The 57671-nt window shown below is 58.4% G+C and carries 52 protein-coding genes (2 of these 52 cut by a window edge); 19 read left to right on the top strand and 33 right to left on the bottom strand.

Annotated features, from left to right (window positions below):
- The 4 genes from R2940_09430 to ispG all read right to left on the bottom strand — a co-directional run.
- Positions 1 to 436: the start of a sigma 54-interacting transcriptional regulator gene (locus R2940_09430; GenBank protein ID MEZ4600000.1), read on the bottom strand. 1259 nt of this gene lie to the left of the window's left edge; 436 of the gene's 1695 nt are visible here — the first part of the coding sequence; the start codon lies at positions 434 to 436; the stop codon falls past the left edge of the window.
- An 11-nt stretch (positions 437 to 447) separates the two neighbouring features.
- Complete coding sequence (locus tag R2940_09425; GenBank protein ID MEZ4599999.1) at positions 448 to 2427, bottom strand: PAS domain S-box protein; 1980 nt, start codon at positions 2425 to 2427, stop codon at positions 448 to 450.
- Positions 2428 to 2655: 228 nt separating this feature from the next.
- Positions 2656 to 4299: a glucose-6-phosphate isomerase gene (gene pgi, locus R2940_09420; protein ID MEZ4599998.1), complete on the bottom strand. Its 1644-nt coding sequence runs from the start codon at positions 4297 to 4299 to the stop codon at positions 2656 to 2658.
- A gap of 266 nt (positions 4300 to 4565) precedes the next feature.
- On the bottom strand, positions 4566 to 5648 hold the full coding sequence (gene ispG, locus R2940_09415) for a flavodoxin-dependent (E)-4-hydroxy-3-methylbut-2-enyl-diphosphate synthase (GenBank protein ID MEZ4599997.1): 1083 nt from the start codon (positions 5646 to 5648) through the stop codon (positions 4566 to 4568).
- A 169-nt stretch (positions 5649 to 5817) separates the two neighbouring features.
- Between ispG and rlmD the strand changes: the two genes are divergently transcribed.
- Positions 5818 to 7206, top strand: a complete 1389-nt coding sequence (rlmD, locus tag R2940_09410; protein ID MEZ4599996.1) for a 23S rRNA (uracil(1939)-C(5))-methyltransferase RlmD — start codon at positions 5818 to 5820, stop codon at positions 7204 to 7206.
- A 155-nt stretch (positions 7207 to 7361) separates the two neighbouring features.
- Here the strand turns inward: rlmD and R2940_09405 are convergent, their stop codons facing one another.
- On the bottom strand, positions 7362 to 7565 hold the full coding sequence (locus R2940_09405; GenBank protein ID MEZ4599995.1) for a cold-shock protein: 204 nt from the start codon (positions 7563 to 7565) through the stop codon (positions 7362 to 7364).
- Between the two features lie 276 nt (positions 7566 to 7841).
- Positions 7842 to 9545 carry a DUF6178 family protein gene (locus R2940_09400; protein MEZ4599994.1) on the bottom strand — a complete coding sequence of 568 codons (1704 nt, stop codon included), beginning with the start codon at positions 9543 to 9545 and terminating at the stop codon, positions 7842 to 7844.
- A gap of 236 nt (positions 9546 to 9781) precedes the next feature.
- Between R2940_09400 and R2940_09395 the strand changes: the two genes are divergently transcribed.
- Positions 9782 to 11065 carry an OmpA family protein gene (locus R2940_09395; GenBank protein ID MEZ4599993.1) on the top strand — a complete coding sequence of 428 codons (1284 nt, stop codon included), beginning with the start codon at positions 9782 to 9784 and terminating at the stop codon, positions 11063 to 11065.
- A 175-nt stretch (positions 11066 to 11240) separates the two neighbouring features.
- On the opposite strand, the gene R2940_09390 is transcribed toward R2940_09395, so the two are convergent.
- From R2940_09390 to R2940_09370, 5 genes are all read right to left on the bottom strand, one after another.
- Entirely contained in the window at positions 11241 to 11852 is a 612-nt protein-coding gene (locus R2940_09390) for an OmpW family outer membrane protein (protein ID MEZ4599992.1), read from the bottom strand.
- A 249-nt stretch (positions 11853 to 12101) separates the two neighbouring features.
- A complete protein-coding gene (xthA, locus tag R2940_09385) occupies positions 12102 to 12935 on the bottom strand; it encodes an exodeoxyribonuclease III (GenBank protein MEZ4599991.1) in 834 nt (277 codons plus the stop codon).
- 31 nt (positions 12936 to 12966) lie between these two features.
- Positions 12967 to 14784 carry a DNA helicase RecQ gene (gene recQ, locus R2940_09380; GenBank protein ID MEZ4599990.1) on the bottom strand — a complete coding sequence of 606 codons (1818 nt, stop codon included), beginning with the start codon at positions 14782 to 14784 and terminating at the stop codon, positions 12967 to 12969.
- The gene (locus tag R2940_09375) at positions 14771 to 15379 is read right to left on the bottom strand and encodes a class I SAM-dependent methyltransferase (protein MEZ4599989.1); all 609 of its coding nucleotides are present in this window, start codon (positions 15377 to 15379) and stop codon (positions 14771 to 14773) included. The genes recQ and R2940_09375 overlap by 14 nt, the downstream gene beginning before the upstream one ends.
- 23 nt (positions 15380 to 15402) lie before the next feature.
- Positions 15403 to 15888 carry a TerB family tellurite resistance protein gene (locus R2940_09370; GenBank protein ID MEZ4599988.1) on the bottom strand — a complete coding sequence of 162 codons (486 nt, stop codon included), beginning with the start codon at positions 15886 to 15888 and terminating at the stop codon, positions 15403 to 15405.
- Between the two features lie 282 nt (positions 15889 to 16170).
- Here R2940_09370 and rpoH point away from each other — a divergent pair, with 282 nt between their 5' ends.
- From rpoH to R2940_09355, 3 genes are all read left to right on the top strand, one after another.
- Positions 16171 to 17019, top strand: a complete 849-nt coding sequence (rpoH, locus tag R2940_09365) for an RNA polymerase sigma factor RpoH (protein MEZ4599987.1) — start codon at positions 16171 to 16173, stop codon at positions 17017 to 17019.
- A 238-nt stretch (positions 17020 to 17257) separates the two neighbouring features.
- Positions 17258 to 17995 carry an outer membrane protein assembly factor BamD gene (locus R2940_09360; protein MEZ4599986.1) on the top strand — a complete coding sequence of 246 codons (738 nt, stop codon included), beginning with the start codon at positions 17258 to 17260 and terminating at the stop codon, positions 17993 to 17995.
- Between the two features lie 60 nt (positions 17996 to 18055).
- Positions 18056 to 19615 carry an acetyl-CoA hydrolase/transferase C-terminal domain-containing protein gene (locus R2940_09355; protein ID MEZ4599985.1) on the top strand — a complete coding sequence of 520 codons (1560 nt, stop codon included), beginning with the start codon at positions 18056 to 18058 and terminating at the stop codon, positions 19613 to 19615.
- Positions 19616 to 19858: 243 nt separating this feature from the next.
- Here R2940_09355 and R2940_09350 read toward each other — a convergent pair whose 3' ends face one another.
- From R2940_09350 to xerC, 4 genes are all read right to left on the bottom strand, one after another.
- The gene (locus tag R2940_09350) at positions 19859 to 21115 is read right to left on the bottom strand and encodes a pentapeptide repeat-containing protein (protein ID MEZ4599984.1); all 1257 of its coding nucleotides are present in this window, start codon (positions 21113 to 21115) and stop codon (positions 19859 to 19861) included.
- A 70-nt stretch (positions 21116 to 21185) separates the two neighbouring features.
- Complete coding sequence (locus R2940_09345; protein ID MEZ4599983.1) at positions 21186 to 22169, bottom strand: transposase; 984 nt, start codon at positions 22167 to 22169, stop codon at positions 21186 to 21188.
- A 216-nt stretch (positions 22170 to 22385) separates the two neighbouring features.
- Positions 22386 to 22913, bottom strand: a complete 528-nt coding sequence (locus tag R2940_09340; GenBank protein MEZ4599982.1) for a peroxiredoxin — start codon at positions 22911 to 22913, stop codon at positions 22386 to 22388.
- Between the two features lie 100 nt (positions 22914 to 23013).
- On the bottom strand, positions 23014 to 23910 hold the full coding sequence (gene xerC, locus R2940_09335; GenBank protein ID MEZ4599981.1) for a tyrosine recombinase XerC: 897 nt from the start codon (positions 23908 to 23910) through the stop codon (positions 23014 to 23016).
- A 101-nt stretch (positions 23911 to 24011) separates the two neighbouring features.
- Between xerC and R2940_09330 the strand changes: the two genes are divergently transcribed.
- Genes R2940_09330 through R2940_09315 form a run of 4 tightly spaced genes read left to right on the top strand, consistent with a single transcriptional unit; the run spans position 24012 to position 26895 of the window.
- On the top strand, positions 24012 to 24830 hold the full coding sequence (locus R2940_09330) for an alpha/beta fold hydrolase (GenBank protein ID MEZ4599980.1): 819 nt from the start codon (positions 24012 to 24014) through the stop codon (positions 24828 to 24830).
- A gap of 7 nt (positions 24831 to 24837) precedes the next feature.
- The gene (locus R2940_09325; protein MEZ4599979.1) at positions 24838 to 25233 is read left to right on the top strand and encodes a secondary thiamine-phosphate synthase enzyme YjbQ; all 396 of its coding nucleotides are present in this window, start codon (positions 24838 to 24840) and stop codon (positions 25231 to 25233) included.
- Entirely contained in the window at positions 25230 to 26381 is a 1152-nt protein-coding gene (locus tag R2940_09320; protein ID MEZ4599978.1) for a DUF362 domain-containing protein, read from the top strand. The genes R2940_09325 and R2940_09320 overlap by 4 nt, the downstream gene beginning before the upstream one ends.
- Positions 26382 to 26403: 22 nt before the next feature.
- Positions 26404 to 26895, top strand: coding sequence for an LEA type 2 family protein (locus R2940_09315; protein MEZ4599977.1), 492 nt, complete (start codon positions 26404 to 26406; stop codon positions 26893 to 26895).
- A gap of 50 nt (positions 26896 to 26945) precedes the next feature.
- Here the strand turns inward: R2940_09315 and R2940_09310 are convergent, their stop codons facing one another.
- The 4 genes from R2940_09310 to R2940_09295 all read right to left on the bottom strand — a co-directional run bounded on the left by R2940_09310 (position 26946) and on the right by R2940_09295 (position 28558).
- Positions 26946 to 27218, bottom strand: coding sequence for a hypothetical protein (locus tag R2940_09310; GenBank protein ID MEZ4599976.1), 273 nt, complete (start codon positions 27216 to 27218; stop codon positions 26946 to 26948).
- A gap of 171 nt (positions 27219 to 27389) precedes the next feature.
- The gene (locus tag R2940_09305) at positions 27390 to 27701 is read right to left on the bottom strand and encodes a DUF167 family protein (protein ID MEZ4599975.1); all 312 of its coding nucleotides are present in this window, start codon (positions 27699 to 27701) and stop codon (positions 27390 to 27392) included.
- Positions 27688 to 28215: a DivIVA domain-containing protein gene (locus tag R2940_09300; protein MEZ4599974.1), complete on the bottom strand. Its 528-nt coding sequence runs from the start codon at positions 28213 to 28215 to the stop codon at positions 27688 to 27690. Before R2940_09300 ends, R2940_09305 begins: the two co-directional genes overlap by 14 nt.
- A 55-nt stretch (positions 28216 to 28270) precedes the next feature.
- Entirely contained in the window at positions 28271 to 28558 is a 288-nt protein-coding gene (locus tag R2940_09295) for a YggT family protein (protein MEZ4599973.1), read from the bottom strand.
- Between the two features lie 372 nt (positions 28559 to 28930).
- Between R2940_09295 and R2940_09290 the strand changes: the two genes are divergently transcribed.
- Complete coding sequence (locus R2940_09290; GenBank protein MEZ4599972.1) at positions 28931 to 29998, top strand: 3-deoxy-7-phosphoheptulonate synthase; 1068 nt, start codon at positions 28931 to 28933, stop codon at positions 29996 to 29998.
- On the opposite strand, the gene R2940_09285 is transcribed toward R2940_09290, so the two are convergent.
- Positions 29999 to 30184, bottom strand: coding sequence for a MerR family transcriptional regulator (locus tag R2940_09285; GenBank protein ID MEZ4599971.1), 186 nt, complete (start codon positions 30182 to 30184; stop codon positions 29999 to 30001). It lies immediately after the preceding gene.
- 83 nt (positions 30185 to 30267) lie between these two features.
- Entirely contained in the window at positions 30268 to 30579 is a 312-nt protein-coding gene (locus R2940_09280; GenBank protein ID MEZ4599970.1) for a hypothetical protein, read from the bottom strand.
- Positions 30580 to 30904: 325 nt separating this feature from the next.
- Between R2940_09280 and thiF the strand changes: the two genes are divergently transcribed.
- From thiF to R2940_09250, 6 genes are all read left to right on the top strand, one after another.
- Positions 30905 to 31726 (top strand): sulfur carrier protein ThiS adenylyltransferase ThiF, encoded by an 822-nt coding sequence (gene thiF / locus R2940_09275; protein ID MEZ4599969.1) that lies wholly within the window; start codon positions 30905 to 30907, stop codon positions 31724 to 31726.
- Positions 31723 to 31923: a sulfur carrier protein ThiS gene (gene thiS / locus R2940_09270; GenBank protein ID MEZ4599968.1), complete on the top strand. Its 201-nt coding sequence runs from the start codon at positions 31723 to 31725 to the stop codon at positions 31921 to 31923. Before thiF ends, thiS begins: the two co-directional genes overlap by 4 nt.
- A 186-nt stretch (positions 31924 to 32109) precedes the next feature.
- On the top strand, positions 32110 to 32886 hold the full coding sequence (locus R2940_09265; GenBank protein MEZ4599967.1) for a thiazole synthase: 777 nt from the start codon (positions 32110 to 32112) through the stop codon (positions 32884 to 32886).
- A complete protein-coding gene (thiH, locus tag R2940_09260; protein MEZ4599966.1) occupies positions 32883 to 34022 on the top strand; it encodes a 2-iminoacetate synthase ThiH in 1140 nt (379 codons plus the stop codon). Before R2940_09265 ends, thiH begins: the two co-directional genes overlap by 4 nt.
- A complete protein-coding gene (thiE, locus tag R2940_09255; protein MEZ4599965.1) occupies positions 34012 to 34677 on the top strand; it encodes a thiamine phosphate synthase in 666 nt (221 codons plus the stop codon). Before thiH ends, thiE begins: the two co-directional genes overlap by 11 nt.
- 176 nt (positions 34678 to 34853) lie before the next feature.
- Positions 34854 to 36623: an SLC13 family permease gene (locus R2940_09250; protein ID MEZ4599964.1), complete on the top strand. Its 1770-nt coding sequence runs from the start codon at positions 34854 to 34856 to the stop codon at positions 36621 to 36623.
- A gap of 39 nt (positions 36624 to 36662) precedes the next feature.
- Here R2940_09250 and R2940_09245 read toward each other — a convergent pair whose 3' ends face one another.
- Positions 36663 to 37853, bottom strand: coding sequence for a rhomboid family intramembrane serine protease (locus tag R2940_09245; protein ID MEZ4599963.1), 1191 nt, complete (start codon positions 37851 to 37853; stop codon positions 36663 to 36665).
- Positions 37854 to 38016: 163 nt separating this feature from the next.
- Between R2940_09245 and R2940_09240 the strand changes: the two genes are divergently transcribed.
- A complete protein-coding gene (locus R2940_09240) occupies positions 38017 to 38625 on the top strand; it encodes a trimeric intracellular cation channel family protein (protein ID MEZ4599962.1) in 609 nt (202 codons plus the stop codon).
- A 27-nt stretch (positions 38626 to 38652) separates the two neighbouring features.
- On the top strand, positions 38653 to 39333 hold the full coding sequence (locus R2940_09235) for a fumarylacetoacetate hydrolase family protein (GenBank protein ID MEZ4599961.1): 681 nt from the start codon (positions 38653 to 38655) through the stop codon (positions 39331 to 39333).
- Between the two features lie 70 nt (positions 39334 to 39403).
- Here the strand turns inward: R2940_09235 and nfi are convergent, their stop codons facing one another.
- From nfi to polA, 11 genes are all read right to left on the bottom strand, one after another.
- The gene (gene nfi / locus R2940_09230) at positions 39404 to 40084 is read right to left on the bottom strand and encodes a deoxyribonuclease V (protein ID MEZ4599960.1); all 681 of its coding nucleotides are present in this window, start codon (positions 40082 to 40084) and stop codon (positions 39404 to 39406) included.
- Between the two features lie 30 nt (positions 40085 to 40114).
- Positions 40115 to 40555, bottom strand: a complete 441-nt coding sequence (locus R2940_09225) for a hypothetical protein (GenBank protein ID MEZ4599959.1) — start codon at positions 40553 to 40555, stop codon at positions 40115 to 40117.
- A gap of 219 nt (positions 40556 to 40774) precedes the next feature.
- On the bottom strand, positions 40775 to 43438 hold the full coding sequence (gene ppdK, locus R2940_09220) for a pyruvate, phosphate dikinase (protein MEZ4599958.1): 2664 nt from the start codon (positions 43436 to 43438) through the stop codon (positions 40775 to 40777).
- Positions 43439 to 43505: 67 nt separating this feature from the next.
- Positions 43506 to 45572: a glycine--tRNA ligase subunit beta gene (glyS, locus tag R2940_09215; GenBank protein ID MEZ4599957.1), complete on the bottom strand. Its 2067-nt coding sequence runs from the start codon at positions 45570 to 45572 to the stop codon at positions 43506 to 43508.
- Between the two features lie 78 nt (positions 45573 to 45650).
- Positions 45651 to 46520: a glycine--tRNA ligase subunit alpha gene (gene glyQ, locus R2940_09210; GenBank protein ID MEZ4599956.1), complete on the bottom strand. Its 870-nt coding sequence runs from the start codon at positions 46518 to 46520 to the stop codon at positions 45651 to 45653.
- An 84-nt stretch (positions 46521 to 46604) separates the two neighbouring features.
- Positions 46605 to 47387 carry a DNA repair protein RecO gene (gene recO / locus R2940_09205; protein MEZ4599955.1) on the bottom strand — a complete coding sequence of 261 codons (783 nt, stop codon included), beginning with the start codon at positions 47385 to 47387 and terminating at the stop codon, positions 46605 to 46607.
- A 34-nt stretch (positions 47388 to 47421) separates the two neighbouring features.
- Positions 47422 to 48777, bottom strand: coding sequence for a magnesium transporter (gene mgtE, locus R2940_09200; GenBank protein ID MEZ4599954.1), 1356 nt, complete (start codon positions 48775 to 48777; stop codon positions 47422 to 47424).
- Positions 48778 to 48985: 208 nt separating this feature from the next.
- Positions 48986 to 49492 carry a type II secretion system protein gene (locus R2940_09195; protein MEZ4599953.1) on the bottom strand — a complete coding sequence of 169 codons (507 nt, stop codon included), beginning with the start codon at positions 49490 to 49492 and terminating at the stop codon, positions 48986 to 48988.
- A gap of 58 nt (positions 49493 to 49550) precedes the next feature.
- Positions 49551 to 50135 (bottom strand): DUF1318 domain-containing protein, encoded by a 585-nt coding sequence (locus R2940_09190; GenBank protein MEZ4599952.1) that lies wholly within the window; start codon positions 50133 to 50135, stop codon positions 49551 to 49553.
- Positions 50136 to 50257: 122 nt separating this feature from the next.
- Positions 50258 to 53515: a hypothetical protein gene (locus R2940_09185; GenBank protein MEZ4599951.1), complete on the bottom strand. Its 3258-nt coding sequence runs from the start codon at positions 53513 to 53515 to the stop codon at positions 50258 to 50260.
- A 119-nt stretch (positions 53516 to 53634) separates the two neighbouring features.
- Positions 53635 to 56313: a DNA polymerase I gene (gene polA / locus R2940_09180; protein MEZ4599950.1), complete on the bottom strand. Its 2679-nt coding sequence runs from the start codon at positions 56311 to 56313 to the stop codon at positions 53635 to 53637.
- 259 nt (positions 56314 to 56572) lie between these two features.
- Between polA and lon the strand changes: the two genes are divergently transcribed.
- Positions 56573 to 57671: the 5' portion of an endopeptidase La gene (gene lon, locus R2940_09175; GenBank protein MEZ4599949.1), read on the top strand. It continues 1346 nt past the right edge of the window; only the first 1099 of its 2445 coding nucleotides appear in the window; its start codon is at positions 56573 to 56575; the stop codon falls past the right edge of the window.

Genomic DNA, 57671 nt, shown 5'->3' with positions numbered 1-57671 from the left:
TAATCAGACCATCCTGAACATTCTTGAAAACCGCTTCCAGGTGAGTCCGGTACACCTCGCTTTTTTCGTTGGCTTCGCGATACTTGACGGCGGCCCGGGCCACCTGCTGCAGGTCCTTTTTCAGCACCGGCTTGGGCAGGTAGTCGAAGGCACCGAGTCTGACCGCTTCGGATGCGGTTTCGATATTTGGATATCCGGTAATCATGACCACCGGGCAGACAGGATCGATGTTCCTGATCCTCCTGAGCAGATCGAGGCCGGTTTTGTCGCCGAGAACGATATCGGAGAAAACCATGGCAAACCTTGTCTGTTCCAGAAGCACCGAGGCGCTTTCGAAATCCTCGGCTGTTTCCACCTGATACCCCTCTTCCACCAGAAAACGCTCAAAGGTGAAGCGGAGACTCTTTTCGTCATCGACAACCAGTATTTTTTTCATAGGCACAGTCCTCAGGCCGCAGGGAGTTCCATTGCGACCGACGTGTAGTCCCCTTCGACACTTTCGATTTTCAAATTGCCGCCGTGATCCTTGAGTATGCCGTGGCAGATGCTTAGCCCCAGTCCGGTCCCCTGCCCGCTCGGTTTGGTCGTGTAAAAGGGGTCCATGACCATCGGCAGCAGGATCGCGGGAATGCCGGTGCCCTGATCCAGAAAGACCAGGCGGACCATGGGAATGCCGGCTTCCATTCCCGCCTCGGAAAAGATCTGCAGAATCTTGTTCTCATCGGCACCGGGGTAACGCTGATTCAGAGCGTAACGGGCATTGCTGATCAGATTGAGGATGACCTGCTGGATCTGCTGGGTGTGGGCCATGACCATGGGAAGGCCGGGATCGATGTCCAGCCGCACCTGAATATGATCCTTTTGCAGTTGAGCTCCCGCAAGGGGCAGGGTCGCTGCCAGGACGTCGCCGATGGAGATGACGTTCTGTTTCTCCTTTCGCGCCCTGGCAAAAGTCAGCAGGTTGCTGACGATATTCGCGATCCGGTCCCCTTCATCGATGATGCACTGCAGAATGTCCCGATTCTCCTCGCTTTGCCGGGGATCGTCCGTCAGAATCTGGGCATAGTTGATAATGCCGTTGATCGGATTGTTGATCTCGTGCGCGACGCCCGCCGCCAGTTCCCCCAGAGAGGCCAGATGGTTGGCCCGGGTCGCCTCCTGCTCCATCTGCAGTTGCCGGGTGACATCCCGGGTATGAGCGATGACCTCTACGGTTTCCCCGCTCTCATCAACGACCGGAAAGGCCCGGATCCTCCAACTCCGGCCATCCGCTGTTTTCATGATGTTTTTTTCCGTTTTACCCGTTCTGAAGCTTTTTCGAACGGGACAGCCTTCCTCAAGCAGGGAGCAGCCAACCCACAAGTCGGTGCAGCTTTTGCCCGGGAGGTGCGTGACCGGCTTTCCAAGCAATTTGGCCGCTCCCAGATTGCTGCGAATCACCGTCAAATCGGGAGCCAGAAGGGTTATGGCATCGGGAATATTGTCGAGCAGGGCCTGGTATTTCTGAAACAGCTGCTTGAACTGTTCGCCGCTCTCCCGCAACAGACGTTCAGTCCTCAGCCGTTCGGAGATATCCATGACAATGCCTCGGGCCCCGACAATCTGATGGCCCCGCCAGATCGGGCTGGCAGCCACCATGACGCTGAGCCGGGTACCGTCCTCCCGAATCAGAACATACTTTTCATCAGGAAGGGTTTTCCCACCCAATACTCGGGCAATATTCGCGGCTGCGCGGTCTCGATCTTCCGGCGATATCCATTCGAAAAGGTTTCTCTTTTCCTTGGCAAAGTCGAATTTCGTACCGGTAAGTTCGAAAGCCATTCGATTGGCAAAAGTGACGGTCCCGTCTCTGTCACTTTCGAAGATGGACTGAGGCAGAAGGTCGGCCATTTCCCTGAACCTCTCCTCACTCAAACGCAGAGCATCTTCATCGGCCTTGCGCCGGGAAATGTCCCTGATGCACGCCAGGACGTTTCGGGAGTTGTTTCCGACCAGCAGTGAAAGTGTCAATTCGACCAGAATTTCCCTGCCGTCTTTGTGTAAAGCGGGAACTTCGACAGCCTCGCCGATGGAGAGATTATCCCATCTTGTGACAAAAAATTGACCAATGACCTGACGATGTTTCTCCCGGTGCCGTTCTGGAATCAGGCGTTCCAGAGGACCACCGATCATTTCATCTTTGGTATAGCCGAACAGTTTTTCCGCGGCATTGTTAAAGGTAACAATGACTCCCTTCTCGTTGACACCAACCAACGCATCGCTGATACCTTCCAGGAGGGTCTCAAAACGTTTTTCACTGATCTGAAGGGCCAACAGCGCCTTCTTGCCAAATCTTCGACAGGAAAGCAGCAACAACAGCATGCCGGCCAGTGTGAAAAAGGCAAGCAGCAGAATCAGAACCGAGGGAAAAAGGAAAAAACTGTCCATCAAAAAACCGTCATACAAATGCTCCGCGCTGCGGACCGGAATTCGCTTTAAACGCCATTTCCGTGTTGAATCATCAGGGTTCAGGAAATTGTTAAAAGGAAAGGAGCAAGAATCCGGCCAAAAACGGGCCCGGTATCCTTCGAAATCGACTCAGATCCGTCGTCGGGTCGGAGCTTGTCGGTCCTTAACCCAATAGATGGCGGGAAACCCCTTGAAAGGGAGGAAGGCTTAAACGGGTTGACGGCGCTGCTTGTAATGGTTGATCAGGCCATTGGTGGAGGAATCGTGACCGGTTGCGGGATTTGGTGACTCCAGTTCCGGCAGAATGACTCCGGCTAATTGCTTGCCGAGTTCCACACCCCACTGATCAAAGGAATTGATGTCCCAGATCGTGCCCTGTACGAAAATCTTGTGTTCGTAAAGAGCGATCAGCATGCCCAGCGTGCGCGGGGTCAATCTGTCGAACAGAAAGGAATTGCTGGGCCGGTTGCCGCTGAATATCCGGTGGGGCAACAGCCGTTCGATCTCGGTCTTGGACAGGCCGGCCTCTGCCATCTCCCGGCGGGCTTCGGCCTCGGTACGCCCTTTCATCAGCGCTTCGGTTTGGGCAAAGAAGTTGGACAGCAGAATGGCATGATGCCGTCCGAGGGGATTCTGGCTTTGGGCAGGAGCAAGAAAATCTGCGGGAACCAGACGGGTTCCCTGATGCAGCAGCTGGTAAAAGGCGTGCTGTCCGTTGGTGCCCGGTTCCCCCCAGATAACCGGTCCCGTGGCATACTCCACAGTTCGACCGGAACAGGTCACGCTTTTGCCGTTGCTCTCCATGTCGCCCTGCTGAAAGTAGGCGGGAAACCGGTGCATGTACTGATCATAAGGCAGGATGACCTGGCTGGCCGCATCGAAAAAGTTGACGTACCAGATTCCCAGCAGGCCCATGACGGCCGGTAGGTTCTTTTCCAGGGGGGCCGTACGGAAATGTTCATCAACGGTCCAGGCTCCGTCCAGCAGCTCCTCGAACCGGTCCATGCCGATGAACAGGGCGATCGACAGGCCGATGGCCGACCAGAGGGAATAACGACCCCCGACCCAGTCCCAGAATTCAAACATGTTTTCCAGGTCGATGCCAAATTGTCGGACCCGCTCCGCATGGGTCGAGATCGCCACGAAATGTCTGGCGACATGCCTTTCGTCGCCGGCCGCCCGCATGAACCAGTCACGGGCCGAATGGGCGTTGGTCAGGGTTTCCTGGGTGGAAAAGGTCTTGGAGGCGATTAGAAAAAGCGTGGTTTCCGGATCGAGGGGCTTGAGGGTTTCCGCCAGATGGGTGCCGTCAACATTGGACACAAAATGGACCCGCAGGTTATCCCGGCCGTAGGGCTTCAGAGCTTCGGTGACCATCAGGGGGCCCAGGTCGGAGCCGCCAATGCCGATATTCACGATGTCGCTGACAGGTTTGCCGGTAAATCCTTGCCATTGGCCGCTGCGAACCCTTTCCGAAAACTCACGCATTCTGGCCAGGACGGAACGGACACCAGGCATGACGTCCTCGCCGTCGACATAAATCGGGCGATCGGACCGGTTGCGCAGGGCCACGTGCAGAACGGCTCTTTTCTCCGTGCAGTTGATCTTCTCACCGGCGAACATCCGTTCCCGCTTCTCATCCAGGCCCCTTTCGCGAGCCAGATCGCAGAGCAGCTGCAGGGTTTCCCCGGTGATGCGGTTTTTGGAAAAATCGAAGAGAATATCTTTCAGCTGAAGTGAAAACCGGTCGAAGCGTTCGGGGTCCTGGTCGAACATGTCCCGCATGTGCAGTCCGGAGATTTCACGCCAATGGTCCAGCAGGTCCTGCCAGGCTTTGGTCTGATTCAGCACGGATTCGACTCCTTATCGATAGAAGGTTCAAGATGCCGTTCTTCTTAATACCTGTCTATTAAGGACTTGTCAAACAACCGGCAGTGAGAAGTTTTTGCGTCTGATTTTTCCAATCGAAATCGAAATCGGGATCGAAATCGGATTTGTTTTTGCCTATAGCTTTTCCTGGGGGGCAGGATCACGTCAGACCCGACTTAAATTAAAGTCAAAAGCCGATTTCGATTTCGATCCCGATTTCGATTTGGACAAAAAGACCAGATGCCGCATCATTTGTTAGACTTGTCGGTCGGTTCTTCCTCCTCGAACAGTTTCCACGCCTCGGCCACCAGGGCGTCGGCAAGGTCCTTTTCGGCCACCTTGCGCACCACCTCTCCGCGGCGGAAAAGGAGACCCTGCCCCTTTCCGGCAGCGATTCCCACATCCGCCTCGCGGGCCTCGCCGGGGCCGTTCACAACACAGCCCATGACGGCGACGACTATTTTTTTCGGCAGATTGCGCAGGCGCTGCTCGACCTCTTCCGCAATCGGGATCAGATCGATTTGACAGCGGCCACAGGTCGGACAGCTGACAAAGACCGGTCCGCGGTCACGCAGTTCCAGGGCTCGAAGAATTTCCCAACCGACGCGCACCTCCTCCACAGGATCGCCGGTGAGAGAAACCCGCAGGGTATCCCCGATGCCGTCGTACAAAAGCGTTCCCAGCCCGACAGCGCTCTTGATCGTCCCGCTCCAGGTCGTACCGGCCTCGGTAATGCCGATATGCAGGGGATAATCCACCTGCCGGGCCAGCAGACGGTAGGCCTCGACCGTGCGGCGGATGTTGGACGCCTTGAGACTGACCTTGATTTCGCCGTAACCCAGATCTTCGAGGATGCGGATGTGTCCGAGGGCGCTTTCCACCATGGCCTCTGCCGTCGGATGACCGAATTTGGCCAGCAGTTCCTTTTCCAGGGAACCTCCGTTGACGCCGATCCGAATCGGCACCTTTCGCTCGGCGCAGGCCCGCACCACCTCCTCCACCTTCCACCGCTCGCCGATGTTTCCGGGATTGAGGCGCAGCGCGTCCACCCCGCTTTCCAGGGCCAACAGGGCCAGACGGTAGTCGAAATGGATATCGGCCACAAGCGGCATGGGACAACCCTTGCGAACAGCGGCCAGAGCACGCGCCGCCTCCTCATCCGGCACGGCGCAGCGGACGATTTCGCAACCGGCAGAATGGAGACGTTCGATCTGCCCCAGGGTGTCGGCAACATTCCGGGTATCCGTGCTGCACATGGATTGAACGGAAACAGGAGCGCCGGCCCCGACGGGGACGCTACCGACATGGATGCGGCGGGTGTTGTTGCGCATGGGGACCCCAGTGATAAGTAATGAGTGATAAGTGATCAGTAAAACCTGAAGTCTGAACTCGGCGAGTTTACGGCCGCAGGGAGGCCAAGTCAAGCAGCGCCGTTGACAGTTCACCGGCGAAGGGGTAAGGTGCGCCAAACACAACTACCGGAAGGTTGGAAACGGCATCATGGCCAGATTTCACGACAGAAACAGGAAAAAGGAACGGCAAAAGCCTCTGCCGTCTCTGGATATCGATATTCTCTATCTCAATGAGGACGGCCTCGGCGTCGGCCGCCATTCCGGCAAGGAGGTGCTGGTCGGCAATACCCTCCCGGGTGAACGGGTCTCGGTCCGGATCGAACATGAAGGCCAGCGGCGCCTTGTCGGTCGCCTCCAGAAGGTGCTGAAGGCAAGTACCGACCGCATCGCCCCACCTTGCCCCTTGGCAGGGGTCTGCCAGGGCTGTTCTCTGATCCAGATGGATTACCAGGCCCAGCTGATTTTCAAGGAAACCCGACTGCGGGAAGCTCTCGGCCGGTACAACGCCCTTCTCGAACTGGAGCCACTTCCCATCCAGCCGGCCGCCCGATCACTCGGCTACAGGACCAACGCCAAACTGGTGTTTTCCCGGGAGCGGGGCGATCTAAAAATCGGGCTTTACCGCCGGGGGACCCACCAGGTGGTCGATATCGGCGCATGCCCCCTGCATCATCCTTTGATCAACCGCATCATGCAGGTGGTCAAGGATGAAGTCCAGCGGCAGAAAATCTTCATCTACGATCCTTTGACCCGCCGCGGTCTTTTACGTTATCTGCTGATCAAGGTCGCCCCGGCCTCGGGCAAAGCCATGGTCACCTTCGTTACCGCCGAACGGGATTTTCGTCGGATTACCCCTCTGGGCAAATGGCTGCAGAGAAAAGTTCCCGAGGTTGTCTCGGTTCAGCAGAACGTCAATTCGTCTACCGGAAACGTGATTCTCGGGCGGGACACCATGCGCATGCTGGGGGTTCCGGATCTCATCGATCAGGTGGGGGATGTGACTTTGCGTATTTCACCGACCTCCTTTTTTCAGGTCAACCACGAACAGGCCGCCTACATCTATCGTCTGGTCCGTTCCTGGTCGGCTCTGGCAAAACATGAAAACGCCCTGGATCTCTATTGCGGCATCGGCGGCATCGCCCTCCATCTGGCTGCAGATGCCGGCAAGGTTACAGGGATCGAGGTGGTCGAGGAGGCGGTTCGAAATGCGCGGGAAAATGCCCGGATCAACAGATTGGAAAACTGCACCTTCCTTTCCGGCGACGCTGCCGAACTGGTCGGGGAACTCGCCGGCGGACCGGTGGCTGTCGCAGTGGTCAATCCGCCGCGCACTGGCTGTGATGCAAACGTCCTGGAAGCTTTGACTGCTGCGTCCCCCCGCTCCATTATTTATGTCTCCTGCAACCCCGCGACCCTGGGCCGGGATCTGGATCTTCTGCACGAAATGGGCTTCCAGGTCGACCGGATACAACCGGTGGACATGTTTCCCCAGACGGTGCACCTCGAAACGGTGGTTCGCCTGCTACCCGCCAAATAAAATTCGAAGCGGCGGTGATCGGGAATCGGGCCTGCTCCCCGGGAGCCCGGCAGATGCTGGACTGAACCGTGCAGACAGGACGAGTCGTGCGCCAGTCCAATGAAAAAAGCTCCGTAGCGACCGCTGCGGAGCTTTTCTGCCAATTTGAAGTTGGATTATCCGAGTTTTATGACGTTGGCGGCCTGGGGGCCTTTCTGACCTTCGGTAATATCGAAACTTACCTTCTCACCTTCGGCCAGGGACTTGAATCCTTCGCACTGGATTACCGAAAAATGTACAAATACATCCGGTCCACCCTCCTGCTCGATAAACCCGAAACCCTTGGCATCATTAAACCACTTCACAACCCCTTCTGCCATCTTTTCACTCCTTTTTCTCGTTTACGTGAAGCATGCCGGTTGCTAAAGGCAACCAGTAAAAAAGAAAGGACCCGCCAGCGCCGCCTCGCCTGATGAGTGCCGGACAAGCGGGATCGCCCCACCGGGACGCCACTTCATTTAAGCCTCATAACATATGTGACAGACTAAATCAAGCATCATTTACGAATTTTATTTCAAGGACGCTATTTTCTTGAAAGGCGGACCGATGGGGAACCAAGACTTTCAGGAGTGTAGATTAAATTCATCGAAATTCAATCAGCTCATGCGAATTATAAGGCCTCCGATATAGCGGGGATCGAGCTGGTCGGGATCCAGAGGGCAGAACTCTTCATCCCATATTTCAAGGCAGAATTCTACGAAACTTGCAGCTTGAGATTCAAGAGTATCGATCCAGGTCAGGGTCTCGCGCCGTAACCAGGAAGCAATTCTCCTGTTTTCATTGACCTTCTCGTGAATTGGCTGCAAGTCCTCCCGGGGAACGGGCTGCGGCAGAAAGGGCCGGCCGCAAATTCGGTTGGCAAGGGCGGTCAGGAAAAAGTCCGAGAGAGTAATTTGCCGTGCATCATCCGGCAGGCAGCCGGCAAGGTCGAGGTCGTCGGGCCCCGGCAGGTCGAAAGAGAAATGCTTTTCGAACAGGCGCCGCTGGGCCTCGATCTCTTCCAACCAGATGGAGCACCTTTCCACTTCTTCCAGGGACGCGAAAGGACGAGTCACAGCCGGACGCCCCCCTTCCTCCAGTCCGGAGAAATAGAGCGGTTTTGGGGACATCAGTGCAGACACAAGGGCTGCATAGGGACCATCCAGATAGGGTCCCACCGTCGAACGCCGTACTTCACTGGCCCGACTCTGCAATGTCAGGGTCAGATTAAACCCGAAGCGGAACAGGGCCAGGAGGTAGGTTCGGTCGAAAAGGGCAGCCGCTTTCTGCACATCATTCCCGCAAAACTGCTCCAGCGCCAGATTGAGATAGCCGTAAACAATTTCCAGTTCTCCCTGAACCTGAGAGCGCTCCCCCATATCGACACTATCGGCCACCATGGCTTTGTTCAGAAGAAAGCTCAGCTCCCAGGCAGTGTTCTCGCTGACGCCGGCTTCGAAAACCTGAGCCAGTAGATTGCGGGCACGGCCAACGGTCAGGACAAACCCCGGAGGAGTCCCTTCCATCTGGGAAAGGCCGACAGAGCGGTCAAAAAGGGCGGGATCGAAACTCCGGGGATCGATCCTCGCATAGATCTCCATAACCTCGTCGGGGTGAGGAAAACCCAGATCCATCAGCCGCAGTGAACGCTCTTGAAAAACATCTTCTTCAAGTAGGGAGGACAATTCGCTCCGGACACCCTCCATCAGTTGCATATAGAAAGCCTGATCGCGACGGTAGAGAATGTCGAGCATCTCACCGATCACCTTGGCACTTTCAGAATCCCGGAACCGGACCTGATAAATATTCCCAGCCCCCGCCCCCTCCTGCATGGCATCTTCGTCCAACAAAACTTCAAGACCCTGGGTAACGGTCAGGAATTTCTGGAGGATCAGAACCAGCATTTGAAAATCGAGTTCCCGGAAACGCTGCAGGATGCTTTCTTCCCCTTCCTCCAGCGCCAGCACCAACCACTTCAGGGCCTTACTACCATCCATGCTGTCCCTGTCCCAGGCATCGAGATCGATGAAGGAGGTTACCTGCTCGGCGGAGGCCAGGGCAATCAGTTCGGAGACATCTTCCATGCCCAGGTCCTTGATCAGCACGTAAATGTCCTGCGCGGGAAGGGCGCGAACCAGTTCCCGTCCATCCGCAGCCTCCAATATCAGATTATATTTGGCTCGTCCATCCGAGAGGCGAACGATCTCCAACCGCTCAGCAAAGGACAGGGCATTGAACTCTTTGGGAGTGATGGTTCGGGCACGGCGAAGAAGCGTCAGATGCCCCACATGCTTTTCCTTGGGCAGCTCGATTTTGCTCATAGTTTGATAAACTCCGTTCTTTGAATATCACCAATGTAATGCACTCGACTGCAGGGGTCAAGAATCCTGGCGTATCCAGGAACTGCCGGGTTTTGCCAAATGAATGGCAACTTCCTGGGTCCCGGTAAGTCGCCGGGAAGTTCGCCCACCGGATCCAGATAATCCTTGCATTGCCCACCTGGAGTGATATTATCTGATTTGATTTTGTTTTTTCCCATGTTTCAGGAGATATTCCCATGAAAAGGCTGAGAAGCTTCCTGCCTGCCTTGATGGCAGTGCTGCTCACCTTTGTGCTCTCTCCCGGCGGCGCCAATGCCGCCAATCGATCGGGCGCCTTCTCGCTTTCGCCGATGGCGGGCGGATATGTTTTCGAGGGCGACCAGGACCTCGACGACGCCCTGACCTATAGTCTGGGCCTCGGTTACAATCTGACCGACACCTGGAGCACCGAATTCGTCCTCAACTATTTCGACGCGGATGCGGGTTCCGGCGCCGGTGATGATGTCGATGGACTGGTTTACCGTCTCGACGCCCTATACCACTTCATACCCGACAGCCCGCTGGTCCCCTTCATTGCCGGCGGATTGGGCGGAATCACCCTTGATCCCGACCGCCACCGCTCCAACACCGATTTTCTTCTCAACTACGGAGTCGGCCTGAAGTATTTCCTGACCGATTCACTGGCCTTTCGCGGAGACCTGAGGCATATTTTCGCTTTCGGCGACCCTCAAAACAACTTCATCTATTCGGCCGGACTCATTTATCAGTTCGGCGGGCAGGACAAAACACCAGCTCCCATTGTACAGCCGTTGGACAGTGACGGTGACGGTGTTCATGACGGCATCGACAAGTGCCCGGGGACGCCGGCAGGGGCTGCTGTCGACAGTGCCGGATGCCGGCCGGACAGCGACGGTGACAAGGTTCCCGACGACCTCGACGCCTGTTCCGGAACTCCGAAAGGGATTCCGGTGGATGAGCGGGGATGCCCCAGAGACTCCGATGGCGACGGCGTCCCGGACCACGTCGACCGGTGTCCGGCCACTCCGTCTTCCATCAGCGTCGATCGGCAAGGCTGTCCGCGGGACAGTGACGGCGATGGTGTCTTCGATCCTCTCGACAATTGCCCCGGCACGGCCAAAGGGGTCATGGTGAACGATAAAGGCTGCCCTGTTTCCCTCACCCTCTCGATCCGGTTCGATGTCGGCCAGGCGGATATCAAACAAGGCTATCGTGACGAACTGGCCCGCGCGGCAGCCTTTGTCCGAAAATACCCGGACCAGAAAATTCTCATCGCCGGGCATACCGATGCCACGGGCTCCGCATCCCGCAACAGGGACCTGTCCCTGCGCCGGGCGGAAAGCGTTCGAGCGTATCTGATCGAAAACTTCAACATCGACGGCAGCCGGCTGCATGCTCGCGGCTACGGGGAGTCGGTTCCCATCGCGGACAACGGTTCCGCCGAGGGCCGAAGGCGCAATCGCCGGGTGGAAATTGTCTGTTGTATGGTGGTACCCGGGTAGTTGACAACTGACAAGGTTGACAGAGGAGGCCGGGCACATGCCCGGCCTTTTTTTGCTGCTCGTCATTCAAAGGCCATAGGACATAAGGGACTGAAAAGACGCCAGGGACTTTGTCAAAAAGAATGGCCGGTCCTTTGGACCGGCCATTCGAACTTCAGCGATTTAAATTAAAATCTTAGAAGCGGTATTTCAGGCCAACGTTGTAGCTCCAGACTTCAACGTCGAGATCAAGGTTTCTTACTCCAGGCAGACCGGTGTCGAATTCGGTTTCGTTGTTCAGATACATGATATCGACATTGGCATACACGTTGTCAAAAAGTTGGATATCAGCACCAACTTTGGCGTTCCAGCCGAAGCTGTTGTCGATATGGAGATCGGTGGCATCCGTGTTGGTGTCCCAGAAGTACATCCAGTTGAGACCAACACCGACATAGGGGCTGATTTTTGCCTGAGGCATGAAGTGGTACTTGGCATAAATCGAGGGGGGCAGTACCCAGGTCTCACCGTCAGTAACACCACGAACTTCAAGATCAAGATGGGCAACCGCTGCTACCAATTCAGCACTGATGTTGGGGGTGAAGAAGTATTCCACCACCAGACCGCCAGTCATGGCGTCTTCAGAACTTACATCAAGAAGTTCAGCATCAAGATCTACGTCGAGATACATGATCTGAGTGCTGACGCTCCAGCGTTCAAAATCTTCTGCGGCCATGGCGTTGGACACCAGGGACAGGGCGAATACTGCGGCGCACAGGGCGCCAACCAATACGATCTGTTTGCGGTTCACGATTTTTCCTCCTAGACCTTCCATCTTTTTACGACAAATCGAGAACGACCCCACGCCGTCCCGACACCATCTCCACATGAAATTCAAACTGTGACCTAACAAAAAGGTAACGCTCAAACGCTTTGGTCAATACCAGCTTTGGCCTTAAATTGTCAACCTTTTTCGGGGAATTCATCCCTCGTTTGAAAAGAGGGAGCCGGCCAGGAAAGGTTATTTTTCGTTGAGATAGGATATTATTCGTTTGAATTTTCAGAACGAAAGCCGAATTGGAAGGTCGAATTCAGCCCAGACCGGGCAATGATCAGAGGGCCGCTCCATGGCACGGATATCGTAATCGATGCCTGAATCAGAGCAGCAGACGGCCAGGGAATCGGTGGCCAGCAGCAGATCGATGCGCAGACCCCTTCTGGGCTCCCGCTCAAAGCCGCGACTGCGGTAGTCGAACCAGCTGAAACGGTCACAGATCGTGGGGTATCTGAGGCGAAAGGTATCGACCAGCCCCCAATCCTGAAGTTTTTTCAGCCAGTCCCGCTCCTCCGGCAAAAAACTGCACTTGCCGCTGCGCAACCATCGAAGAATGTTATCCTCACCGATTCCGACATCCAGATCATCCGGAGCGACATTGGCGTCGCCCATGAGCACCAGCTTATCTTCCGGGTGGAATTTCTGGTGTAGAAGCGCATGCAGATTTTCGAAAAAACGTTTCTTGGCCGGAAACTTGACCGGATGACCACGGCTTTCGCCCTGGGGAAAATAGCCGTTGACCACCCGCAGCCGGGTGCCGTCCGGCAACGGATAGTCGGCGGCGATGAGACGCCGCTGGTCCTCCGGTCCGTCCTCGGGAAAACCCTTGTCGACTGCGAGTGGCTCGCTCTTTGACAGCAGAGCGACGCCATAGTGGCTCTTCTGCCCGTGAAAATGGACCTGGTAGCCCATACCCCGGATGGCGGCGATGGGAAAATCGCCGTCCTGCACCTTGATTTCCTGCAGACCGATGATGTCCGGTCGATGCCGTTCAATGATCGACTGAAGCTGATGCAGACGGGCCCGGATGCCGTTGATATTGAAACTGACGATCTTCATAAAAATTCTTCACATGGGCGAGAAATGAAATTCAGTCAAAAGAACGGATCAGATCCAGAAAATCCTTTCCGTACCGCTCCAACTTGACCTGCCCGACACCATTGATTCCCAGAAAAGAAGCGTCGTCGAGGGGTTTTTCCGCAGACATTTCGGCGAGGGCGGCATCGGTGAATACGACGAAGGGGGGCACCCCATCGCGATCGGCGATCTGCTTCCGCAGGCGCCGCAGGGCTTCGAAAAGGCCCGGGTCGCCATCCCTGGAAACAGCGCTTCTGGCCGCGGACTTTTTCGCGGGAGCGATCCTCACCCGGGGGCGGGCCAGCAGCAGTTTCAGATCCCCGCGCAGAAGGGGGCGGGCGGCTTCGGTCAACTTCAAAACCGAATAGTTTCCAACATCCTGAATCAAATAACCCCGGTGAATCAGCTGCTGGATCAGGCTGCCCCATTCATCCTTGCCGAGATGGGTGCCGATGCCGTAGGTGGAGAGTCGATTGTGGCCGAGATTACGCACCCGCTGGGTTTCGGCCCCCCTCAGCACGTCTATGACGTGACCCGCCCCAAAACGCTGCCCGACCCGATAAACGCAGCTCAGGGCCTTTTGCGCATCCTGGGTGGCATCATACGTTTCCGGAGGATCCAGACAGATGTCGCAGTTGCCGCAGTCCTCCTCCAGGGAATCCCCGAAATATCCGAGCAAAACGCGGCGACGACAGGTCAGGGCCTCGGCGAAGGCGACCATGGCCTGCAGCTTGTGAAGCTCGATGCGATTCTGGCGTTCATTGCGACCCTGCTCGATCAGACCCCGGCTGATGGCGATATCCCCATAGCCGAACAGCAGCAGGGCTTCGGCGGGAAGACCGTCGCGGCCTGCGCGGCCGGTTTCCTGGTAGTAGCTTTCGATATTCTTCGGCAGGTCGTAATGGACCACGAAGCGGACGTTGGACTTGTCGATGCCCATGCCGAAGGCCACGGTGGCCACCACGATCTGCAGGTCGTCCCGCAGGAAAGCCTCCTGCACCCGCTGCCGTTCCCCGTCCCCGAGCCCGGCATGATAGGGAGCCGCCGCCAAACCCGTGTCACATAACCTCTGCGCCACTTCTTCCACCCGCTTGCGGCTCAGGGCATAGACGATGCCCGGCTGGTTGCGGTTTCTTTCCAGAAATATCCTGAGCTGGTCCGCCGGACGATTTTTTTGCACGACGGTATAGCGGATGTTCGGCCGGTCGAAGCCTGCGGCAAAACACCTGGCGTTCTTCAATCCAAGCCGCTCGAGAATATCACGGCGTGTCTGTTCGTCGGCAGTCGCGGTCAGAGCGATGACCGGCACTTCAGGAAAATGCCGCCGAAGAGCGCCCAGCTGAATGTATTCCGGACGGAAATCATGGCCCCATTGGGACACGCAATGGGCCTCGTCGATGGCAAACAGCGCCACCTCCAGGTTTTTCAGGCGCTCAAGAAAACCTTCGGTCATCAGACGTTCGGGTGCGACGTAGAGAAGATCGAGTTGGTTGCCATGCAGTTGGCGGAGAACTTGCCGGGATTCCCGCTGACCGAGCGAGGAATTGTAGTAAGCCGCCTTTACGCCGTTGGCGCGCAAAGCGTCCACCTGGTCTTTCATCAGGGAGATGAGGGGGGAGACCACGATGCCGATTCCAGGCCGGTGGAGAGCCGGGATCTGATAGCAGAGAGACTTTCCGCCACCGGTAGGCATCAGCACGAAAGTGTCGTTCCCCGCGATGAGCCCTTGGACAATCTCCTGCTGGTGGGGGCGAAAGGCGCGATAGCCGAAAACCCGCTGCAGGGTGTCGAGGGGAGTGGTGCTCTGAAGGGTGGGATCATTCAGGGTCATGGCCTGGGTCGATGCGTTTTTCCGCCACCAGCAGAAACGGAGCTCGAAACCGGTTGGCGGCGGTCAGCCGTAAAACATTCCAGAATCGGGGAGACAGATTTGAGAAGATCCGTTCCACACTTTCGGCTTCCTCTCCTGCGCCTTCATGGCCGGTATAGGCCACGACCGCCAAACGCCCGCCGGGTTTAAGCAGGGCAAGGGCCTGTTCCAGCGCTTGCCGGGTGGTCGCCTCAACGGTTTTCGCCCTGTGATCCCCTCCCGGCAGATAGCCGAGGTTGGCGATGATTCCGTCCGCCGGCTCCCGGAGATAGTCAGCCAACTGTCCATGACAGGCGTGGATGAGATGAATCCCCGCTATCACGGGGTGTCCGGGATCTGCCGGCGAGGGACCGAAGATCCGCGCCGCGGTGCCGGCAAGACGGCCGGCGGTAATTTCGAGAGCTTTCAACTGGATATCGAAAGCCAGGATCCGTCCTTGCGGACCGAGGATCTGTTGCAGAAAGCAGGTATCGCGACCGTTACCGGCGGTTAGATCCACCGCCAGTTCGCCGGGACTCAAAACCTCCGCCAGCAGGGATTGGGCCCAGGAGGCCATATGAAGGAGATCCCGGCCGGGCGTCACGAAAGGGGTCGGATCGAGCCGTCCGAGCGCCGCAGCCCCAGTTCTTCACGAACCTTCAGTTTTGCCTCGATCATCTGGCGGTGGGACAGACGCAACAGCGTTGTCAGGCGGCGCATCAGGGCTTCCTCGTACTTGTCGATCTTGCCATCGACGTGAGCCAATCGCCAGAAAGTTTCGAGCAGGGATGTCTTCTCCTCCCGGGAACAGGCCTCGTTGATCTGTCGGGTGAACTGGTGCAGGTCGAGGCTTTTTTCCCGCTCCTGCCGAGCGTGAGCGAGGAGCTGCCGGGTCTCTTCACCAGTCAGGTCAAAGCCTTCCCGCAAAGCATGAAACACAAACTCCTCCTCTATCGGCTCCCCGGCAAAATCCACATGGACCATTTCCAGAAGCAGCACCGCCCGCGCCAGGTGCAGATTTCCGAACCGGTTTTCCGACTCGGCACCATTTTTCGGTTGCAACAAGCGACCGAGTTTTTTTAGCATGCCCTCTATCTCCGCAAGGCCTTGCAGATTTGCTCAGGACCTTTGGCTTATGAATTCGCCTTGATTGTTCCCCTGACGGCTGACAGGGAAAATGGCGTTTCCGCCATTATGGGTAGCGGAATTCCTTCTGTCAATCAACAATTCCTGCCAAATTTTCCGGAAAAGACCAACGGGTGAAAGAAAACGTCTTGCGCAGAACTATATTACTTGTTATATATATTAGCACTCTTAACACCAGAGTGCCAAACCTCTAAATTAACAGGCTATTCAGGAGCTGCCGACATGAGTACCGCTTTCCTGCCACTGGTTCCGGACGCACTGGATCTTTATATCACCCAGATCAAGCAGTTCGACCTCTTGTCCCGGGAAGAGGAGTACCAACTGGCCACCGCCTATCGACAGCAAGGCGATCTGAAAGCCGCGCATCGGCTCATCTGTTCCAACCTGCGCTTCGTGGTTAAGATCGCGCACGAGTACCGGGGGTACGGTCTAAAAATTCTGGATCTGATCCAGGAGGGGAATATCGGGCTGATGATGGCTTTGAAGAAATTCGATCCGGAACGGGGACTCAAGTTCATTACCTACGCTGTCTGGTGGATTCGCGCCTACATCAACAATTTCGTCATGAAAAACTGGTCGCTGGTGAAGATCGGCACCACCCAGGCGCAGAAAAAGCTGTTCTTCAAACTCAAGCAGACAACCCGCGCCATTTCCCGCCTGACGGGAGGGGAAGCGGCTCATGCTATCGCCAATGAACTGGCGGTGCGGGATGACGAAGTCGAGGAAATGGCCTTGCGCATGGCTGGAAGGGATACCTCCCTGGATCTCGATCTGACCGAAAACGATAACCATACCCTGCTCGACTCCCTTGCCGACGATCGCGACAATCAGGAGCAGCTGCTCCTCGAACACGAGGAAACCAGGCTGCTCTCCCACAGGGTCGAGAACGCAATGGGCCGTCTCAATGACCGGGAACGGCATATCATTCGGGACCGAATTCTTTGCGAAACCCCGAAAACCCTTCAGGAACTCGCGGACGATTATGGTGTCAGCCGGGAGCGGATACGCCAGATCGAAAAGCAGGCTCTCAATAAAGTCAAGGAAGCATTGCTGCTTGCCGAAAGCACCTGACCTGAAAAGTCCCTACCCAGGGACTTTTTTTGTTTGCCAGCCGAAAGCGGTTCCCGCCCTGCGATCAACAAGATCGGCCTGCGATCCCCCTGGTTCACCGGCTGTTTTCAGAGAATTGCCAGGCGATTGACAAATTCCGCCGAATCCCTTAATTTGTTCACTTCTGGAAATCGGCGTTCAGACGAAACAAGCCGGCCTTCAATCGATAATCCAACCCGCAGATCGAGGTATCACTACAATGAAACAGGTCCTGCTGTGTCTTGTGCCGACCCTGCTGCTTCTCCCGGGGTGCATGTCCTCGAACCAGGCTGCCCCAAAAACCGCTCAGGCCTATTATCAGGAGGGGGAAACACTCTATTCGGAGGGGCGCTATACGGAAGCCATCGAAGTTCTGGAAAAGGCCAGGGAAATTTACGAGACGGCCGACTTGAATATGCGGGCTGAGCTGAAGATCGCCGACGCCCATTTCGAGGCGGAAAATTATGTTGAAGCCGCCACCGCCTACGAGGATTTTCTGAAGCAGCATCCGGGTCATCCTGAAGCCCCCCGGATCATGTACCAACTCGGCCTGTCACACTACAACCAGATTCTGGCCATCGACCGGGATCAGACGGCCACCCGAAATGCCATGGTCGCCTTCGAAAGCCTGGCGAATCTGTTTCCCGATCATCCCCTCGCAGAGAAAACCCCGTCCTTCATTCAGTTCTGTCAAGACCAGTTGGCCGGACATGAACTCTACGTCGGACGGTTCTACTGGAAAACCAAGGAAAATCGGGCGGCTATCGGCCGTCTGCGACAGATCCTCGAGGACTACCCGCAGTTTTCGGAAATGGACAAGGTTCGCTTCTACCTTGGAAAAGCCTATCTGGCCGGCGGGCATCCGCCCCTGGCCGTCCTTCAGTTCGAAGCACTGTTGCGCGACTTTCCTCAAAGCGAACTGGCCGAAGATACACAGGAGATTCTGCAGGAGCTGTAACCCGATCCCAGCAGAACAGAGGGAAAAGCCGGACCCGGCGGTCCATTTGAGGAGACACCGATGTCAGAGCTGAAAAATCGAATCCGCTGCCGGGATCTGCACGACAAGATCAGGACCGTGCAGGAGATCATCCCCCTGTTCAGGGACGGCATGAACCTGGGCTGGTCGGGATTCACCCCCGTCGGTTATCCAAAGGCCATCCCCAAGGCCCTTGCCGATCATGTTGAATCCAACAATCTGCAGGGGAAACTGCGGTTCAATCTCCTGATCGGTGCTTCAGTCGGCACCGAGACCGAAGACCGCTGGGCCTCTCTTGACATGATCGCCCGGCGTTGGCCCTATCAGAGCGGCAAGAACATCCAGAAAGGGATCAACAGTGGCCGGATCCGGATGCACGACAAACACCTGAGCATGTTTGCCCAGGACCTTGTCTACGGCTTCTATACCAAGGATCTCGGCGGGAAACTGGATATCGGCATCGTCGAGGCGAGCGCCATCACCGAGGAAGGCCATATCATCCTCGCCGGATCGGTGGGCATCGCGGCCGAAGTCATTCAGACCGCCGAACACCTGATCATCGAGCTTAATACCGCCATTCCGTCCCACGAGGGCCTGCACGATATCGTCCTGCCCGATCCTCCACCCAACCGCAAGCCTTACCTGATCAGCAGGGTACAGGACCGCATCGGGACGATCTATGTGCCCTGCAACCCGGACAAGATCGTGGCCATCGTGGAATCGACGGAGTCAGACAACGGGCGCCCCCTCGGCGCCACCGACGCTGTTTCCGAAAACATCGCCAGCCACATCCTCGACTTCTTCCAGTTCGAGGTCAGAGCCGGGCGGCTGCCCGCCAACCTCCTGCCCCTGCAGTCCGGCGTCGGCAATATCGCCAATGCCGTGGTCGGCGGTCTGGTCAAGGGCCCGTTCACCAACCTGACCGTGTACACCGAGGTGTTGCAGGACACCATGCTCGACTTTTTCGATTCAGGCAAGCTCGAGTTCGCCAGCGCCACCTCCCTGTCCCTGTCGGCAAAGGGCTTTCAGCGTCTCTACGACAACTGGGACGGCTACACCAGCCGCATCGTACTGCGACCCCAGCAATTGGCCAACAATCCCGAGATCATCCGCCGCCTCGGCGTCATCGCCATGAATACTCCCGTCGAGTTCGACATCTACGCCCACGCCAATTCGACCCTGGTCGGAGGCACAAGGATGATCAACGGCATCGGCGGTTCGGGCGACTTCCTGCGCAACGCCTTCCTGTCGATCATGCACACCCCCTCGGTGCGCCCCACTAAAACCGATCCCACCGGCATCAGCTGCGTGGTGCCCATGGTGCCCCATGTCGACCATACGGAGCACGACCTCGACGTGCTGGTCACCGAACAGGGCCTCGCCGACCTGCGCGGGCTCTGCCCCCGCGACCGGGCCCAGGTCATCATCGACCGCTGCGTCCATCCCGACTACCGGCCGATCCTGCAGGATTATTTCGACCGTGCCAGCGCCTATTGCCTGGCCAACGCCTGCGGTCACGAACCTCACATCCTGGAAAAAGTATTCCGCATGCAGCAAAACCTGGCCGAGCGCGGCACCATGAAGCTGGACAGCTGGGATTGATGTCGGCCAGTTTGCAAGTCATGAAGCACAAACGAAAGGGACGAAAAAACCGTTTGTGGCCAAGAAGGCCCAGGCGGTTTTTTGATTTATAGGGAGGAAAAATTTGTGCTGAGCGCCAGGAAGGAATGCTCGAAAGTGGTTCCCGACTTGGGACCTGACTTCTCCGGCCACCAGACCTCCTCCAGGGAAGCCGCCCCCGGGCCATCCTTGCCTTCATCACTCAGCAATCGCGCCCATTGCCGGCTATTCGATCCATTCAATATCCTTGTACTGGCTGGCATAGAGGTCCTGGTCCTTCAGGTAGTTCTTCCATATGGTATCGAAACGGGCATGAAAGACGTTGGCATCTTCAAAATTCGCCCCGGTGATATTGGCGCCCTCGAAATCGGCGCGGGCAAACTTGGCTTTGGTGCAGTCAGCGTTCTGCAGCATGGCGGCCTTGAAGCTGGCATCATTGGCCTTGGCCTGCGCTAGATTCGCGTCGCGAAGATCGGCGCTGCCGAGGTTGGCTGCTTTCAGCTCGGCGCCGGAAAGGTTGGCGTTCTTAAAATGGGCGAAGCTCAAGTCGGCGCCCTCGCCCTGGAGGCCGCTGACATCAGCCTGGTTAAACACGGCGCGCTGCGCGTTGGTTCGGTTCAGGTAGGCCCGCTTCAGCATGGCCCCGCTGAAATCGGTCCTGAAACAGGTCGCCTCGTTCAGGCGAACCCAGCCCATGCGTGCGTTGCGGCAGGAGGCCTCGGTGAGATTGGCCTTGGAAAGACTGGCATAGTTCCCGTGCGAGCCCATGTTGACATGATCCAGATTGGCATAGGTCAGGTTGGTCTCGAGCATGTTGATGGACCCGTGGTCTTCCGCATCCACCATGCTGGCATGGGTGAGCACGGCCCGCTCCATGTTGGTCTGATAGAAGCCGGCCCGAAACAGGTTGGCGCGGGTCAGGTCGACGCGCACCAGAGTGGCCTGCTTGAAGCTGGCCCCGGTGAGATCGGCCTCCACCATTTTGGCGCGGCTGAGATCGGCCTTCTCGCCGTTGATATTGACCAGCCTCGCCCCGACGAGCTCCGCGTTGACAAGCCTGGCACCGCTCAGGTTGGCGTTTTCAAGGTCGGCCTGCGTAAGGTTAACGCCGATGAGATTGGCGCCGCTGAGGTTGGCTCCTCTCAGGTTGGCACCACTGAGATTGGCGCCGGCCAGACTGGCGCCGCTGAAATCGACATCTTGCAGGACGGCGCCCTGCAGGTCGGCCCCGCAGAGCCTGGCCCCGGCCATGGTTTTGTCACGCCCCCTGGCTCGAGTCAAGTCGTCCTCGCTGAAACAATCCGCCAGAGTTCCGGGGTTGGCCGGCAGTTTTTTCTCGGGCTTGAGCCCGGCCTGATTGACGATCTTGTTCGGTACGGCCTTCCAGGCCGGGACTATCGGCTGGTCTCCGGCGGCCCAGGCCGCGCAAGAAAAGCCCAAGAAAGCGATTAAATTCAACAAGATCAGATGCTGACGTTTCATAAAACCCTCCGATTTCAAATTTTTATCTCCGTCCTGCGCGACGACGAGCCTCCCGAGGGACGTTCTTGCTTTAGTGCATTAGCCCATCCCACCACACTTGCAGATCTTCCCGAGATCGAAACAACTCCTCCCCTCGCTGGATAGCCCGACTTACTGAGGACGCGCCGATTCCCAACACCTCCCCGGCCTTCACCCCCGGATACCGAAGTTTGACAACTGACAGAAAGCAAAATAATGCTCGGGCCGAAGATTGATCACTCTGGCGTCCGCGTTGAATGAGACTCACGGGTTCCAGATCGAAATAATCCGCGATGTCTTTTTGCAATTCGGGCAACGATTTGCGATCTTGCGGGCTCTCCCTGAAAATCTCGTGCTCCCGGAGCGATTGAACCAATTCGCCGCTTCCGAGAATTCGCTTATCTGGTCTGATTGAATCCCTCTCCAATTTACTGCGAATTCCACTCGGTTTCTGACTTTTTCCGACCAGATGGGGCGGCTCTCCCATCGCCAGACCATCGGCAATGAACTGTTGGTATCGTTGGCGAGCTTTCCGCCGGCCAAAGCTCGCCAAAACAGCATCCACTGATTGACCGGACAAAATTTGGTGTCCCAGAATGACCGAATGGCCGCACCATGGGTACCGGGATAATTCTTCGAGAGTGGAAACAAGCCCGGCACGCAACGGGTTGAGATGTATATAGCGGATCAATTCCAGGAAATAGGAATCTTCCTCGCAGATCATGGACTTGTAGCGGTTCTGAAACAAGTGCCCGGAGCGGTTATGGCGGAGATTAAAATACACGGCATGGCCGGTCAGCAGACGACGCATGAAGCGGGATAGCTCTACCCGGTTGCAGCGTAATAGCAAATGAAAGTGGTTCGGAATCAGCGCCCAGGCAAAGCAGTCGGTCTCTGTTTTGACCAACAACTGGTCGAGGCGCTCGACAAAACGCAGGCGGTCATTGTCATCGAGAAAGATCGCCGTGCGCTCAATTCCGCGAACAATGACATGCTGGAGCAGGCCGGGGATGTCGAGGCGGGGTTGTCTTGGCATGGAGTGACCATATCAGCAAGCACGAATTAATGCAACACCTCTAATACACTAAAGCAACAACGTCCCTGGAAAGCCCCTCGCCGAGTGCCTTTATCTTCTGGCGATCAAACACCATCGGCAGCTTTCCTTCGATTTTTTTGATCGATGGAAGGGATGACAATGACAGAAAAGGCGGCCTTTCAGCCGCCTTTTCTGTCATTACTGTCACAACCCCGTCTACCCCTTGCCCAGCGTCTGCACCCCCTGCCGCCAGTTCAGAGGGCAGAGCTCCCCTGTCTGCAGGGCTTCCAGGACCCGCAGGGTCTCGTCCACGCTGCGTCCGACGTTGAGGTCGTGAACCAGTTCGTAGCGCAACACCCCCTGGGGATCTATGATATAAAGCCCCCTCAGGCTGATCCCCTGCTCCTCGATCAGGATGCCGTAGTTGCGGGCCACTTCCTTGGTGATATCAGACAGAAGAGGAAAACGCAGATCACCCAGTTCCTGACTGATCCAGGCCAGATGGGAAAACTTGGAATCGACACTGGCGCCGAGAATTTCCGCGTTGAATTTGGTGAATTTCTCGTAATTTTCGTTGAAGCCGATAATTTCAGTCGGGCAGACAAAGGTGAAGTCGAGGGGGTAGAAGAACAGGACCACCCACTTGCCGCGATACTGGGACAGTGAAACTTCGAGAAATTCCTTGCCCGACACCCCCTCGAGGGTGAAATCCGGAGCCGCCTTGCCCACCTGCAGAGTTGCCATTTTTTATCTCCTCCTTTTGAAAGTTTTCAGTACTTTGCGGTTTCGTGAAAAAATTCTAGCGGCCGAAAGACCCCTGTCAAGAGAAAGAGGATAATTTTGGTCATTTTTTCTTGCCTCGCGGATGGGCCTTGTCGTAAACCTCCATCAGACGGTCGATGCTGACCTGGGTATATTTCTGGGTGGTGGACAGGGAGGCATGCCCGAGAAGTTCCTGAATCGCCCGCAGATCGGCGCCACCGTCCAGAAGATGGGTCGCGAAGGAGTGACGCAGGGCATGGGGCGTCGCTTCCTTCAGGATGCCGGCCTGCAGCAGCTGGCGCTTGAAATGGCGCTCCATGCTGCGGGCGGAAAGCCGCCCGCCCCGGAAATTGAGGAAAAGAGGTTCCCGCTCCTCCGGCATCCCCCGCAGTTCCAGGTAGTGGTGCAGGGCTTCCCGTGCCTTGCGGCCGATGGGAACCAGGCGCTCCTTGCCGCCTTTGCCGCGCACCCGGACCAGCCCCTCCCCCCAGTCCACATGACCGACATCCAACCCGGCCAGTTCACCGATGCGCAGTCCGCAGGAATAGAGCATCTCCACGATCGCCCTGTCCCGGCAGGCCAGCAGACCCGCAGACGGCCCGCGCTCCATCAGGGCGAAAGCCTCGTCCACGGTCAGGACTTTCGGCAGATACTTCTCCTGCCGGGGAGTCGCAACCAGATCCCCGGGGTTGACCTCAAGGATCCCTTCCCGGACCAGGTAATCGAAGAATGTTCGCAGAGCGGAGAGTTTGCGGGCGATGGTGGTGCGGCGGTTCTTTTTGTGCAGTTGAGCGAGATAGCGGCGCAGCAGGAGCTGGTCGACCTGCAGGATGGCCGCCCTGGTATTGTCGATGGAAGCCTCCTCGGTCAGGAACCGGCGGAATTCCTCCAGATCCTGTTTATAGGCTCGGCGTGTATGAGCGGAAAGATTGCGTTCCAGGGAGAGGTGCCGGTCGAACTGTGCCAGATGATCGTCCAAGATCTGTTCCTTTCCCATCGTCCCGGGGTCTTTTAATCCCGTCGTCATTGACGCTCCCCCTAGTGCATGCAATAATTGGCCATCATGAGGAGGGTGGACACTTGACGGCTCTTTTCGGCATTCTGGCTGTTATCGTCTCCGTTGCGGGTGTAGTGACTATCAGCTATGCGATCTTCTGGTACGAATACGCCAACCGGAACCCCTCTTTGATGGAGAACCGTTTCAGCTGGAGGAATCTGGTTTTCGCTGTCCGGCTGATCGCTACGGAGACCGCCTGCCTGCTCCTGGCCATCCTACTGCAGCCCCTTGGCTGGTTCAACTGGAAAGAAAAGCCCCCTGCAGCCTTCCCCCGGCCGATTATCCTGCTGCACGGGCTTTTTCACAGCCGCTCGTCCTGGATCTGCTTAAAGCTGGCGCTACGCCGCCGGGGATTCACTACTCTTCACGCCCTGAAACTTCCGCCATGGAAGGATGTGGAGACACTGACCGAGGAACTGGCCAAAAAGGTCGATGAATATCGTTTTTCAACAGGCCTCGACAAGGTCCATCTCATTTGCCACTCCATGGGCGGAATCATCGCCAGGAACTTCCTGCAGCTTCGCGGCGGCGCCGGCAAGGTCGATCGCTGCATCATGTTGGCGACGCCCCATCGGGGATCGAAACTGGCTCCTTTCACCGTGACCTCCCTGGGCGGCCTGCTGATGCCGGGATCCCCTTTTTTGCAGCGACTTGCGGAGGCTCCCTTGCCGGAGTCGACCCGTATTTACTGCCTTTTCAGCCGCCACGACAACATGGTGGTCCCTTGTGAAAACGCCCGCCTCGAGGGCGCCCGCAATATCGAGTTGTTCGGCACGGGCCATACTGCCCTGCTGTTCAGACCGGACATCCCCGGCATTCTGGCCGGACTTCTTGAGGAGTGATGCCGTCATGAAAACCCTCGCCATAACCACTCATCATCAGGTCGAAATGATCGACATCACCTCGCGTATTCGCGAGGCGATCGCCGAAAGCGGAATTTCTTCGGGCCTGGCGCTGCTGCATGTTCCCCATACCACTGCCGGAATAACCATCAACGAAAACGCCGACCCTGACGTGGTGCGCGATCTGCTTGCGGAATTGAACAAAATAGTCCCTTTCCAGGATAATTATCGCCACGGCGAAGGCAACAGCGCCGCTCATATCAAAAGCACCCTGGTGGGACCGCAGCAATGGGTGATCATCGAGGGAGGGAAACCGGTCCTGGGTACCTGGCAGGCGCTTTTCTTCTGTGAGTTCGACGGTCCCCGGCAGCGCAAGCTCCACATCCAGGTCGTCGGCTCTTGAAACCCTTGGTATCACTGGCCGCCTGCCAGGATTACAGCAGACATCGGGTCGCTGAGGCGCTGAAGCTGCTTCTGCAGCATGAAGGGGGAATCCAGACCTTTGTTCGACCAGGCCAGAAAGTCCTTCTGAAGCCGAATCTTTTGGCGGGAAAGGCACCGGAAAAGGCCGTTACCACCCATCCCGAAATTGTTCGGGCGGTCATTCGGATGGTGCAGGATGCAGGTGGTATCGTCTCCGTGGGTGATTCTCCGGGTTTTGGTTCGCCCCGGGCGGTTGCGGCCAGCAGCGGCATCCTGCAGGTCGTGGAAGAGACCGGAGCGAAGTTCGCTTCTTTCGAGGAGTCGGTGCCGGTACGGATTGAAGGATTGGCCTTTCGTCAACTGGAAATCGCCCGAGACATCATCGAGGCCGATGTCGTCATCAATCTGCCTAAGCTGAAAACGCATCAGATGATCGGCATGACCTGTGGGGTCAAAAACCTGTTCGGCGCCATCGTCGGCCTGCGTAAACCCCGGCTGCATCTTCAGGCCGGGAAGGACAAGGCCTTTTTCAGTCTGATGCTGCTGGAACTTGCGGAACATATCGCTCCGGCCCTGACCATTGCCGATGCCGTCATCGGCATGGAAGGGAACGGTCCGGGCGGCGGCGATCCGGTCAGGATCGGCGCCCTGCTGGCCAGCCGCAGCCCCCTGGCCTTGGATACGGCGGCCGCGGCCCTGGTCGGCCTCCCCCAGGAACGGGTCTGGACCCAGCGTATCGCGGCCGCAACGGGCCGCCCGGGCAGCCGTTTGGAGGAGATCAATCTGCGGGGGGAGCCGATCACAAAGCTGGCCTGCAGCAACTTTCGCCCGGCCAAAAGTACCGAAATAGATTTCAGCCTGCCGCCTTTTCTGCAAAAAACACTCAAACGGTCGCTGAGCGCTTTGCCAATGGTCGACAAGGGTCGCTGCCTGAAATGCGGGGTGTGCGTCGCTCACTGCCCCCCGCAAACCATGCGTTTGGAAAACGGCCGGTTGACCATCGATTATAATCGATGCATCGGCTGCTTCTGCTGCCAGGAACTCTGCCCCCATGGAGCTTTGCTGACCCGGCAGGGCTTCCTGCTGCGGATGAGCCGTTATTTAAGCCGGGGGAAACCAACCGGATGAATTCTCCAATAAGGAGTCCGTCATGATCTCAGCTCACGCCTCAAGAACTTGCCGAATGGCCATAACCGCCGTTCTTTTCATGGTGTTGGCCGGCTGCGCCACACTCCGCCCGGTTCCTCCCGAAGTCAGCCTGTTCGGCCTGCAGTTGGAAAATCTGACCCTCAGCCATGCCATTCTGTCCGCTGATCTCAGCCTTTACAATCCCAACGATTCGGCCATTACCATCAAAAGAGTCCGATATGCCCTCTCCCTGATGGACATCCGTATTGCCCATGGGCAATCTGCAGAATCGGTCAGGATCGAGCCCCATGAAACAGGTCGGTTGGCCGTTCGCCTGTCCAGCAGCTACCTCAACCTGCTTCGCACAGGGCAGCAGATTCAGGGAAGAGAGAATATCCCGTTCACAATAGAGGGGGAAATTACGGTCGGGGGATTCGGTGTCATATCGCGCACCATCCCCTTTGAGGAAGAGGGGGTCATTCCCCTGCAGGCATGGTCAAGGCTTACCCCTTAAGGACCGGACAGTACGAAAGACTGTTTTTCAGGCTGGCAGACACCCAGGATCTAGCCTGCAGGAGGCTTTCCTTCGGGAGTCGAACACTTCAGCTGCAGTTCGTTCTGCAATTCGAGAATCTTCTTGCGCAGAACCAGAACCTCTTCCTGGGAAACGGTGTTTTTCAATTTGTAGCGGAGTTCCAAGTATTCCCCGTGCAGATCGTTCAGGCGCTGCTGCAGATCCCTGTTCAGTTTTTCGAGATCACTATTCTGATCCCTTAATTCCCGGAGCTCCTTGGCATACTTTGTCATCTGGTCGATATCGAGAATCTTCTCACCCATAATTCCCTCCATCGGCTCGAACGCCCTTACTTTAGGACTATATTACCCCAAAAGGGCCTCCTGTAAATCCGATCCCTGACCAGAAACCGTCATAGCCGCATAAATAGCTGAACTGCCTGGTTTTCGAAACCAGCGAGATGGAGATTTTTTTTGGAAGGGAACTCATCAGAGTCAGTGCGGGGTTTCAAGGCGAGGCAGGACTTCGTCGGGACCGATCCCTTCGACCAGCAGACGCTTGTGTCGTGACTTTTCTCCCGCCACAAGAGTGACTCGGCCCTTGGCGACACCGAGAAGCTTGGCAATAAACTCCCGGCAGAGTCGATTGGCGGCCCCTTCCACGGGCGGGGAGGTCAGGCGAATTTTCAATTCCTCGCCCTGCAGCCCGACCATTTCGTTTCTGGAGGCCCTTGGCTGAACAAAAACCTTGATCAAGACTCCATCTTCAACCTTTTCGAGCCACGATGGCATTTCACGGTGATTCATTTTCACCGGAATCGTCCCGCTCCAGAGAGGGACCGCTGAGAAAAAATTTGCTTCCAGCGAGGTTGTCGCGAGGGGGCTCGAGTTCGAGCATGCGAAGATGACCCTCGATCAAACCCTTGAGGGAAGATTCGAAGGATATTTTCTGCCGCTGAAGCTCCTGCAGGTCCTGCAGCAGCTCTGCGCGCCTCTTCTCAGCATCCTGAATGATCCTCTCGCCCTGCAATGCCGCCTCGGCAACCATGATTTCCGCTTCCTTGAGAGCGTTGGCCTTGATATCGTCCGTCATTTTCTGGGCGGTCAGCAGGGTTTCCTTGAGCATTTCCTCCCTTTGCCGCATCTCCTCGAGGGAAGCCCTGGTGCGGGCCAACTCCTCCTTCAGTTCCTGCACCTGCCGGTGGTAGTGCTCCAGCTCTTCGGCCACCTGTTCCAGAAAGTGATCGACTCCCGCTTTTTCATATCCGAAAGCGCTGCTCTTGAAGCGGTGCTGCTGAATATCGATAGGCGTAATGGTCATAATCGGGTTCCTCTTAGCTTAATTCTTTCGATTATGGAAAAGACAAATGCTTCCATCAACCAAGCCTCCACAGTAAGCGGCTGACCAGACGCTGAATGAAATAGAGGATGAACAGCAAAGCCAGAGGAGAGAAATCGATTCCGCCAAACTGCATCGGAAGAAGCCTGCGCAAGCGGTTCAACACCGGCTCGGTGGCACTGTAGAGAAAACGGACAATGGGATTGTAGGGATCGGGACCGACCCAGGAAATCAGGGCACGGGCAATGACGATGAATATGTAAACGCCGATGATCATTTGCACCATTTGGGCAAAGACTACAAGCAGGTCTGTCAGAATAGGCAATGTCCCTCATCCTTTCAATTATAGATACATTGAGCCTGTTGTCGGGCAGACACGCAGGTCTGCCCCTACGTGTAAAACGGGTTATCGGGTAGACGCGGGGTCTGCCCCTAGGATGAACCTGCGGATCCGACCCTGCGGGCCAGGATGATGTAGAGGCGGACCTGCGTGTCCGCCCTGCTTTGGCCCAACCCACCATCAAGACCGGGATCCTGGCATCAGTTTATACCCAAGCAAACGGGGATCTGTCAATTTCTTTCCCCTTTTTCGGCAATAGTCTCTTTGACTTTCCCTTCCAAAAACGCTAGAGTAGCGCGTTATTTGCATGTAGCGGCCATGCAGTCGCCATCTCCGAAGATCCGAAGAGGTCCAGAAATGAAACGCACCACCAATCTGAATGTCCGATCCCTCACCCCCATTATCGCCCCCACTGACCTGAAGCAGGTTTTCCCTCTTTCAGAGCGGGCGGCGGAATTCGTCATCCAGGCCCGGCAGCAGATCAAGGATATTCTCCACCGGCGCAACCGGAGGCTCATGGTCGTGGTTGGGCCCTGTTCGATCCACGATCCCAGATCCGCCCTCGAATATGCCGACCGTCTGGCGGCCCTGAGCCAGGAACTGGAAGATCAGCTTTTGCTGGTGATGCGGGTTTATTTCGAAAAGCCCCGGACAACCATCGGCTGGAAAGGTCTCATCAACGATCCGGACCTGAACGGAACCCATCAGATATCGAAAGGTCTTGGCGTGGCCCGCAACCTGCTGTGCGAGATAACCGCCCGCAGGCTGCCGATCGCCGGGGAGATGCTCGACCCCATAACCATACAGTACCTCTCAGACCTGGTCAGCTGGGGCGCCATCGGCGCCCGCACCACGGAATCCCAGCCCCATCGCGAAATGGCCAGCGGGCTGTCCTTTCCGGTCGGCTTCAAAAACGGCACGGATGGCAACCTCCAGATCGCCATCGACGCCATGGGCGCTGCCAGACATCCCCACAATTTTCTCGGCATCGACCGGGATGGACGCACCGCCATTGTCGAAACCACCGGGAACCCGGATGTCCACATCGTGCTGCGGGGAGGCGGCGACAAGCCGAACTATATGCCTCACGATATCGACAAAGTCGAAGAATTATTGGCCAAGTCCGGCCTTGATCCGGCCATCATGGTCGACTGCAGCCATGCCAATTCAAACAAGGACCACAACCGGCAGGAAGAAGTTCTTCTCAATGTCGTTTCCCAAATCGTGATCGGCAACCGCTCCATTTTTTCGGTCATGCTGGAGAGCCACCTGGAAGCCGGCAGCCAGCCTCTCTGCCCGAATCCGCGCGATCTTCGATACGGTATTTCCATCACCGACAAATGCATCGACTGGGCAACGACCGAGCGTTTGCTGCGCTATGCCCACAGGGAACTTTCCGAAAGCCGGAAACAGGCCGCAGGGTAATCAGTCTTTTTTGGTCAAGGCCTCGACTTTGAGATTCACGTCATCGATGTTGACCCTGACAACATGTCCTTCTTCCCGTTCGCACCGTACCAGGCCGTCTTCGACCCACTTCAAAATCAGGTCCCGGCCGATCCCGACCTTTGATTCAGCTTCTTCCGGAGTGAACCAGGTTTTTCCAAGGGACATAAGGAACCTCCTTTTCCCTTCGCACGCACAACCTGTTCTTACTCTAGGACAGACAGGTAAGGAAATGCAAACCGGTCCTTGTTTTACAAGGCATTGAGAAGCCGGTAGACCTTCTGTTCCAGTTCCCAGACCTCGGCGGCGCGGTCCTCGGCCCCCTTTTCCTGCAGCAGCAGCCGGGAACGGTCGAGCAGGCTGTGCGCCTTCAGCAGGACAGGGGTCAGCTTGCTCTCCAGTTGAATGCGGGGGATATCACCCACCTGCTCCTCCAATTCGGTCAATTCAGCAGTCGCCTTACCGATAAGTTTCAGCTCCTGGGCATCGTCACTTCCGTTAAAGACCTGACGAAGCGTGCGCGCGTCCCGGACCAGCTCCCTGTAGCGTTCGGATATATTCATCGAAATTTCCCTTTAAAAAAATTCCGGTTAAGCGCATTACGTTGCTGCAGGCATGAAAATCGGGGGGTCAAAAAAATTAATTCGACCCAGACCTCGATGCCGATCTCTAGGCCTCACAATTGCCTGGCCCTGATTAAAGGGCTTAACCAGATTTGAAAACAGGCGGTCATTGTAAGCGCAAATCATTTTGCACAACAACCAAAACCTTGGTCAGCCTTGACTATTTTCCTCGGCAACTGATATTTTGACGGTGAATTGCCGAGGGTATTCTGGTGGCCAGGACAATCGAAAACCGCCCCGGCGCTTGACGAGAGCGACAGTGAATATGATTGTCTGGCTGAACGAGCAAATACGGGAGATTGCTCCCGGCACAAGCTTGAGGCAACTGCGTGACCGGTTCCGTCCCGATGCCGATATCGTCATCTACAATGGCCATGCGGAAAGCGGCAACCCGATCCTGTGTGAGAAGGACCGCGTGGTGCTGATCCGGCGGGGTGAACGGCCTTCGGCCGATGAGCTTGAAGCCTTGCTGGTCGCCCGGCACACTCCCGGGGTTCATGACAAGATCCGAGCCGCCTGCGTTGGAATTGCCGGGGTCGGCGGTCTCGGCTCGCCGGTGGCCATGGCCCTGGCTCGCTGCGGCATTGGACGGCTGATTATTGCCGACTGCGATGTCGTTGAGCCCTCCAACCTCAACCGGCAGAACTATTTTCTCGATCAAATCGGAATGTATAAGGTCGAGGCGCTGCGCCAGACCCTTGAGCGGATCAACCCCTACGTGGAAGTCGTGACGCACCATCTGCGCCTGACCCCGGTCAACATTCCTGATCTGTTCAAGGACGTGAATGTCATGGTGGAAGCTTTCGATCTTCCCGATCAGAAAGCGATGCTGGTCGAAACATTCCTGGGTAAAGTACCGGGAACACCGCTGGTAGCCGCCTCCGGAGTGGCGGGTTTCGGCCCCGCCAACACCATCCGCACCCGTCGGGCCGGCAGCCGGCTCTTCCTGGTCGGCGACGAAACCAGCGCGGCCCGCCCCGGCGAGGGACTGATGGCTCCCCGTGTCGGGGTCGCGGCCCACCATCAGGCCAACGCCGTGCTACGTCTGCTGCTCGACCAGGACCCGGCAGAGGAGCAACCCAGATGAACGTCATCGTCAACGGCCACCCAAAAGAATTGCCGTCAGCCTCCACCGTCGCCATGCTGCTGGAGCTGCTGCAGCTGGAGCCGACCCAGGTGGCGGTGGAACGAAATCTGGACATTATCCCCCGGGATGCCTTCGCCGCAACCGTACTGCATGACGGAGATCGGGTGGAAGTGGTCCGCTTTGTAGGCGGCGGGTAAGGTTGTTCTGCTTTTTATCGGCTAAACCGCGAGGTTTCGCCCCCGCACGACGACCCACTCTTTTGATGCGCGTCAAAAGAGTGGGCAGAAAAACGCGCCCCGGCTGCGTCACAGGGGATTAAAGGGCAAAGGCATTAAAACAAAGCTCCCTGCTGGATAGGGTTAGCAAATAGAAGGAAGACAACCATGGACGAACTGATCATCGCCGGCCGCAAATTCACCTCCCGCCTCATGGTCGGCACCGGCAAATTCGCCTCCAACCAACTTATGGCCGCTGCCATCGCGGCTTCCGGCAGCCAGATCGTCACCGTCGCCCTGCGGCGGGTGGACATCGACCGCCCCGAGGACGACCTGCTGGCCCATATCGACCGGGACAAGTGCCTGCTTTTGCCCAACACCAGCGGCGCCCGCGACGCCGAGGAGGCGGTGCGCCTGGCCCGGCTGGCCCGGGCCGCGGGCTGCGAGCCCTGGGTCAAGCTCGAGGTCACTCCCGATCCCTACTACCTGCTGCCCGACCCGATCGAAACCCTCAAGGCCGCCGAGATCCTGATCAAGGACGGCTTTATCGTACTGCCCTACATCAACGCCGACCCGGTGCTGGCCAAGCGCCTGCAGGAGATCGGCACCGCCACGGTCATGCCGCTGGGCGCTCCGATCGGCACCAACAAAGGGGTGAAGACCCGCGACAGCATCGCCATCATTATCGAACAGGCGAGCGTGCCGGTGGTGGTCGACGCCGGCCTCGGCGCCCCCTCTCACGCCGCCGAGGCAATGGAGCTGGGGGCCGACGCCGTGCTGGTCAACACCGCCCTGGCCGTCACCCCCGACCCGGCGCGCATGGCCGCCGCCTTCCGCCTCGGCGTCGAGGCCGGACGCCTGGCTTACCTGGCCGGGCTGGCCGCCCCCCGGCAGCAGGCCGAGGCCTCCAGCCCGCTGACCGGATTTCTGAGGGACGAGACATGAGTTTTCTGGAGCTGTTCAACCGCTTCGACGGCGACGAGATCGCCGCACGCATCGCCGCCTGCGGCCCGCGGGAGGTGGAACGGGCCCTGCAGGCGGAGCATCTGCAGGTGGGGGACTTTTTGGCCCTTTTGTCGCCGGCGGCCGGCGCCTATCTGGAGCCTCTGGCGCAGAAGTCCCACCGGCTCACCCAGCGCCGCTTCGGCAAGACCATCCAGCTCTATGCGCCTTTATACCTGTCCAACGAGTGCACCAACAGCTGCCTGTACTGCGGCTTCAACGCGGCCAACCAGGTGGCGCGGCGCACCCTGACCCTCGAACAGATCGAGGCCGAGGCGAAGATCCTGGCGGGGCGGGGTTTCCGCCACGTGCTGCTGTTGACCGGCGAGGCGCCCCGTGCAGTGGACGACGCCTACGTGGCCGCCGCCATCCGCCGGGTGCGGGCTCTGTTCTCCAGCATCGGGCTGGAAGTCTACCCGATGGACGAGGCGGGCTACCGGCAGATGGTGGAGGCCGGTGCCGACAGCCTGACCGTCTACCAGGAGACCTACGACCGGGAGCTCTATGCGCACCTGCACCCGAGCGGGCGCAAACGGGATTTCAACTGGCGGCTGGAGACACCGGACCGGGGAGGGGCCGCGGGACTGCGCACCATCGGCATCGGCGCGCTTTTGGGCCTGGGCGACTGGCGGCGGGAGGGGTTCTACGTCGGGCTGCATGCCCGGCACCTGGCCCGCACCTGGTGGCGCAGCCGGGTCAGTGTCTCTTTTCCCCGGATTCGTCCGGCCGACGGCGGCTTCTCGCCCCTGCAGCCGGTCTCGGATGCGGCCCTGGTGCAGCTGATCTGCGCTCTGCGGCTGTGGTTGCCGGACGCCGGACTGACCCTGTCGACCCGGGAGAGCGCCCAGCTGCGCGATCACCTGCTGCCGCTGGGGATCACCCAGCTCAGCGCCGGGTCGAGCACCGCACCGGGGGGCTACGGCCATGCCGCCGACGGCAGCGAGCAGTTCGTGATCGACGACGACCGGGATGCCCATCAGATCTGCGCCATGCTCAGAACCAAAGGGTACGAGCCGGTGTGGAAGGATTGGGACGGCGCTTTCCGGAGCAATCCGGCGGAACCTGCTTATGGTCGCTGACCAGCCCCTTTTCCCTCTCTGCCTGATTACCGACCGTCTGGCTCTTGGTCCTGGCGGCGACCTGCTGAAGGTTGTCGAGCAGGCCCTTCGCGGCGGGGTACCCGCCGTCCAACTGCGGGAAAAAGATCTGACCAGCCGGGAGCTGTTCGATCTTGCCTCTGAAATAAGGAATCTCACCCGCCGCCACCATGCCCGACTGCTGATTAACGACCGGGTCGATGTGGCCCTGGCTGTGGGCGCTGACGGCGTTCACCTCGGTCATCAGTCACTTCCCGTGGCCAAAGTTCGCAGCCTGCTCGGTCATAAAAAACTGATCGGCGTCTCAACCCACCGATTGGAAGAAATCCTGCCTGCCGCCCGGCAGGGGGCAAACTTTCTCACCTTCAGTCCTGTGTACTTCACTCCTTCGAAAGCGGGCTACGGACCTGCGCAAGGGCTTGAGCGGCTGCAGTCCGCTTGTCGCACCAGCCCCATCCCGGTCTTGGCCCTGGGAGGAATTCGACCCGAAAAACTTGCTGAGCTGCGTGCTGCGGGCGCATCGGGAATTGCTTTGATTTCGGCCATTCTGAACGCTGAGGACCCGCGCAAAGCTGCCAGCAACATGATGGAAACCCTGGCGGCGGAAGGCTTTTGCGCGGCAGCAGCTTCCTTGTAGCCATCGCCTGTTTCGGTTTATATTGAAACATGCATAGACCGGTCCTGCAGTGGACCGGTACTACGGCGCAGTGAAAGAGCTCCGGGCTGCGGTTCTTGTCCGCATCCCCCACTGCACCAACAGGACCGTGGATCATACACCGGCGCCACTCGCCTGACTTTATTTGATGAGTTGTTATGGAAATAGCTATTGTTCTTGCCATCCTGTCGGCAACCATTCTGCTGTTCGCGACCGAGTGGCTGCGTATGGATATCACCAGCCTGCTTGCCCTCCTCGCCCTTGCGGCCACCGGACTGCTTTCGCCGGAGGAAGCCTTTTCGGGATTCAGCAATCCGGCGGTCATAACCGTGGCGGCAATGTTCATTATCAGCACCGGCATATCCAACACCGGTGCCACGGGGCAATTGGGAGAACGTCTGATTCGCATGGCAGGCAAGAGCCTGCCCCGTCTGATCGCCGTCATCATGGCCTGCGTGGCCTTGTTTTCAGCATTCATGAACAACATTGGATCGACCGCTGTTCTCATGCCGGTGGTCATCAGCATTGCCCGTCAACTGAACCTCAGTCCGTCAAAGCTTCTGATCCCTCTTGCGAGCGGTTCTCTTCTGGGAGGGGTCTGCACCCTGATCGGCACTCCGCCGAACATCCTCATGAACAGTCTGCTCAAGCAGTATGCCGGTCAATCCTTCAACATGTTCTCCTTCGCTCCGGTGGGCCTGACAGTGGCGACGGCAGGCATCCTCTACATGGCATTTCTCGGACACCGCCTGCTGCCCCTGCGCAAATCGGGAAAACTGACCGAAGAGTACCAGGTCAAGGAATACATTACGGAAATCGAGATTCAGGAAAATTCTCCCCTGGTCGGTCAGACCATAACCCACAGCAGACTGGAGAGAGACTTCAATCTGAAGGTCAGGGCGATCCTTCGAGGTCATCAGAAGCTGCCGCAACCGCGAGGCAATCGCAAGCTGCGCCAGGGGGACGTGCTGCTGCTGGAGGGCAACCCCGAAGGGATTCTGAAGGTGATGCAGACCAAGGGGTTGAAGCTGATTCCCGAACAGGACAATCCACCGGCGGAAAAAATGGATGAAAACCTGGTGGTGATGGAAGCCTCTCTGACGCCGAACAGCGACTTGGTGGGGAAAACCCTGCGGCAGGTGCAGTTTCACGAAAGCCACGGCCTGAATGTCCTTGCCCTCTGGCGCCAGGGAGCACCGATGGTCAAAAAGGTGGATCGGGTGAGTCTGAAGTTCGGCGACGTTCTGCTGCTGCAGGGCCCCAAGGAGCGGATCATCCATCTGGGCAAGGCCCACGGTTTTCTGCTGATGGGGGGTATTCCACCGGTCAGCTACCATCCCCACCGCGCCCCCTTTGCCCTGGGGGCCCTGATCGGTGTTATCCTGCTGGCCGCGACCGGCATCCTGCCGATCATGCTCGCCGCCACCCTCGGGGCCCTGGCCATGGTGTTCTTCCGCTGTCTGACCATCCAGGAGGCCTATGAAAGCATCGACTGGGGCATCATTCTGCTGATTGCGGGCACCCTGCCCCTCGGCCTCGCACTGGAAAAAACCGGCGCCGCCCTGATACTGGCCGACCTGGTCCTGAACCTCTTCGGCCCACTCGGACCATGGGTCGTCCTGGCAGCCTTTTTTCTGCTGACGTCCCTGCTGACCGAGGTCATGAGCCATGCCGCGGCCGCCGTCCTGATCGCACCCATCGTGTTTCATGCCGCCCAGGAACTGGAGGTCAGCCCGAAACCCTTCTTCATGGCCGTCGCCCTGGCGGCCTCCTCCTGCTTCATGACCCCGATCAGCCATCAGTCGAATGCCCTGGTCATGGGACCGGGCGGCTACCGCTTCTTCGACTACACCAAGGTTGGAGCGCCTTTGAACCTGCTCGTCTGGATTCTCGGAACCCTGCTGATTCCGTTGGTTTTTCCCTTTTAAGGGAAACATCACGGACTGAAGGGACGGCAAGGATAGACTTCAGCGCGCCCTTCTATCCAGGCGGCGCAGGTACTCCCTGGCCAGTTTGGCCGTTTGTTCAGTGCGGGCGGTATCGAGGGCCGTCAAAAAGTAGTGGTAGGCACTGGTATCCCCCCGGGGCTGGCGCAGCATGGCCTCTCCCGCTCCGAGAAAGGCACGATCGATCTCCGGGCTGTTGGGCCGTTCGGCAATGAACCTCCGGAACAAAGACAGAGCCGGCAGATTTTTCCCCTGTTCCAGCAGATTATTGCCCATATCCAGCACTGCCTCATCGGGCACCGCCAGCCGTTCCTTTCGATCGTCCAATTGAAAATAAAGGTCTGTTGCCCGGTCCATAAGGTTTTCACCAAGCAGTTCGACCACCCTCTGCGCTTCAGTGGTCTCCCGGACCGTCTCCTTTCTCTCCGCCGGCCCCCCGGTAATGTCCTTCACCCGGCTTCGATGCTTGTATCCGATCCATTGCCACCGGTCAACGGCGAAGGCCAGCAGAAGGCCGGCGCCAAACCCGCCGATGTGCGCCCCGTGGGCAACTCCGGAGGCCTGGCCGGCGGTGAACAGAAAGGGAATGATATTGTCGATAACCAGATAGAAACCGAGGACCAGGCGGGCGGGCAGGTAAAAAGTGTTCATCAGGATAGGAAAGAGGAAGACGAAGGTCTTGACCTGGTTGCGGGGAAACCAGATGAAATAGCAGCCAAGCACCCCGGAAATGGCGCCGGAGGCTCCGACCAGGGGAACCTGGGAGCCGGGCACGAACAGGGAAAAGAACAGCGTCGCAGCGACCCCCGCCACCAGATAGAAGCCGAGATACCCGAACCGGCCAAGGCGATGTTCGACATTGTCCCCGAAGATCCAGAGGAACACCATATTGCCGATCAGGTGCAGCCAGCCGCCGTGCAGAAACATGGATGAGAAAAGGGTGAAAAGGCTTGGTGAACCCGGTCTGAAACCGTATCGGAAAACAAACAGATCATAGGCTGTCATGTTCTGCAGGATCTGTTGGGCGGACCCGTATCCCCGGGCACCAACGACGCGGATATAATCGACCACCAAAGGGTCGTTGAAATCGGGCCTGCTCATTGTCAGCGGCAGCGTGACGAACAGGAAAACGGCGATGTTGGCCGCAATGAAAAAATAGTTAATGAAGGGGGTTGTCGGCGGATTGGGCGTGTCCCCATAGGGTAAAAACATGGTGGTTCCTCGGCAGAAGTGATAAGATTCCCGCGGCAACCGGAAAAGCCGCGGCACCCCGGCAGAACTGCGGGTTACGGCAATATTATCACAGCTTTAGGGCTGAGGGGCTGCTTGCATTTTTACTGCCCCCGGTTATCCTCATTTCAACAAGGAGTTGAAGGTGTCCCTGCTGTATGCCCTCGATATGGTCGGCACCGCCGCCTTTGCCGCATCAGGGGCATGGGCCGGCATCAGAAGGCGGATGGATCTGTTCGGTGTGATGGTTCTTGGAGTGGTTACGGCAACAGGTGGAGGCACCCTGCGCGATATTCTTCTGGGCGACACCCCACCCTTCTGCTTCAAGGACCAGACCTATCTTTACGTGGCTATCGGAGTCTCCCTGGCCACCTTTATCCTCTACCGCCACATGAACGACCTCCGCCATCCCCTGCTCTATTTCGATGCCGTGGGACTCGGAACCTTTGTCGTGATCGGTACCGAAAAGGCCCTTGTTTTCGATGCCGGATTTCTCGGCTCGGTGATGCTGGGAGTCATGACGGCAACTGCGGGCGGCATCATGCGAGATGTGCTCGCCAACCAGGTGCCCCTGATACTTCGCCGGGAAATATATGCCTCGGCCTGTCTCGCAGGAGGCACCCTTTTGGCCCTTTTGGCCCTTACGCCCATTCCGCACGCTCTCGGTCTGTTGTGCGCGGCCTCGGTGGTGGTCCTGCTCCGGCTTTTGGCCATCCGTTTCAACTGGTCCCTGCCCAGGGCCGGCGATCAATGACGGAAATCCGTCAAGGAGGCGAACCGAATGCATACCGTGCGACTGCTCGGCTCCAACAGGATCTATCGGGTCGGCAAGGTCATCTGCATCGCCCGCAATTACCGGAACCATATTGCCGAACTGGGCAATCCGCCCCCTGTTGAACCGGTGTTCTTCCTGAAACCGGCCAGCAGCATCATAGGACAGGGGGAACCGGCTGTTATCCCCCATTATGGCAGGTTCTGCCATCATGAGGTGGAATTGGCGCTCCTGATAGGCAAATGGGGCAAAAACATCCCGGCCCGGAAAGCGCCAGCCTATGTCGCCGGGTATGGCGTGGCCATCGACCTGACCCTGCGGGATGTTCAGGACCGCTTGAAAACGGCAGGGCTCCCCTGGGACAAGGCCAAGGGCTTCGACACCTCCTGCCCCCTATCCGATTTCATTCCGGCCGATCGGATCAACGACCCACACAACCTGCAAATAAGGTTATGGGTGAACGATCAGTTGCGTCAGGACGACCGGACGGATTCGATGATGCTGGGGGTGGCGGGAATCGTCAGTGCCGCTTCCACCATTTTTTCCCTGGAAGAAGGGGACATTGTGCTGACCGGCACACCGGCCGGGGTCGGTCCGGTCGTCAGAGGAGACCGGGTCCGGGCGGAGATCGAAAATGTCGGGCGGCTGGAAATCCGGATCGAGCAGGAAGCCGATCCCGGGGACCTGTAACCCGCCTGCCGCCAGCCGAACAGCTCACCTTTCCTGCTGGCAGGCTGTTGCAAAGGAGCCTGCGGAACATTCAGGACGACCTTTGCCGCTCCCGATTCGCCAGATGATGGGCCAGACGGGTCGGTTCGGGCATGCGATAGCGTAGCGCGCAGCGCGCGACCATCTCGGCCGCAGTGTCCACGTCGATCCGGTGGCCAGGAGAAACATAGAGGGGTTTGACCCTGTCCCTGCTCGTCAGAACCGTGCCGACCACCTCCCCGTCGAGCAGCAGAGGTGTTCGATCGCCCCTGCAGGGCCCAGGGGGAGCATGGTCACCGCACAGGCGGCTTTTGGCACAGCCGATGGTGGGCAGATCCAGCCAGAGCCCGAGGTGGCTGGCCAGACCCAGGCGGCGGGGATGGGCGATGCCTTGGCCATCAACCAGAATCAGATCGGGGACTGTCCGCAGGCGGCGGAAGGCCTCCAGCAGAACCGGCAGTTCGCGGAAAGACAGCAGCCCGGGAACATAAGGGAAGGACACCCGATCGGCGGCGACGGATTCCTCCAACAGGGTCATCTCGGGATAGTTCAGGACCGCAATCGCCGCGTAAAAAAGTTCCCCCCTGCGCTGATAGGACACATCTGCTCCTGCCACCGTCCGGATCCTCCCCGGCAGCCCGTTTTTCAGACGGACCCGTTCTGCCAGCCGTTTCTGCAGACCGGCGGCTTCACGGGTGGAGACCCCCCAATCATGCAGTTCGGGAAAATCCATATGCCTCCATCGATCCTGAAAATGACCCTTTTAGAGCTTGCAACGGAGAAGTTTTTTCCCGCAGGTAAACAGGATCTCCACTTTGTCCGGCTTGTGCAGCTCCTTGACAACCCCTAGGCCGAAAACGGGATGGGAAACAATATCGTCCGGTTTATAGCCACGGTCCATGGCATAGGGAACTGCGAGCCCGGTCTCCGCCTGATTCAGAATCTCCTGCAGCTGATCCTGATCGGCGGCCGCGCGGCTTTTTGCCGAGCTGCGAGCCGGTCGGGGGGTCGATACGGTTTTCGTCCGGGCGGCCTCCTGCTTCTGCTGGGGTGAACGGTAATTATGATCGCCATGGCAGGTGTTGCAGCGTACGCGCACGGGCCGCTCCTCAACCATGGCAATGACGGTGTGATTGGTAACGGTCCGGCAACGGGTGCACCGGGCCTCGATAAAGTCTCCAGCCGACAACCTTTTACTGCTCATAATACTCCTGTGACGCAAAAGAAAAGCCACAGGAAAACACCCGTGGCGGTGGCAGAGGGGCGTTTATAGCACCTCGTTCCCCGAAGTGTCAAGGTGGTTCCCCGTCCATTCTCCTCCCTTGGAATCGAAAAGGCCTCCGCAACACCTGGAGGCCTTTTCGATTTTGTCAATGCCAGTTTTTTCGGGCCCGGTCAGGATCACCGGAGCCAATAGTACCGATTACTTCTTCTCCAGCAGTGCGGCGTGGGCCGCTGCCAGGCGGGCGATAGGTACCCGGTAGGGCGAGCAGGACACATAGTCGAGACCGGCCTTGTGGCAGAAAATGACGCTGGAAGGCTCGCCTCCGTGCTCTCCGCAGATGCCGAGCTTGATTCCCGGCCGGGTCTGGCGGCCTTTTTCGCAACCGATCTTCACCAGTTGCCCGACTCCGCCCTGATCCAGAACCACAAAGGGATCGTTCTCCAGGACTTCTCGTTGCACGTAGTAGGGCAGAAACTTGCCTGCATCGTCCCGGGACAGGCCGAAGGTGGTCTGGGTCAGGTCGTTGGTGCCGAAAGAGAAAAATTCTGCTTCCCGGGCGATTTCGTCAGCGGTCAGAGCCGCCCGGGGCAGTTCGATCATGGTGCCGATCAGGTAATCGATGGTGACGTCGAATTGGTTCATCACCTCTTCTGCGACACGCACTGCTTTGGCCCTCAAAATGGCCAGCTCCTTGACGTGACTGACCAGGGGAATCATGATTTCAGGGACGATCTCGAAACCTTCGTTCTTGACCAGTTCGCAGGCTGCTTCCATGATGGCTTGAACCTGCATGTCGTAGATTTCCGGATAGGTCATGCCGAGACGGCAGCCACGATGTCCGAGCATCGGGTTGAATTCGTGCAGGAATTCGGCCTTGTGCTTCAGAGCCTCGGGGGTCACCCCCATGACCTCGGCCAGGTCGGCGATATCCTTTTCGGTCTGGGGCAAAAACTCGTGCAGGGGCGGGTCAAGCAGGCGGATGGTCACCGGCAGGCCTTTCATCTCCCGGAAAAGACCGAGAAAATCCCCCTTCTGCATGGGCAGGATCTTGTTCAGCGCCCTCTTGCGTCCTTCCACATCGTCGGCCAGAATCATTTCCCGCACGGCCATGATACGGTCGGTTTCAAAAAACATGTGCTCGGTGCGGCAGAGCCCGATACCTTCGGCGCCGAACTTGCGCGCCACGCGGGCATCCTGAGGGGTATCCGCATTGGTCCGGACCTTCATCCGGCGGGCCTTGTCGACCCATTCCATGAGCATGCCGAAATCCCCGGTCAGCTCGGGCTGCACCGTGGGCACGGCACCTTTCATGACCTCGCCGGTGGAGCCGTCCAGTGTAATGACGTCCCCTTTTTTGAAGACCTCGCCGTTGGCGGTGAACTGTTGTGTTTTGTAATCCACCTTGATGTCCCCGCAGCCGGCGACACAGCATTTGCCCATGCCGCGAGCCACCACGGCGGCGTGAGAGGTCATGCCGCCGCGAGCGGTCAGGATACCCTGCGCGGCGTTCATGCCGTGAATATCCTCGGGGCTGGTCTCGATTCGGACCAGAATGACTTTGAGACCCAGTTTGGCCGCTTCCTCGGCATCCTCGGCCGAGAAGACGATTTCGCCGTTGGCGGCGCCGGGTGAAGCGGGCAGGCCGATGGCAATGACCTCTTTTTTGGCTTTAGGGTCGATGGAGGGGTGCAGGAGATGGTCGAGCTGCTCGGGGGCAACGCGCAGCACCGCCTCTTCCTGGGTAATCAGCCCTTCCTTGACCATGTCGACGGCGATCTTGATGGCCGCAGTCGCGGTCCGCTTGCCGCCCCGGGTCTGCAGCATGTACAGTTTGTGCCGCTCGATGGTGAACTCTATGTCCTGCATGTCCCGATAGTGCCGCTCCAGCTTCTGCTGGATATCCATCAGCTGCTGATAGCACTCGGGCATGACCTCTTCGAGGCTGGGCAGGACTCCGTTGGTGTTGCCGTCCTTGTTGATCGGCTGGGGGGTACGGGTCCCCGCCACCACGTCCTCGCCCTGTGCATTGAGCAGGAATTCTCCGAAAAACCGGTTTTCACCGGTGGCCGGATTCCGGGTGAAGGCCACTCCGGTCGCGCAGTCGTTGCCCATGTTGCCGAAAACCATGGCCTGGACGTTGACCGCTGTACCCCACTCGGCAGGAATATTATTGAGCTTGCGGTAGGTGACCGCGCGGGGGTTCATCCAGGATCCGAACACCGCGTCAATGGCGCCGCGCAGCTGCTCCTGGGGATCGCTCGGAAATTCACGTCCCAGATTTTCCCTGACCTTGTTCTTGAACAGCAGGACCAGCTGCTTCAGGTCGTCCGCGGTCAGTTCGGTATCGAGATGGATGTTCCGGATCTCCTTCATATGCTCGAGGAGTTCCTCGAGGATCTCGCCGTTCATGCCCATGACGACGTTGCTGTACATCTGGATGAAGCGGCGGTAGGAGTCGTAGGCGAAACGGGCGTCACCGCTCTGCTCGATCAGCCCCTGGACCGTAACGTCATTGAGGCCAAGATTGAGCACCGTATCCATCATGCCCGGCATGGACACGCGGCCCCCTGAGCGAACCGACAGCAGAAGCGGATTTTTCGAATCGCCGAAGGTCCGGCCCATGGCCTCTTCCAGCTTGGCCAGGTTTTCCTGGATCTGGTCCTGGACTTCCGGCGGATACTGACGGTTGTTTTTGTAGAATTCTGTGCAGAGTTCGGTGGTCAGGGTAAAGCCCGCCGGCACCGGCAATCCAATGGCAGTCATCTCCGCCAGGTTGGCCCCTTTGCCCCCGAGCAAGTTTTTCATTCCCCCATTGCCTTCGGTTTTCCCGGCCCCAAAAAAGTAAACGTATTTGACAGCCATTACTCTGTCCCTCCCGCATATGTGTTAACCCGTGCCTCCACGGCCCGGGCCTGAAAATCGTCAAAAATCAATCGGCAATCCTGGAAAAATCCGCAATCTGACGAAACACTCCCGCCACCCGGCTCAACAGGGCCAGGCGATTGTTCCGGACATCCCCGTTTTCAACCATGACCATGACCCCTTCGAAAAAGTTGTCGACGGGGCCGCGCAGACCGGCAACGGTCTGCAGCGCTGCTGTATAATCCCCCTTCTCCAGCAGAGCGGCGAACTCCTGCTCCACCCGCTGGAGAACGGCTAGGAGTTCCTTTTCACTGGCCGCTTCGAAGAGACTTTCAGCCACCGGCAGATCAGTCCCGCCCTTGATGATGTTACCCACCCGCTTGAAAGCCACGGCCAGAGGTTCGAAATCCTCCCGCGTCTTGAAAGCGGCCAGGGCCCGGACCCGCGCCAGAGCATCGACGGTATCGTCAAAGGAAGTGTTCAGCACCGCCTCCACCACATCCTGGGGTTGACCCTGGGATATCAGCAGATTGACAAACCGCAACCGGATGAATTCGAGAACTTCGGCGGCAACCTCATCGGTGGGCCGGGTCAGTTTCTTCTCCAGCAAGCCGACGCTCCGCCCCACCAGTTCAACCAGGGACAAGCGGTACGCCCGGTCCAGGATGATGTTCAGAATGCCGATAGCGCTGCGGCGCAAAGCGTAGGGATCGGCGGTGCCGGTGGGGATCAGGCCGACCCCGAAACAGCCGCAGATGGTATCGAGCTTGTCGGCAATGGATATGAAGGCGCCGATGTTGTCCGAGGGAAGATCCCCGCCGGCCTGTACCGGCAGATAATGTTCGAATATAGCCCGGGCGATCCGGGGGTTTTCCCCCTCCAGCAGGGCATACTCACGGCCCATGACACCCTGCAGCTCGGGGAACTCGAAAACCATGCCTGTTTCCAGGTCGCATTTGGCCAGCAGTGCGGCCCGGTCGGTCATCTCCGCGACCTCCGGATCGAGTTGCCGCGCCAGTTCGACCGCCAGTTGACGGAAACGCATGACCTTTTCGTAACTGGTGCCGAGCTTGGCCTGATAGACGACCGATTTGAGGGCCTCGAGCCGGTTTTCGAGGGGTTGCTTCCGGTCTTCCTTCCAGAAGAACATGGCGTCGGCGAGGCGGGCCCGCAGAACACGCTCATTACCGCGCCCGACCACGGCCGGGTCTTCGACCCGGGTATTGGAAACGGTGATGAACCGGGGCAGCAGCCTCCCCTGCGCGTCGGCAAGGGTGAAATAACGCTGATGTTCCCTCATTGTGGTAATCAGCAGTTCACGGGGGAGCTCCAGATAGCGGTCCTCGAAGGTGCCGGTCACCGCCATGGGATATTCTACCAGATAGGTGACCTCATTCAACAGGTCCTCATCGGCATTCAGATGTCCGCCGGCCGTGCGGGCGACCTGCTCCAACTCGCCGGCGACCATCGCGCGGCGCTTGTCCGGATCGGCAATGACAAAACGGCGGGCGGCTTCTTCCAGGAACTGTTCGAAATGTTCCACGACAAACGGGTCAGGCGCCATGAAGCGATGGCCGCAGGAGAGATAGCCGCTCTGCAGATTGCCGTGGGTAAAGGGCACCACCTTGCCACCGTAGAGAGCGACGATCCAATGGATGGGCCGGGCGAAGCGGATATCCAGATCCTTCCACCGCATCGACTTGCGAAACGGCAGTTCGCTGATCACCCGGGGCAGAATCTCCGGCAGCAACTCGGCCGTCGGCCTGCCCTCGACCACCTTGGACAGGAACAGATACTCCCCTTTTTCAGTTTTGATGCGCGACAACTCCGACACATCCACACCGTTGCTGCGGGCAAAACCGACGGCCGCCTTGGTGGGATTGCCTTCATCATCGAAAGCGACCTTCACCGAGGGCCCGGAGAGATTCAGTTCCTGCCGCTCCTGCTGCCCACCCAGACCGCTCACCGCAATGCCGAGACGGCGCGGAGTGGCGAAGGTTCGCATGCCGGCAAAGGGGATGCGCGCGTTTTCGAACTCCCTGCCCAGCAGGCGCTCGAGATCGGCCATGGCGACCGGCAGAAATCCGGCGGGGATTTCTTCGGTGCCTATCTCCAGGAACAGTTCAGCAGACATGGGGAGCGATCCCTCCTTATCCAAAAACAAACCACGGAAAGGTATTTTCCGTGGCGGGTTTGCGGGGCTATCCTGGGCTCACCCCTTCAGCAGGGGGAATCCCATCTTTTCCCGTTGAGTCACATAGCCTTCCGCGCACAGGCGGGCCAGGTTGCGCACGCGGCCGATATAGTGGGCCCGCTCAGTGACCGAAATGACGCCGCGGGCATCGAGCAGATTGAAGGTGTGGGAGGCCTTGAGAACGAAATCGTAGGCCGGGAAGACGAGTGCCCGCTTCACCAGCCTGGCGCACTCCTTTTCGTACATTTCGAACAGCCGGAACAGCATATCGGTATCGGCCTCTTCGAAATTATAGGTCGAGAACTCCACTTCCGTCTGGTGGTGGACGTCGCCATACTTGATCCCCGGAGCCCACTCCAGATCGTAGACGTTGTCGACCCCCTGCAGATACATGGCAATGCGCTCGCAGCCGTAGGTGATTTCCGCGGAAACGGGCTTCAGGTCGATCCCCCCTACCTGCTGGAAATAGGTGAACTGGGTAATCTCCATGCCGTCCAGCCACACCTCCCAGCCCAGTCCCCAGGCCCCCAGGGTGGGCGATTCCCAGTCGTCCTCGACAAAACGGATATCGTGGCGCGAAGGGCTGATGCCGAAGCTCTTCAGGGAATTAAGGTAGAGATCCTGAATGTTCATCGGCGAAGGCTTCATGATTACCTGAAACTGGTAGTAGTGCTGCAAACGGTTGGGATTTTCGCCGTAGCGGCCGTCGGTGGGACGGCGGGACGGCTCGACATAGGCGACCTTCCAGGGCTCGGGCCCCAGCACTCGCAGAAAGGTCGCCGGATTAAAGGTGCCGGCCCCCTTTTCCATGTCGTAGGGCTGTTGCAGAATGCATCCCTGGCCGGCCCAGTACTTCTGTAGGGAAAGAATGAGCTCTTGGAAAGTCACGTTGCCTCCGGCGTTTGTTTAACCTCTTTCAGGGGGCAAAGAGTAGCTGTTTTGCCCCAACCTGTCAACCTAAATCAAGGCGCCCTAACCTCCCTCTGCACCCCCGGCAGGCGGGGACCCGGCCGACACTCGGTCCAGGAAGCGGAGGGACTTGAGAGGGCGGGGAAGATGGGGATGAAGAGCCGACCGGAGAACCGCGCAACCTTCCCGCAGGGTCTGCTCGCTGAAGCGGAAACCTTCGAAAAGGGTGATGGGCGTTTGCAGGGAGCGGGCCAGGGTTCCCAGGGTCAGGGGGGAAACCTGCAGCGGTTCGCCCTGGCCGCTGCATTGCGGACAGAGGCTGCCTCCCCTGACAGCGGCAAAAGCCGCCCGGTCCGAGGAAAGAGACCCGCCGCAGTCCGCGCAATGCAGCAGATGGGGAATGTAGCCGGTCAGCACGAGCATGCGCAGATCGAAGAGCAGTCGGGCCTCGTGGGGCGTATCCGCCCCCGCAATATGATCGAGAAAAGACCTGAGCAGGGCGAACACGTCCGGCTGGGCCTGCCCTTCCCCCAGCAGAACCTCGACCAGTTCGCAACCGTAGGCGGCCAGGGCGAGGGCTTTGGGATCGCGACGGAGATCAATCCGCAAGTCGAACAGATCCACCTCCTGCAGCGACACCAGGGAGCCACGGGTCGACGCTTTCCAGTGGATCTGCACCTGGGAAAAGGGCTCCAGGGATGTTCCGAACCGTTTGCGGCTCTTGCGGGCGCCGCGGGCAAATCCCTTGAGCAGCCCCTGCTCCCGGGTCAAAAAGGACACGATGCGGTCCGCCTCGCCGTAATTGACGTGGTGCAGAACGATGGCTTCGGAATGATGAAGGTTCATGGTTTAAGTCCGGCAGTCGGACCTGCCCGACCACTCAGTTAAGATGCTGCAGAAACAGGGTGGCGGTGCCGAAGTAGATCAGGATGCCGGTGATGTCGTTGGCGGTCTGGACAAAGGGGCTGGTTGCGATCGCGGGGTCGATACCGACTTTCTTGAAAAAGGCCGGAACCAGAGCGCCCATGGTTGCCGCGACGGTCATGGCGCAGACCATGGCCAGACCGACCACCAGACCGAGATAGGGGTTGTGATGCCATATCACGGCCACCAGTCCCACAGTCAGGCCGCAGACTCCACCCATCAATACTCCGACCCGCAGTTCCTTGAAAAAGACCTGGCGCAAGGTGGAATAGTCGATGTGACCGGTAGCGAACCCGCGGACCACGATGGTGGCGGACTGACCACCGACATTGCCGCCCATGCCGGTGATGACCGGGATGAAGGAGATCAGGGCGATGACCTGCTCCAGTGTAGCCTTGAACAGCCACATCAGGTACCCGGTGATGATGCCGCCGAAAAGATTGGTGATCAGCCAGGGCAGGCGCAGTCGGGCGACCTTGATCGACTTGAAGCCGTACAGCAGTTCCTCTTCGCTGGCCCCGGCCATCTTGTAGATATCCTCGGTGGCTTCCTCGCGCAGAACATCGATGACATCGTCGACAGTGATGATACCCATCAGCTTGTTCCACTGATCGACGACCGGGATGGCCAGGAGGTTGTATTTGGCCACCAGGTGAGCGACCTCTTCCTGGTCCTTGTCGGTGCTGACGCTGATCACCTCCGTGGTCATGATATCCTTGAGGCGCGTCGACTGCGGGACGGTCAGGAGCTGGCGCAGCGAAAGAACCCCCACAAGGTGGTTGCGGGGATCGGTCACGTAGACATAGAAAACCATCTCCACGTCACTGGCCTTCTGCAGCGCCTCGATGGCCTGCTGGACGGTGGTATTCTCCCGCAGGGAGAAGATCTCCGTCGACATGATGCCGCCGGCTGTATCCTCATCATACTGCAGCAGCTGCTCGATTTCATCGGAGTGCTCATCCTGCATGGTGCTGAGGATCTCTTCGGCAATCTCCTCCGGCATGTTGCGGATGATTTCCACCGCATCGTCGTAGGGCATCTCCTGGAGCACCTCGGTGATCGTTTCATGACTGATCTGTTCCAGCAGATGGGCCCCGGTGCTGTAATCGAGTTCGGAAAGAACGCTCGCCGCCGTTTCGGTATCGTCGATGAGATTGAACAGGATCTGCTGCTCTTTGGGGGAAAGATGGGTGAACAGTTCGGCGATGTCGGCGGGATGGGACTTGTCGATGACCTTGTTCAGATTGGGATAGGCGCCGCGGCGGATGAGCTTTCTTACCGTATCGAGAAGCACTTGCAGCTTTTGATCCATGGCGGGCCTCCAGGTGGAAACAGGGGCAGGTAAAACCCGGAGTTTCGGTTTGCCATCAGCGTTGAACAGTCCGGATTAACGGGTCACTTTATCATCGCGCCTGTTACAGTGTCAATGAAGTGGAGCAGACCTGCCAAAGGGGTATCCAAGGTATGGGAAAGACATGTGCCGAACACTGATAGTGGTGATAGTGGCGAAACTGCCGTCGTCACGACGCTTCAGCCCCTGCCGGGGCAGCCGACCGGTCCTGGGGCTCGAACAGAAATACCCAGTCCCTGTAGGTTTTGGCATTTTCGAACTGCTCATACTCTTCCGGAAAATCTTTTGTCTTGAGCGGTTTGTCCCCGCTCGCCCCACGCACTCCGAGGATCCGTCCGGCCGAATCCTTCACCAGCTCCCACGCGTCCCCGGTGATCGGATCCGGGTAGAGCCGGCGCAGGTGGCGAACCGTTCCGGGATAGCGGGGATCCTTGAGCAGTTCCTCCACCTGCAGGGGGTAGTTTCCCGCAGTGGTACCGGCAGAGTAGTAACTGCCGATGGCCCGCCGGTACTGGTCACCGCGGAACAGCATCTCTTCTTCACGGGCCCGCTGCATGACGTTGGTCCAAGTGGTTCCGGCAATCCCTGCGGAAAGACCCATGATCATGACCATCACCAGCAGGATCATGAGGGCCGCGCCCCGCTCGTTGCCCGGAAGCCGGTGGGACTTAGGCATGTTTCAACGCTCCCTTTGCTGTGAAAACCCGGCTCTGATCCGGCAGGAAGCAGTTCGGCTATTTATGCCGCCAGCTTCCGTCCTTGCTCTGCAGATACCAGCCCTCCGCCGCCTGCTGACGCCAGGAATCGGCGAAGATGGACTGGACTTCATCGGCCTTGTCAGGAAAATCATTGGCACGCGCGATTTCCCGGTACAGCCGCAGCCGGTCGTTGTTCTCCTCGGTCACCAGCCGCTGCAACGCCCCACGGGAACGCAGGTCGAGACCGGCGGTATCGCGGATCGCCAGCAGGCCGTCGGCACCGATACCGATGTTCCCCGCCTGCAGATAGGGGCGCAGCTTGTCGGTGCGGTCCTTCATCGCCTGTTTGATGGCCCGGATTTCGGGGGTGCTGACGTTGATATCCTGTGCCGCCCAGGCCGCTGCGGGACCGAACAGGCCCTTCAGCCAGGCGGAGGGCTTTGATTCGGCGGCCGGTTCCTGTTCGGGGGCGGGCTTTCCGTTGCCCTCGCCCCAGACCTCGTTGACGATCCGATCGGCGGCGTTGCGCACCTCTTCGGCCGGGAAATAGATATTGATGGTAACGCAGGACAGAAGGACCGCAACCATGGTCAATGACAATAACCAGTTCAGCTTTTTCATTCCGTTTCCCTCCTTGCGGGACAATTTTTCAGCAGGCAGGTTTAGTTGAGCTGTATCGAAAAGAAACCTTTAAATTCAGCTCTTAAGACTGCTGCAACTATACACTTTCTCCCTTGTCAAAATCAATCGTTCCCGGACTCCTGCCGTCTCTCCGTGCGTTCGATGCGCTGCAGCCTTTTCAGCATTTCGCTAAAGGAGACGGCGGCCGGGGGAGCGAGAATATCGATCTTCGGCGGCAGAAAACCTCCGAAAACCAGATACTGGTCGGATTCCGGGCGCGCCGTGCCGCGCAGGTAAAAAACGTCTTTTTCCAGCTCACAGACGATGCCGATCCTGCTGTACCGGTAAAAATCGATGAAACGGTAAATGCCCCGGGACAGGGCGGCGGAAAGCCCCCCCTGGCTGAGGATCGCTAGGTTGTTGAGGGCCTTGACGCTGATGTTGCGCTTTCCTTCGTCCCGGCTCTCGATGCGGGCGCTGAATCGGGCGGGAGTGGCGCCGAACAGTCGCAGATCATGAATGTGGCCGTCGACAATACCGTTCATTACGCCGAAGGAAAGGGTCTTGGTGACCTGGTTAAGATCGATCCCGGAAAAATCGACATTTGCGAAGATCTGCAGGTAGGCCAGGGAAGAAGCGTCGATGCGGATGTTGCGGACATTGATCCCGCCCCCGAAGACCCGGATACGCGCCTCCCCTTCCGACTGCAGGACGCCGTCGGAGTAGCGGATATGACCGAGGTCTCCATCGATACTCCCTGCCATGAGGGGCAGATCCGTCTCCTGGCTAAGTGTTTCCAGATCGACACCGGCAATGGTGAACAGTCCGTCAAATCCGAATCCGGACCGGTCCCGGCCGAACTCCAGACGGTCGATAGCCATTCGGCCTCCGGCCAACTGCAGTACCAGCGGTTTGGGAAAGGTGAACCGGTCCGGTGCCGACACAATCGGTACGGCATCGGCGGACATGGATACGGGACCCCATTGCAAGACCTGGTACTTCAGGCTGCCCACCCGTTCGCCCCCCTTTGCTGTCCGTTCCGAAGCGCCGAAGGTGAATTCGAAGGGCAGATTGCCGGTCAGTCCAGCCAATGCAACTGCGGACCCGGGGGCCTGAAAAGCAACTTCATGGGGAAAAACCTCCCCCCGCAGGCGCCGTTGTCGACCCTCGTCTGCCACCGCCAGATTCATCCTCAAGCTGCCCCCGATTCGGGCTTCCCTCAAAAGAGAATGGCTGTCCCCGAGAATCTCTTTCAAATGTTCGGCTACGGGGCCGGCCAGATCGGGCAGTTCCAGCTCCCCGGAAAGATTCAGGCTGTCGCGGGCGATGGTTCCGGTGCCTTGCAGCAGGAGCATCTCCGGCATGGCCAGGCGCAGATGTTCGAGTTCCAGGCGCTGCTTTGCGGGATCGGTTGTGAGATTGACGGCCAGGCGGGCAGGGATGGCCGCCAAATCGGCATAATAACGTCCCCACAAACCCTCGGCGGCGCCCAGATCCCCTCTCAGGGCCAGACGGAGAGGCGCGCCTGGTTTGGCATCGACGGTCCCGCTGCCGGAAAAATATCCGCCGGCCAGGCCCGCCAGGCCGTCTGCGGCAAAGAATTCGATACCGGCCAGCGACAAGCGATCCAGATCCATGTGCCAATTCCCGGCCTGCCGGGTTCCCGATCCCTTCAGAGAAAACCGGGCCGAAAGACCTCCATACCCGGTCAAATTACCGTCGACGGCGGTATCGGAGATAAGCAGGCGGGATTTGTCCAGACGCCAGCGGCTGCCGGCAGCCCACCCCTCCAGGTCCAGGTTGCCGAAGCTCAGCTTTTTCCCCCGCAGGGACAGGCTGCCCGCCCAATGATCCTTTTCGATGGCGAAGTCAAGGTCGACCGTCGGTCCTGCAAGAATGCTGTCAGAAAACTGCAGACGCCTGGCCCCAAGCCGGGCGGACCCGGACCAGCCGGAGAGAGAATGTCTGGTCATCCGCAGACGTCCTTCGATGTCCTGGCCCTGCTGCAGCAGATCTCGCAGGCCTGGACCGAGCAGAGGACGCAGTTTTTGCCAGGAGGTCGGCCGAAAGGTGGCAAGAACCGTCTGCAAATCCCCTTCGACTTCGGCCAGTGGACTATCGGCCAACTCAAGATCGGCCTTCCCCCGCCATCCGTCCTTTTCCCGCGCCATCGCACCTTGAATGCGCAAGGGGGCCAGGTCGAACAGAAATTTCCGACTGCCGTTTCCGACCGGAAATCCCGTCACCTGCAGCTTCAGGATTGGGTCGTCGAGCGGGCCGGAGACCCGCCCCTCCATTCTCAGTCCGCCCGCCAGCCTCGGTGCCTCGCCGCCCATCAACAGCGATTTCAAACGCCCGGGATCTTCCGAACTGGCCCGAAACTGCCCTTCCAGCATTTCCGACCGCACGGTGAAGGCCGCTTCAAAAGGATTGCTCTGGGCCAGCAGGCCTCTCAAGGTTCCCGTCCATTCGCTTCCGGTTCCGGACAATTCCAGATTCAGGGCATCAAAAGGCAGGTGAAGGTCCCCCTGGGCAATCCCTCCTGAAGACACCTGTACCCCCAGTGATAGCGTGTTCCCTGCCAGTGAAAAACGCAGATCCAGGTTCTGCAGAATGAAATTCCACCCCTCCGGGATTCCGGTTTTTAAAGACAGTCCGGCAAAAAGCCTGTCCAGGGACGGCCGGTCGAGTCGGGCCAGACGCAGGCGCCCGCCTCCCGCCGCACCGGCCCCCGAGGGAAGGGTGAAATCCATGGGACCGGCAAGGAGTTCCCGACCGTCCCAGCGAAAGCTTTCCAGGGACAAGGCAAGCCCATCCGTCCATTCGGCCTGTCCCGTCAGTCGCACCGGAAAGGCTTCGTCGCCACCCGGCATGGCTGCGAGGGTCAGCTCGTAGGTTTCGCCGCCCGTCGCCAGGAAATCGATCTCCCTGACCGCATAATCTTTTTCAGACAGGCGATAGGTCATGCTCCCGCCCTGAATGGCCAGGCGACCGAAGGATACCGGCGCACGGGCAGGAAGACCCGCCCCGCCCCCGTCGGGGGAATGTACCAGCAAGAGATGGGGATGAACGGCTTCGAGGGAGGAGATATGACCCTGCAGCAGTCCGGACAGGGTCAATTTGATCCGGACCTCGGGAAGGGTCACCTGATAACGCTTGGGCGCCTCCAGAGTGATGTCGCTGACCAGCACCTCTCCATCCTGCCATGCCAGGCGGCCGATGGAAACCTCGGCGGAAAGCTTATCGGCGGCCAGGGCGGCCAGACGGGGACGAAGCCAGTCGTCAAGCAGCCGCTCCGGGCTCAAAAAAAGGCCCGCGAGCAGCAGCGGCAGCAGGAGTGCCAGGGCGATCAGGAGATATTTGCCGCGAATTTTCAGCATGGGTGCGGGGCTCTTTGTAAAAAAGGACGGGGAGGACCTCAAGGACGGCAAGGACTCAAATAGACCGCTTTTTCATCCCTCTTGTCCCTGATGTCCTTTGAGTCCCTTGCCGTTTACACTTAATGCGCCTCACTCCAATTATCGCCGATACCGATGTCGACCACCAGCGGCACGGACATTTCGGCCGCCCCTTCCATCTCCTTCCGAACCAGGCTTTCGACCACCTGGAGTTCGGCTTCGGGCACATCGAACACCAGTTCGTCATGGACCTGCAGCACCATGCGGGCCTCCAGTTTTTCCTCGGCGAGACGTCGGTGGATACGGACCATGGCCACCTTGATGATATCTGCCGCCGATCCCTGAATGGGATAATTGACCGCATTCCGTTCGGCGAAACCGCGCACCGCACCGTTCTTGCTGGCGATCTCCGGAACCGCACAGCGCCGCCCGAGGAGGGTCGTCACGTAAAGATCCCGGCGCGCCTCGTCCTTTTTCCTTTCGATGAATTCAAGCACCCGGGGATAGCGGGAAAAGTAGCTGTCGATATAATCCTGTGCTTCGGCGCGGCCGATGTCGAGGGCCTTGGCCAGGCCGAAGGCGCTCATGCCGTAAAGAACGCCGAAATTGATCGTCTTCGCCCGGCGGCGCATCTCCGGCGTCACCAGCTCCAGAAAGACGCCGAAAATTTCGCTGGCGGTGCGGGCGTGGATGTCCTCGCCGTGGGCGAAGCTCTCCTTGAGCACCGGCTCATCGGCCAGGTGCGCCAGGATGCGCAGTTCCACCTGGGAATAATCCGCGGCCAGCAAACGGCTGCCCTCGGCGGGGATGAAGGCTTCCCGGATCCTGCGCCCTTCCTCATTGCGGATCGGAATGTTCTGCAGATTCGGCTCGCTCGAGGACAACCGGCCGGTGGCGGTGACGGTCTGGTTGAAGGAGGTGTGGATCCGACCCGTCTGCGGATGCACCAAACGGGGGAGGGCATCGCAATAGGTGCTCTTGAGCTTGGCCAGGGAGCGGTGATCCAGGACCCGGGCCGCGATCGGGTGGTCCTCGGCCAGCTTGGTGAGCACTTCGACATCCGTGGACCAGCCGGTCTTGGTTTTCTTGCCCCGGGCCAGCTTGAGATGCTCGAACAGCACCTCGCCCAGCTGCCGCGGCGAACAGACATTGAAAGGTCTCCCGGCCAGGTCGTGTATGTCCGCCTCCAGCTCGACCATCCGGCTTTCCAGGGAGCGGGACAGCTCGTTCAGCAAAGCGCTGTCGATGCGCACGCCGGTCCACTCCATATCGGTCAGCACCTCCACCAGCGGCATTTCCACCTCGTCAAACAGCTTGCGCTGGCCGGTCTCGTCCAGCAACGGTTCCAGCTTGGCGGCCAGCCGCAGGGTGATATCGGCATCCTCGGCGGCATAGACAGTGGCCTTTTCCACCTCGACCTCTTCGAAACAGACCTGATTTTTACCGTTGCCGGCCACCTCGGCATAGGTGATGGTCCGGTAGCCGAGCAGGTCGGCGGCCAGGCTGTCGAGGCCATGGGACTTGGCCGCCGGGTTGCCCAGGTAGGAGGCGAGCATGGTGTCGCACACCAGGCCCTTCACCTCCACCCCCGCACGGCGCAGGACCAGCAGATCGTATTTGGCGTTCTGGGCGATCTTGACCAGCTTCGGATCGGCCATCAGGGGCTTCAGCTTTTTTAAAGCCAGCCCACGGTCGAGCTGTTCGGGAGCTCCCAGGTAGCGGTGACCGAGGGGCAGGTACCAGCCTTCGCCGGCCTGGACGGCAAAGGACAGGCCGACCAGGTCGGCCCGGGAGGCGAGCAGGCAGGTGGTTTCGGTATCGAAGGCGAAACGGCCTGCCCTTTCCAGTGCCTGGATCAGCTCGTCGAGCTGCCCTTCGCTCAGCACCGCCCGGTAGCCGTCGCCGTTGGCCCGTTCGTCACAGGAAAATTCCTGCAGCAGCTTGTGAAACTCCAGTTCCTTGAACAGAGCGGTCAGAGCGGGACGTTCCGGTTCGCCGATGGTGAAACTGTCGTAATCGATGTCCAGCGGCAAATCGTCCACCAGCCGCACCAATTGCTTTGAGAGCAACGCCTGTTCACGGAACTGCCGCAGGTTTTCCTGGCGTTTTTTCCCCGACACCTGATCGATGTTGGCCAGCAGGTTCTCCACCGTTCCGAATTGCAGGATCAGCTCCCGGGCGGTCTTTTCGCCGATCCCCGGTATCCCGGGCACGTTGTCGGAGCTGTCCCCTGCCAGAGCCTGAACCTCCACCACTTTGTCGGGAGAGCCCCCGAACCGCTCGGCCACCTCGGCCAGTCCGGTCCGCTGGTCCTTCATCGTATCGAGCAGGCCGATGCGGTCATCCACAATCTGCATCAGGTCCTTGTCTCCGGTGACGACCGTGACCTCCATCCCCTTTGCCGCAAAACGCCGGGCCAGGGTCGCGATGATATCGTCCGCTTCGTACCCGGTCAGCTCCAGCGCCGGCAGATTGAAGGCCCGGACCACCTGCTTGATCAGGGGTATCTGGGGGCGCAGGTCCTCGGGCATGGCGGCACGGTTCGCCTTGTACTCCGGGTAGAGCTCCTTGCGGAATGAAGGCCCCTTGGCGTCGAATACCACCGCCAGGTGATCCGGCCGTTCCTCCCGCATGACCTTCAACAGCATGTTGGTGAAACCGAACACGGCATTAGTGGCCTGCCCCCGGGAATTGGAAAGCTGCCGAATGGCGTAGTAGGCGCGATAGATGTAGGAAGACCCATCGATGAGAAAAAGCCGTGGCGACTGCTGTTCGGTCATTTGTTTAATTTCCTTGCAGGTTCGATTTCAGAAATTATCGGCAGGACGTTGAAAGGCAATGCCGGGTCCGACGGCAGATTATCCCAGGCGAGGCGAAAAAGCAAACCCGGCATTCCTGATGACGCTTATCGTCTTATATCGTATACTTGCAAAAATTATCGACCCCGTCAGGAATTCGCCGCGTATCACCGGTTGACATCGCGGACAACAGTGATTAGCTTGCCGTCAATAACCAGCCTGCCGGAAGGAGACTTTTTTCATGAATGATGAACGGGACCAACAGAACGAGCAGGAAAACATCGTCGGATCCCAAGCCAACACCGAGGCGGTGGAGCCAAGTGCCCCACCCCAGGCTGAAGCCCTGGTTCTGGCGGCCGACATGCTGCCCGCGACTCTGCCTATAGTTCCCCTGAGGCCGCGACCGATCTTTCCCGGGATTCTCCTCCCGATCGTCCTGAGCGGCAAGCCGAAGCTGAAAGTGGCTAAAAAAGCCATGGAGTCCCAGCCCAAAACGATCGGTTTCGTCCTGGCCAGGGATATGGACGAGGAGGATTCCCCGGAAAATCTTCACAAAATCGGGGTGGTCGGCAAGGTCATCAAGGTGTTGCACAGCGACGAGAACAGCGTCCACCTGCTGGTCAACTGTCTGGAACGCTTTTCGATTCAGGAAATCATCCCCGTCGAAGGAGAGATGGTCTATGCGCGGGTGAAGTACCATTACGCCGCCGAACTGTCGGTCAACCCCGAGCTGCAGGCCTATTCCATGGCCATCATCACCGCCCTTAAGGAACTGGTGCAGATCAACCCGCTCTACAACGAGGAGATCAAACTGTTCCTCAACCGCCAGAGCATGGACGATCCCGGCCGTCTGGCCGATTTCGCCGCCAACCTCACCTCCAGCGACGGGCAGGAACTGCAGCAGATTCTCGAAACCTTCGACGTCCGCAAACGGATCGACCGGGTTCTCGTCCTGCTGAAGAAGGAGCTGGAGGTCTCCCGGCTGCAGACAAAGATCTCCAAGCAGATCGAGGAGAAGATTTCGGGCCAGCAGCGGGAATTCTTCCTGCGGGAGCAGCTCAAGGCGATCAAGAAGGAACTCGGCCTGGAAAAAGAGGGCAAGGTCAGCGAAATCGAAAAGTTCGAGAAGCGCCTGCAGAAGCTGACCCTCAACGAAGAGGCCCAGAAAACCATCACCGAAGAGATCGAAAAGCTCAAGCTGATCGAGCCGTCCTCGCCGGAATACAACGTCTCCCGCAACTACCTGGAGTGGCTGACGATACTTCCCTGGGGCAAGTTCAGCAAGGATTCCTACGATCTGCAGCGCGCCCGCCGGGTGCTGGACCGCGACCATTACGGGC

This window comes from Syntrophotaleaceae bacterium (genome assembly GCA_041390365.1).
Lineage (GTDB): Bacteria > Desulfobacterota > Desulfuromonadia > Desulfuromonadales > Syntrophotaleaceae > JAWKQB01.
This window is presented reverse-complemented; position numbering and strand designations above follow the sequence as displayed.

Bases quoted from the DNA above. Each gene is read 5' to 3' on its own strand.
- R2940_09425 (MEZ4599999.1), bottom strand. From the start codon at position 2,427: ATGGACAGTTTTTTCCTTTTTCCCTCGGTTCTGATTCTGCTGCTTGCC.
- ispG (MEZ4599997.1), bottom strand. From the start codon at position 5,648: ATGCGCAACAACACCCGCCGCATCCATGTCGGTAGCGTCCCCGTCGGG.
- rlmD (MEZ4599996.1), top strand. From the start codon at position 5,818: ATGGCCAGATTTCACGACAGAAACAGGAAAAAGGAACGGCAAAAGCCT.
- R2940_09405 (MEZ4599995.1), bottom strand. From the start codon at position 7,565: ATGGCAGAAGGGGTTGTGAAGTGGTTTAATGATGCCAAGGGTTTCGGG.
- R2940_09400 (MEZ4599994.1), bottom strand. From the start codon at position 9,545: ATGAGCAAAATCGAGCTGCCCAAGGAAAAGCATGTGGGGCATCTGACG.
- R2940_09395 (MEZ4599993.1), top strand. From the start codon at position 9,782: ATGAAAAGGCTGAGAAGCTTCCTGCCTGCCTTGATGGCAGTGCTGCTC.
- xthA (MEZ4599991.1), bottom strand. From the start codon at position 12,935: ATGAAGATCGTCAGTTTCAATATCAACGGCATCCGGGCCCGTCTGCAT.
- recQ (MEZ4599990.1), bottom strand. From the start codon at position 14,784: ATGACCCTGAATGATCCCACCCTTCAGAGCACCACTCCCCTCGACACC.
- R2940_09375 (MEZ4599989.1), bottom strand. From the start codon at position 15,379: ATGGCCTCCTGGGCCCAATCCCTGCTGGCGGAGGTTTTGAGTCCCGGC.
- R2940_09370 (MEZ4599988.1), bottom strand. From the start codon at position 15,888: ATGCTAAAAAAACTCGGTCGCTTGTTGCAACCGAAAAATGGTGCCGAG.
- rpoH (MEZ4599987.1), top strand. From the start codon at position 16,171: ATGAGTACCGCTTTCCTGCCACTGGTTCCGGACGCACTGGATCTTTAT.
- R2940_09360 (MEZ4599986.1), top strand. From the start codon at position 17,258: ATGAAACAGGTCCTGCTGTGTCTTGTGCCGACCCTGCTGCTTCTCCCG.
- R2940_09355 (MEZ4599985.1), top strand. From the start codon at position 18,056: ATGTCAGAGCTGAAAAATCGAATCCGCTGCCGGGATCTGCACGACAAG.
- R2940_09350 (MEZ4599984.1), bottom strand. From the start codon at position 21,115: ATGAAACGTCAGCATCTGATCTTGTTGAATTTAATCGCTTTCTTGGGC.
- R2940_09345 (MEZ4599983.1), bottom strand. From the start codon at position 22,169: ATGCCAAGACAACCCCGCCTCGACATCCCCGGCCTGCTCCAGCATGTC.
- R2940_09340 (MEZ4599982.1), bottom strand. From the start codon at position 22,913: ATGGCAACTCTGCAGGTGGGCAAGGCGGCTCCGGATTTCACCCTCGAG.
- R2940_09325 (MEZ4599979.1), top strand. From the start codon at position 24,838: ATGAAAACCCTCGCCATAACCACTCATCATCAGGTCGAAATGATCGAC.
- R2940_09315 (MEZ4599977.1), top strand. From the start codon at position 26,404: ATGATCTCAGCTCACGCCTCAAGAACTTGCCGAATGGCCATAACCGCC.
- R2940_09310 (MEZ4599976.1), bottom strand. From the start codon at position 27,218: ATGGGTGAGAAGATTCTCGATATCGACCAGATGACAAAGTATGCCAAG.
- R2940_09305 (MEZ4599975.1), bottom strand. From the start codon at position 27,701: ATGAATCACCGTGAAATGCCATCGTGGCTCGAAAAGGTTGAAGATGGA.
- R2940_09300 (MEZ4599974.1), bottom strand. From the start codon at position 28,215: ATGACCATTACGCCTATCGATATTCAGCAGCACCGCTTCAAGAGCAGC.
- R2940_09290 (MEZ4599972.1), top strand. From the start codon at position 28,931: ATGAAACGCACCACCAATCTGAATGTCCGATCCCTCACCCCCATTATC.
- R2940_09285 (MEZ4599971.1), bottom strand. From the start codon at position 30,184: ATGTCCCTTGGAAAAACCTGGTTCACTCCGGAAGAAGCTGAATCAAAG.
- R2940_09280 (MEZ4599970.1), bottom strand. From the start codon at position 30,579: ATGAATATATCCGAACGCTACAGGGAGCTGGTCCGGGACGCGCGCACG.
- thiF (MEZ4599969.1), top strand. From the start codon at position 30,905: ATGATTGTCTGGCTGAACGAGCAAATACGGGAGATTGCTCCCGGCACA.
- thiS (MEZ4599968.1), top strand. From the start codon at position 31,723: ATGAACGTCATCGTCAACGGCCACCCAAAAGAATTGCCGTCAGCCTCC.
- R2940_09265 (MEZ4599967.1), top strand. From the start codon at position 32,110: ATGGACGAACTGATCATCGCCGGCCGCAAATTCACCTCCCGCCTCATG.
- thiH (MEZ4599966.1), top strand. From the start codon at position 32,883: ATGAGTTTTCTGGAGCTGTTCAACCGCTTCGACGGCGACGAGATCGCC.
- thiE (MEZ4599965.1), top strand. From the start codon at position 34,012: ATGGTCGCTGACCAGCCCCTTTTCCCTCTCTGCCTGATTACCGACCGT.
- R2940_09250 (MEZ4599964.1), top strand. From the start codon at position 34,854: ATGGAAATAGCTATTGTTCTTGCCATCCTGTCGGCAACCATTCTGCTG.
- R2940_09245 (MEZ4599963.1), bottom strand. From the start codon at position 37,853: ATGTTTTTACCCTATGGGGACACGCCCAATCCGCCGACAACCCCCTTC.
- R2940_09235 (MEZ4599961.1), top strand. From the start codon at position 38,653: ATGCATACCGTGCGACTGCTCGGCTCCAACAGGATCTATCGGGTCGGC.
- nfi (MEZ4599960.1), bottom strand. From the start codon at position 40,084: ATGGATTTTCCCGAACTGCATGATTGGGGGGTCTCCACCCGTGAAGCC.
- R2940_09225 (MEZ4599959.1), bottom strand. From the start codon at position 40,555: ATGAGCAGTAAAAGGTTGTCGGCTGGAGACTTTATCGAGGCCCGGTGC.
- ppdK (MEZ4599958.1), bottom strand. From the start codon at position 43,438: ATGGCTGTCAAATACGTTTACTTTTTTGGGGCCGGGAAAACCGAAGGC.
- glyS (MEZ4599957.1), bottom strand. From the start codon at position 45,572: ATGTCTGCTGAACTGTTCCTGGAGATAGGCACCGAAGAAATCCCCGCC.
- recO (MEZ4599955.1), bottom strand. From the start codon at position 47,387: ATGAACCTTCATCATTCCGAAGCCATCGTTCTGCACCACGTCAATTAC.
- mgtE (MEZ4599954.1), bottom strand. From the start codon at position 48,777: ATGGATCAAAAGCTGCAAGTGCTTCTCGATACGGTAAGAAAGCTCATC.
- R2940_09195 (MEZ4599953.1), bottom strand. From the start codon at position 49,492: ATGCCTAAGTCCCACCGGCTTCCGGGCAACGAGCGGGGCGCGGCCCTC.
- R2940_09190 (MEZ4599952.1), bottom strand. From the start codon at position 50,135: ATGAAAAAGCTGAACTGGTTATTGTCATTGACCATGGTTGCGGTCCTT.
- R2940_09185 (MEZ4599951.1), bottom strand. From the start codon at position 53,515: ATGCTGAAAATTCGCGGCAAATATCTCCTGATCGCCCTGGCACTCCTG.
- polA (MEZ4599950.1), bottom strand. From the start codon at position 56,313: ATGACCGAACAGCAGTCGCCACGGCTTTTTCTCATCGATGGGTCTTCC.